This is a genomic window from Leptolinea tardivitalis (genome assembly GCF_001050275.1).
In the GTDB taxonomy this organism is placed as follows: domain Bacteria; phylum Chloroflexota; class Anaerolineae; order Anaerolineales; family Anaerolineaceae; genus Leptolinea; species Leptolinea tardivitalis.
The window spans coordinates 57,672-115,342 of sequence record NZ_BBYA01000009.1; the positions used below are offsets into that span (position 1 = coordinate 57,672).

The window sequence follows — 57,671 nt, forward strand, 5'->3', positions numbered from 1 at the left end:
TTCACGGGTGGTGGTGATACCGGTGAACGATATTGACACAGATCAAATCATCCCCGCCCGATTCTTGAAGGTAACCGATAAAAAAGGCCTGGGAGCCAATCTTTTTGCCGATTGGCGATACCTGCCGGATGGAAAACCCAACCCTGATTTCATCTTGAATCAACCTCAAAGTCAGGGTGCTCAGGTTCTGTTGGCCGGTGATAATTTCGGCTGCGGTTCATCCCGTGAACATGCGCCCTGGGCATTAACCGGGTTCGGCTTTCGGGCGGTTATTTCCACATCATTTGCAGATATCTTTCGGAATAACTCATTGAAAAATGGTTTGTTGCCGGTGCTTGTGGATGTTCAAACCCACCAAAAACTGGTGGATATGTTCACGGAAATTCCTGATGCACACCTGACCATTGATCTTGAGAAAAGTGAACTCGTAATGCCAGATGACAGCCGGGTTAATTTTCCGATCGATGCATTCTCGAAGAATTGTCTGTTGAATGGCACCGATGAGCTGGGATATCTTCTCGGGATGGAAGCGCAGATTTCATCCTATGAAAAGCTGAATTTCAGCGGATAGGGATGGGAAAATGATCCAGATCTATGACACCACCCTTCGCGACGGAACTCAACGCAAAGATATTTCACTCTCTGTCAGCGATAAGATGAATATTGCCCGCCGGTTGGATGACCTGGGGATCGCTTTTATCGAAGGCGGTTGGCCAGGTTCCAACCCGAAGGATGTTGAATTTTTTCAACGGGCGGCGAAAACGACCTGGAAGAATGCCAAGATCGCGGCCTTTGGCAGTACATGTGCCGCCAATAAGCAGCCGGATGAGGATGCCAACATCCGTGCCCTTCTGGAAGCCGAAACACCCTATTGCACCGTGGTCGGCAAGACATCAGTGCTGCATGTGACGGATGTACTGCGCACCTCGCTGGATAACAACCTGCGAATCATCGAACAGAGCATTGCCTATCTTACTTCTCAGGGACGGTCGGTCATCTATGACGCCGAGCATTTTTTTGATGGTTTCAAGTTGGATCCTGCATATTCAATCGAGACTCTCAAGGCTGCACAACGCGGCGGAGCTGAAACCCTGGTGCTTTGCGAAACCAACGGCGGTTCCATGCCCTGGGAAGTCAGTGAAATCGTACGTCAGGTGAAAGAAAAATTGGATGCTCCTCTGGGAATCCATGCGCATAATGACAGCGAATGTGCTGTGGCCAACTCCATTTCTGCTTTACGGGAAGGCTGCATTCAGGTGCAGGGTACCATCAACGGATATGGTGAACGTTGCGGCAATGCCAACCTGTGTTCCATCATCCCCAACCTGGAATTAAAAATGGGATTGAAAACCCTGCCAGATGGGCAATTGAAGAATCTCTTTGACCTTTCCCATTATGTGGCTGAAGTGGCCAACCTCTCGCCTGATGAACATCTGGCGTATGTAGGACGGGCGGCCTTTGCACACAAAGGTGGTATTCACGTAGCGGCTATGCGCAGGACAACCCGGTCTTACCAACATGTTGACCCCGAACTGGTGGGAAACCGCATGGAGGTGATCGTTTCGGAGCTTTCGGGCAAGGGAAATCTTGTCAGCAAGGCAGAAGAATACGGTATTACCCTGGAAAATGAAAGTCAGGCTGTGGAAGTGCTTCAAACAGTCAAACAGCTCGAAGCCAAAGGATTCTCCTTTGAAGCGGCCGAAGCATCCGTGGTCATGCTCTTTAAACGACTGGAAAAGAATTACAAAGCTCCATTTGAACTGATCGATTTTGCCGCAGAAGTGGAACATCGCCGCGGCAGGGGAATCTTCTCTGAAGCCACTGTAAAAGTGATGGTGGATGATCAGGTGATGCACACGGCGGCAGAAGGGAATGGCCCGGTTAATGCGCTTGACCTGGCGCTTCGAAAAGCGCTGGTCACACATTACCCTGCAGTAGACAGTTTCCACCTGTCAGATTACAAAGTCCGTATTTTGGATGGTAAGAATGGCACCAGTGCCACCACCCGAGTTTTGATCGAAACAAAAAATGAGATCAAGACCTGGAATACGGTTGGTGCGGGCACCAATATCATAGAAGCGAGCTGGCAGGCCCTGGTCGATTCGATAGAATACGGCCTGGCGGTAGTTCATCCTGCCAGTCAGGGAGTGTAAATTCATGCAAGCAAAAATCATCTTACTGCCCGGTGACGGAATCGGTCCCGAGGTGGTGGCAGCGGCCGTCCGTGTTCTTCAGGCTGTGGAGAAAAAGTTTGGCCATTCTTTCCATTTTGAGAAACAACTCATCGGCGGGTGTTCCATTGATGCTTCCGGCGTTGCTCTCACTGATTCGGCATTGAAAGCCTGCCAATCGGCTGATGCTGTTCTCCTCGGTGCTGTAGGCGGCCCCAAATGGGACGATCCTCTGGCCAAAGAACGTCCTGAAAAGGGATTGCTGGCGTTGCGTAAAGGGCTGGGGGTATTTGCCAATCTGCGCCCGGTGAAGGTTTATCCTTCGCTGGTGGGGGCGTCTCCTCTTCGGCCAGAGAAACTGGCTGGTGTGGATATGGTTGTGGTACGCGAATTGACTGGTGGCCTTTACTTCGGTAAACCAAAATGCCGTGAGCAGATTGACGGCCGCACCCATGCCGTGGATACCATGGAATACATGGATGATGAGATCCGCCGGATTGTGGATATGGCGTTTCAACTGGCTCGCGGCCGCCGAAAAAAAGTCACATCGGTAGACAAAGCGAATGTGCTTGAGACGTCCCGTCTGTGGCGCCAGGTGACGGCTGATGTGGCGGCCGGTTATCCGGATGTGAAGCTGGAAAACATGCTGGTGGATACCGCTGCCATGCGTCTCGTGTCTAATCCGGCGGAATTTGATGTGCTGGTGACCGAGAATATGTTCGGCGATATTCTCACCGATGAGGCTGCCGTCCTTTCTGGCTCGATGGGGCTGCTGCCGTCTGCCTCACTGGGCAGCGACGGACCCGGTCTCTATGAACCGATTCATGGTTCTGCACCGGATATTGCTGGTAAAGGAATTGCCAATCCGATTGGTACCATTTTGAGTTCGGCATTTTTGCTGCGTTATTCATTGAAATTGGAAAAAGAGGCATCTGCCATAGAAATGGCTGTAGAAAAAACCATTGCTTCTGGCCGGTTGACGGCTGATCTGGGGGGGACTGCCAACACGACTGAGGTGACGGATTCAATTCTTGATGTTCTGTAAACTTTTTCTTTTATCGGAGGTAGTAGCATGGCTTCATATCCAAAATTCGTGTGGATGAACGGAAAAATCGTTGAAACAGAAAAAGCAACAGTCCCGTTTTTTAACACGACACTGCACTACGGCGCCGGCGTGTTTGAAGGAATTCGCTGTTATGCCACATCCAAAGGTCCGGCTGTCTTTCGGTTGAAAGATCATATGGACCGCCTGATCAACTCGGCACGCATCATTGGGGTTCGAGATTTTCCCTTCACCTCAGAAGAGCTTTGCCAGGCCACAAAAGACATCATCAAGGCGAATGGCTATTCATCCTGTTATATCCGTCCGCTGCTTTACCTGGCCAGCCCTCTTCCGTCGCTTAATCTGGATGACGGTAAAGCGGCTGTGGGCATCGGCGTCTGGGAAATGGGGGCTTATCTTGGCCAGGAACAGATTGAAAATGGGTTGAAAGCCAATGTGGCTTCCTTTACACGGCATCACCCGAATGTCTCGATGACCAAAGCTAAGGTGACAGGCAATTATGCCAACAGCATTCTGGCCAAGACCGAGTCCATCCGCCTCGGGTATGATGAAGCCATCATGCTGGATCCCTCCGGCTATGTGGCCGAATGCACAGGAGAGAACGTCTTCCTCGTGCGTAAAGGGCAGCTTTATTCTCCGATCACCGCAGATACCCTGGAAGGGATCACCCGCGATTCACTGATGACGCTGATCAAAGAAATGGGATACTCTGTAACCGAAACGATGATTGGGCGCGATCAGCTCTATATTGCCGATGAGGTTTTTATGTGCGGCACAGCGGCCGAACTGACCCCGGTTTCGGAAATAGACGGTCGGGTTATCGGTTCCGGCAAAATGGGGCCCATCACCCGCAAAATTCAGACAGAGTTCAAAAAAGTAGTAAACGGGGAACATCCACTTTCTACGAAGTGGTTGGATTACGTAAATTAGTCTCCCCACACCGGTCTTTCTTCATTTCCAAAATGGAAGTGGAGAATCATCACCTCAAGAATTTTTTCTTGTGAACCAAATCGTAGGGGTGGACGGCCGTCCACCCCTACCTGTGGTGTTATGCATGAGGGGGCGGAGTTGAAACCTTTGCTTGGCTTCTTCTGGCGACTGAAAAATTTGTCTTTACATGATAGGAAAAGCCGGGGAATGTGCTTTCGCGATGCTTTTGTATTATTTCTGCCGTAAAGGTGGACGGCCGTCCACCCCTACGGATTGCATATCGAATTGGGGCGTGGAGGAATAAAGCCACGCCTTGAATTTCTCGTTATTTTTTAAATAATACAACAGCGTTATCTTTTGCTTTGGCACTTTCGGCCAACTGCAATTCCACTATCTCCATGCCCTCTTCCGGGATGGCAAAGGCAAAATCGGCTTCACCCACGGTATCGGTTTTCTCGCTGGCATAAAAACCCTTCAATGCACCGCCTTTGGAATTCCACCCTTCCAGCACTAATTGTTTTTCTCCATTGGAAAACGTGACAATCACATAGGTATTGGTACTGATGACCTTATTGTAGATGGCGTTGACATCGGCCATGAAGTAAATATTGGCCGTATTCTGTCCCTTGTTAAATTCATATTCCTTGCCGGTGGTGGCATTGGGATCAAGCGGAATGACCTTGCTGCCTATTTCCATCTTCACAAACTTGAAGTTGACATTTTTATACGAAGCCACATTGACGGAAGCAGCCGCCGGAGTGACCTTGTTAAAATTGGTGTAATCTGGCGTTGGCGTGATGGTGGGAGTCGGAGTGGCGGAAGGAAGAGGAGTCTCCGTAGCTGTGGGCGGCGGCAGGGGGGTATTTGTGGCGGCTGCCTCCATAATGGCTTTCTGCGTGAGGGCTGCCATCGTCTGGGCAACGACCTGGTTTTGATCGCTGCCACAGCCAGATATCAATCCTCCGACGAGAATAAATCCCAGGCTTACGAATATCAGTTTGTGTTGTGTTTTCATTCTGTCCCTCCTCAGGAACGACTAAAAAAGTGCAGCCTGACCTGATCTACCTGGCTAAACAAGAATGCCAATTACTACCTTGATGGATAAAAATAGTTATCTAATTCTATCAAAACTCAGATCGAATCGTTCCATCCTGTATGGATTTGTGTTCCAGCCGGGTACAATAACCGGTATGATGAAGAGAATTAATTCTGATGAAGCCATCCGAATAACCGTATCTCTGTTGCTGGGTGGTTTGCTGGCCTGGCTCTTAAAGGATATATGGGCTCCCTGGATACTGGCTGGTGGAAGTTTTTCACAGCGAAGCCTGTATGTGAAGATCTTACTTGTGGGTATCTCCACTGTTTTCTTTTCACTGGCTATCCGTGGGATTATTCGGATTAATGACAGCATAAACGATCAATCCATAGTCAAACCGCGCAATCTTCTGGCAATCCTTGGCGGATGTACCGGTGCCCTTATTTTTTATCTTGTCTATGGAACCGGAACTCTGGATACCGGCCGGGTGGACTGGCTGTTTAACCTGGGGGATAATGCCCAACATTATCTCGGGTGGGTTTTTTACCGCAACGATCCCTGGATGTTTCCCATTGGGTTTAGCTGCAGTCTGGGGTACCCCACCGGCACCTGTATGTGTTTTACGGATTCCATCCCGCTAATCGCCATTCCTCTCAAACTGATCAGTTTTCTTCTTCCGGCTACCTTCCAGTATTTTGGATGGTGGACGCTGCTTAATTTTGTATTGCAGGGTGCCTTTGCAGCGCTCATCCTTTATGAAGTCTCTCGACGACGGTTAGCCGCGTTGATTGCCCCGCTATTTTTTTGCCTTGCTGACATTTTCCTCTTCCGGGTTTTTCGGTATACCCCTCTTTCCGGCCAGTGGATTGTTTTATTTGCCATATATCTATATTTCCTGAATAAGAAAGATGGACAAAACAACCATCTCTGGCCGTTGGTTCATGGGATGGCCGTGTTAATTCAGGGGTATTTCTTCGTAATGACCTTTGTGATCTTTTGTGGGACGCTTCTCGAAAGGTACCTGAAAGATCGGAAAATTTTGCCCATCCTCAAAGAATTTGCCATCAGCCTTGGATCTACCGCCATATTGATGTGGCTGGTTGGCTTCTTTACCGCTTCTGTGGATATGTCTGACGAAGGTTTGGGGTATTTCAAAGCCAACCTGAATGCTTTCTTCAATCCCTTATCAGGTTGGTCGCGTTTCTTTTCTCCATTACCCTTGGCCGAAGGAACTTATCCGCTCAATGTGAACTATCTTGGATTGGGCATCATCCTGTTGTTTCTTCTGGGGTTGGTTTCATGGTTTTTTTGGAAGAAAAAATCACTGCGGCAGATGCTGGTTGGAAATATCGGATTGTTTATCATCATCCCGGTCCTTGTTATCTTTGCCCTCAGCAACGTGGTGACGTTCAACGACCGGATTCTCTTCAGCTACACGCTTCCTGAACCACTCCTGCGGTTGTGGGGTGTGTTTCGGGGAACGGAACGTATGCTTTGGCCGGTGTTTTATCTTGTTTTTATCTTTGCCATCAGCCAGACGGTCAACATCTCCCGGCGGAACTGGGTGGGTGGCCTCATTTTACTGGCAGCTTTCGGCGTTCAACTGACCGAAGTGATGCCGCAGCTACAGCGTTTCCATACAGAATTTGCTGAACCGCAGGGGAAGCAAACCACCCTGAAGTCTGACTTTTGGTCAGATGCAGCCAGTCAATTCAATTCTGTGGTGATTTTGCCGCTCAGTTTGCAGAACTGGGATAGATTGACACAGTATGCGGCAGAAAACCATATGAGAATCAACTATTCTTATTATGCCCGATACAGTCCATCCATCGGGCCGGCGGCTGCAAAGAAAGAGAAAGAATTAAAGAATGGGGATACTCTCACGGGTGAAATGTACATTATCAAAAGCCCTGAATTATTGCATTCCGTTTGCCAGAAATACGGACGTGATGCGTTTCTTGCCTATGTTAATCAGGAATGGGTATTGGCACCTGGCTTCAGCAGGAACCCGATGGATTATCCCGATATTTCCATTACAGGCACCAATTCCAATTGTCTCGCTCTTCCCCTGGATGATTTCATCACGAAATATCAAGATAAAATACTGGTCCTTTCAGTCATGAAAGATGTCTCTACGCTGGCTAATGAGGCCGTTAATGCAACTTTTCGGAATCTCGGACTTGAGATTGGACTACCATCCAGAGCAGGAATGAGTTTTGCGGCTGTGCTTTTCCGGCATAAGGTGCAGTTTGTAAAAACATCTGAACAAAAAGTTGAATTTTCGGCTCAAAAAGGAAACAGTTTATCGGATTCCACCTGGCCGATTGATCTGCATCTGGTCAGTGCCGGAGAAATATCTGGTGAGGAACAGGCTGTAATAGAAATTAATCACCGTGATTATTCTTACCATCAAAATGGGTTGAATCTCGTTGTTGTTGATCCGGCAACAGGCAGTGTTATAGATACGGCATTATTCTCCCCGACAGAACCATAAAAATCCTGGTCATCAACCGGGTTTTTCCACGTAATTGACCGGCGCTTTGCTGCCGTTACCGAATTCCAACCAGTGGACACCGGTTGTCCCCAGATCAGTCATACCGGTGAAACGGACAATCCACCGCCGTGATCGCTCGCCCTTACGAAGACTGTGGAAATTACCCATATAAATACGATTGATCCTGAGGGTCTCATCTCTGTAATACACGATTACCTTGTCCACTTTTCGAACCAGTTCGGGATTTAAAATCCAGTTTCCTGTTTCCCCCTCACCGGTGTTATCCACATGAAAATCCTGTCCGTGGGTAAAAAAGACGATGGCAGACTGATTGGGTTCCAACAACTCACGGGCTGAGGATAATTTCATGGCATGCTTGTCCTTTCACAGAAAGCCAATCATACCCTGAATTTGAAAAACTACCGGAGATGATCTACCGTTGTTCGACAAGCGCCATCACATTATCGGCGAAGATGGAAAATGTTGATTCCCAGACTTCCAGAGCCGCCTCTCCTTTGGGGGTCAGGCTTGGGCAGCAAAGATCAGGCAGATGAGCGGGATCTCTGGTATCCCGGATCTTAATCCGGGTTAGGTATCCCTCGTTGACCATTCCAAGAATGAGTTTGATGTAACCGGAAGGTGGTAGATTCAGGTCAAAAAGAGTGGGAAGTCTGTGATGATCGCGAACATCAACCAGAACTCTGGTGAATTGTGGTGACTCGAGTTCGTCGCTGGTGGCCAGGCATAAGGCCCGGGAAGCGCCCGGCAAGCTGCCAATCTTTTCTGCCAGGGTGGGATCTGCTTTCTGTAAATGTCGAAGATGAATACGTACTGATTCGGCATCCAGTTGATGACTGTAGCACAGGCAAAGCATGATCTGCGATTTCACATAACTGTGCGGCAAGTCAACAGCCATCAGGAAATTTGGGAGGGCGGCCTCCCAGAGATGCTGCCTGGCCTGTTCCATGCCCATGGTAAAAGCTGATTTGATCTCGGTAGCCTGTTTCTTATCCGCGAACAAACTTTGTAGAAGACTCATGGTTCCTCTCCAATCATCGTCTTCGGTTTGTACGTCAAATCCCCTCTTACCTATACTATACATTTTTTAAACAGCAGATTGCAAGAGTGAAAAAATCGGCCGGAAAATTCCGACCGATTGAATTTGAAAGTGAATCAGGCCAGGCCAGTGTATGGGACGATATAAGCTGCAACCATGATGAAATGGCACAGGCAGCCCAGGATAATAAAGATATGGAAAACTTCGTGAAATCCAAAAATGCCGGGAAAGAAATCCATCTTTTTTGAAATGTAAATCACAGCCCCAAAGGTAAAGAAAAAACCGCCGGCTGCCAGCCAAATGATGGCACCCACGGGCATTGTGGTCAAAATTTGCTGGATGGCAAACACGGCCAGCCATCCCATAACGAGATAAATTCCGGCATTTAACCCTCTGGGTGCATGAATCACGCACAACTTCACGGTAATACCTATCAAAGCGAAAAGCCAGACAACAGCAAGAAATCCCCAGCGGAAATACCCTGTAAAGAATGTGAGGCAGATGGGGGTATAGGTACCGGCAATCAGAAGGTAGATGGCAGAATGATCGAATTTACGCAGTTTCAATTGTTTTTCCGGAGTGGTACGAACCAGATGGTACGTGGCACTGGCCGAAAACATCAATGTGAGAGTCACACCGTAGATAAGGAGCATTAGTTCTTTTTCAGGATCACCCCTTGCGATAATGAGAAGGACGATGGTTCCGAGGGCGGAAAGTACCGCAGATACCAGATGGGTCAGGCCGCTGACCGGATCGCGAAATTTTTCTGTCATGATGAATTCGGCTTTCGATGTTAAAGGATGAAGTTGCCCTTTACTGTATCGCTGCCGAAGTAGTTAATCATGTGCCGAAAGTGAGAACCGGTGCAGGAAACAGGTGATATTGTCGAGTTGTTCAGATATAGGAACCCCGGTCATTTGGCCCGTTTGAACAATGCCTTTTGATCCGCCGTCATTTTTTCTGTGGCATACTGAAAAATCAACCGCGGAGCTGAATCTTTCCATTGAAACAGAAAGGTTTCCACTGGTTCGGGATTCAGTTTCCAGGCTTCACGTAAAAACCATCCCAGTCCCTGATGAACAACTTTTTCAGGATATAACATCATCGGGGAAAGAAAATCTAAAAGCTCCCGGGTACGGCCAAATTTCTTAACAAATTTTATAAGACTTACCGGCACGACCCGCCTTTTCCACTTTGACTCCGCCGTCCGCCAGTCAGAAAAAGCTGTAAATGGAACAATCCCTTTCAACAGGAACTTTGAAAAAATACTCACGGCCAGCATATCGGCATGTGCCCAGTTACGTACACCATAGTCCAGCCACGACCCGATCCGTTCAAACGTGGCCGGTTGATATTCCCTGGAAAAATCAGTGACAAACATAAGGGCAAAACTGGCTTCTTCGTATTTCCCTGATTTCATCAGCAAATCACCCAGCGCCAGAAAATCGTCAAACCCAAAGGTTGGCTTATATTTCAATAACAAAAGTTTATGTTCTTCATTCATGGCTTTTTGGGAAATGCCATAAGGATCATAACCTTCCACAAAATATCGCCTGTGTTTTTCTGCTATGGTTTTATCCGCATTTTTCAGGCAAAACTCTCTGATTTCGTATGCAATATTTTCAATGGATGTCACAGATTGCCTCCTTTGGTAATTAAAGGATCAAACCCAACACAAAGATACCCAGCATTACCAGGCAAAGAATAAGACGATTGATTCCTGATGCAGTTATGGATGTGTCTGAAGAAAGCCGGGGTGCCAATTTGGAAAGAATAATCCACGCCATCGGTAATGCCGATATCAATAGAATGGTTGGAACAAGCCATTCACCTAATGGTGGAATCTGGTACGCATACAGCCAAAACGCCTCATGAAGTATATGGGCACACAACCAGAAAAGGAACCCGGTTATCATTGTCAAAATCAACGTTAATGCCCGATACATATTTGTGGTCATATTTCACTCACTAAAAAGAATAAGAAAACAGCTTTCCACGACGAGAAAAATTAATCCAATTCTCATCTATATGTTTTCGATATGGGATTAAAATTTATTTTATTATTATTTCCCGGGTAAACTCATGAATGACAACCATATAGCCGTTATTGCTGATTCAACGTGCGATATTCCACAGGACCTCATCTCTCAATATGGGATCGGAGTTGTTCCTCATTATGTGATCTGGGGAGACCATGAGTATAAAGACAGGGTGGATCTTCAGCCTGAGGAATTCTACCGCCGGTTGGAATCGGATCCTGTTCGCCCTACCACGGCTCAGGCAACAGAAAAGGACTTTGAAAAAGCGTTTACGGCGGCTGTAGAAAAAGGCGCATTGGAAATAGTTGTTCTTACCGTAAGTAGTGCCATGAGCGGAGCCTATCAGACAGCATTAAATGCTGCCAAATCATTTTTTGTGCCCGTCCATGTGATTGATTCTAAAGGTCCTACGATGACTCTCGGATGGCAGACCCTGGCGGCAGCTCGTCTGGCGGAAGCCGGTGGGGATATTCAATCCATAATTCAAAAAGCCAACCAGATTCGCCATTCCCTGACACAGGTGGTGGGAATGAATACCATGGAATATCTTAAAACCGGCGGACGCATCGGTGGAGCTGCCATCTGGTTGGGTGCTCATCTGCAAATCAAACCGATTGTCTCCATTAATCATGAGACAGGGTTGGTTGAACCGGAAGGAATTGCCCGAACCCACAACCATATGATGGATATGGTATTTAATACTTTTATCCGAAAAATGGGAGGAAAGACCCCCGATCATGTAGCCGTATTGCATGGAAATTCTCTGGAAGATGCTGGCAAATTAATAGAACGGGTGCAGGCAGAGTTCTCGCCAAAGGAAATTCTTACAAATATTACGGGTCCGGTTCTTGGGATCAATACAGGTCCCCGGGCTGTGGCACTTTGTGGTTATGCTGAGTAGGGAATAAGTACATTTGTCCTGAACATGCCGGACATTAATCCTGTATCGCGTATCCATACAGGCAATTCTGTGTTATACTATCTGTGCAATAAACGAGGGCTTGTGTGCAAATGTCGCCAGACCTTATTTGCGAGGTTGGCGGCATATTTTTTCTGAAACACCCCCAAAGGAAGAAATTTGATGGATGTAAAGTTGTATGTCGGTAACATTTCGTTCTCTACTACAGAGGACGAATTGCGTACCCTGTTTTCACAGGCTGGCACGGTTAAAGCTGCTGATGTGATTAAAGATCGCGAATCAGGCAGATCAAAAGGCTTCGCCTTTGTAACCATGAGTACCCAGGAAGAGGCTGAGGAAGCTATCAAGAAATTCAATGGCTTCAGCTTTGGCAGCCGTGAATTAAAAGTCAATATCGCCCGTCCCAAAGAAGAAAGTGGACGCGGTGGATATGGCGGCAACCGCAACAGCGGTGGTGGATATGGTCGTAACCAGGGTCGTAACGGTGGCGATAATCGCTACGGCGGCTTTGGACGGTAATAGTTTTTTTAGAAGAAAGTTGGAGAAAAAATGGCAGATCGTGTAGTTGGTACAGTCAAATGGTTCAATAATGACAAGGGTTATGGTTTTCTTTCCCAGGAAAATGGCGCTGATGTTTTCGTACATCATTCCGTGATCCAGGGCGAAGGTTTCCGCACCCTCACCGAAGGACAGAAGGTGGAATTCTCCATCGAAAAAGGCCCCAAAGGCCTTCAGGCTGCAAACGTAGTAAAACTCTAGTTCTTTTCAGCCTTTTCAACCCCCCGCGATGACCGCGGGGGTTTTTTTTATTAAAATCCAGGCAGGATGAGTGTGCCTCATTCTTGATAGGTTTCGTTTTTTCAAAAAAAGGTAAAATTATTATTGGCAAGGGCGGATATTCATTGATCCGGGTAATACACGCCAGTAGATAAAAGGAAATTAGTGAAATACATACTATTACTCCGTCTGGAATGATTCCAGGTGGATTCAATTTTAATTGGAGGGAACCTGACCATGCTGAACAAATGGGAAAAGGGGAATCTGAAAGTCTTTCAGACTGACTTAATACATGGATACCGGTCAAAATATCCGATATCAAGTTCACAAATAAATTGTCTCAAGCTGGTTCTGTTATTTGCGTCTTTTTACGGTTATTTCAGTATTTTTCAAAATGCCTGCATTGACGATGCGTACATTACTCTCGATTATGTTCGATCCATAGTCGGGCACGGTGTCTGGGGGATTACGCCTGCGCATGTGACCAATACAGCCACTTCACCACTGAATGTGATCCTTCTCTCTTTATTGGGATTGGTCATTAAAAACTTCACCCGGTTGCCCGTAATTCTGGCTTCCATCAGTTTTGTTGTCATTTTTCAATGTATGGATCGTATCGCTGTTCGATTGCCAGGAGGACAAATATTCGGCTGGCTAACAACATACCTTCTATTACTTAATCCTTTGCTTTTATCTACTCTGGGTATGGAAAGTATCCTGTTTTCATCGTTGATAATTGCTTCACTGTATTGTCTTGTATATCAAAAATGGAATTGGTTGGCCGTTGTTCTCGGGTTGCTTGTACTTACCCGGATGGATGGAATTTTGCTTGCCTGCATTCTATTCTTTAAAATCCCTTTTCGGAAAAACCGTTTGAAGTTCATATGTCTAATACTACTGGTAACCTTGCCCTGGTTTCTTTTTTCCTGGGTGCAATTGGGGTCATTCATTCCAGATACTTTTTTTATAAAAACGCTTCAGTCTCACTGGGGACATTATGAGTTTTCTGATGGGATTTCCTTATATTTTGAACGATATCCTTTTGAATCGTTTTTGTCATTTTTCATATTACTTTCCTGTATCGCCATGATCTTTCGGCCTATTCGAACGGCTGAGGTTCCGGGAGTGGTTTTCTTATACGGTCTTTCCCATTTTGCGGCATATTCGTTTCTGCATGTGCCTCCATACCACTGGTACTATGCACCTGAAATCGTGTCTGCTACGATAGTTGGCAGCTTTGCTCTTGGAATCTTGTATGAAAATGTTGCAACTTATAAATGGAAAACGATTGTTGTTCGAGGTTTCATATCGGTGTTAATACTCATTCCTGCCGCAGGATTGACTGTGATTTTAGCCAATCAACAGTTTAAAATGGCGGAAATGCCCATTCACACCAACAGAGCTTCTCAAGAGCAGTACAAACAGATTGGGATTTGGATTAAAGATAATTGCGCAGATGAGAACCTGAGATTAAACGGGGAAATTGGCACCCTGTCTTATTATTGCGACTGCACCCTGATGGATTGGTTTGGTGAAAGAGGCTGGCTGGTGAGCATAGTCAATGAACAGAAAAAAGCTGATGGCCCAGTGGCGGCTCTTTTTCGGTTCAATTTCAGATTTCTAAAAGACGATTCTCGCAGTTCCTCATATTCGCAACAGATTACAGCGTATATTGACAGAAAAACCGCAACAGACCCATTTATCAGACGATGGGAAACAACAACTCGATGGACTCCGAACAGTCTGGTGACTTTAAGTGATTGATAAAACCCGTAAACCAGGAAGTTTGCCATTAAAATCTACAGAACAGATTGGGTTTCCTGTTTTCATAATCAATCGCAGGGGTCCAATTGTCATCTCGAGATAATTCAGATCTGCAACGGTCAAACCGACACTATCACGATTTATACACAGACGGATGCTGTATAAAAAAATAGCAAAAGGACAGGCCGAGACCCATCCTACTGCTATTCATAGAATGTTCTTTTGACGTCAAACCACAACAGACTTAACAGGAACCTGATCAGCTCAAGTTTTTTAATATGAAAAAACGGGTTGGACTACAATTCCCCAACCCGTCTTTTTGATGTCTATTTGGCTTCACGGGTATTGAAATCAACTTCCAGAAGAGCATCGATGATATTACAGACGCCCTGAAGGGTGATGAAGCAGGTGGCGCCAATCAAGAAAGGTGTGACCAGGTTGGTCACCATCCAGAGCCGGGGTGATGCTGCCTTAAGTAGTTCGGCAAGCTTGGCACCCTGGGAAAGTTCATTGAGGTTATAGAGATTGCCCGCAATAATGGCGACAAATCCAGCCAGAACAACCCACGAGATAATCCGGGCGGCAGAAGCCACCAGGGTGAGGGCTTTTACTTTAAAGAATACCGGTTCATTTTCATCAATATCAACTTCTGGGGTTTCAATTTCATCAGACATGATTTTCTCCAATTCAATAGATGAGCAAGTCTATCACAGAAGTGACGAGCATATCAGAAAACAACTGTGATTTCATGAATTGAAGGCGTTAATGGCCGGGATCTTTTATTATTCCGGCCAATCCACGCAGACCCAGAAGGTACGACTGCACCCCCAGTCCACTTATCGTTCCTGCGCACACAGCAGAAATCATGGATGTGTGCCGGAATTCTTCGCGGGCATGCAGATTGGAGAGATGCACCTCAATGACCGGCAGGCTGATGGCGGAGATGGCGTCACGAAGTGCAACAGATGTATGCGTGTAACCGCCGGGATTGAACACTACACCGTCGGCCCAGGTGCGCGCCTCGTGCAATGTATCAATCAATACCCCTTCGTGGTTGGATTGGAAGCAGCGTACCTCTACCCCCAATTCCTTCCCCAGATCAACCATCCGGGCATTGATATCCTCCATAGTTAGCGTACCGTATACACCCGGTTCACGCAGACCGAGCAGGTTCAGATTAGGACCGTGCAAAACAAGCACTGAAGGCATGATTCCTCCTGAGATCTTCTGGCGTCAGGCGTATGCCGGTTCTCACCTGACCTATTTCAACCGGCATGGCAAACTTGACGGCATCACCGGATCGTTTTTTATCGCGAAACAGGGCGGCTTCCACGGAATCGCGGTCCATGCCGGTGGGAATATTAACCGGTAGTCCGAAGCCCGAAACCATACGGCTGATTTCGTCCGTCAGTCCGTTGCGGGCAATACCCATTTCTTCGGCCATGCGAGTCTCCACAACCAGACCGATACCAACAGCTTCTCCGTGGCTGACCGCGTAATTGGATACTCGTTCAATGGCATGCCCGATGGTGTGACCGGCGTTTAAGGCAGCTCGAATACCCTGTTCATATGGATCCTGCTCAATCACCCGGATTTTCACTGCCATAGCCCGTCGAATGATGGCCGCCAGCGGTTTTTTCCGGATGTTTTCCATTGATAATCCGGTCAACCTGCGGCATGCCTCAAAGAGAACGGGATCACTGATTACGCCATGTTTGATAATTTCTGCAAAACCGCCGCGCAGTTCACGCTCTGGCAATGTCGCCAGAACATCCGGGTCTGCCAGCACCAGCGAAGGGGCATGGAAAGCGCCGATCAGATTCTTACCTTCTGGCAAATCGGCCCCAGTTTTTCCACCCAGGGAAGCATCGGCCATAGACAGCAGAGTTGTAGGCATAACCACCCAGCGGACACCGCGCAGGTATGTAGCTGCCGCAAAACCCGCCAGATCGCTGACCACGCCTCCGCCCAACGCCGCCACGGTACTGCTGCGGTCAAGATGGTTGGCCAGGAAGAATTCCCACAACTGGTTTACCGTATCGATGGTCTTAAATTCTTCTCCCGCTTTTATCTGGAACAGGGAGGCAGAATACCCTTCTTTTCTCAGTGCTTCCATCACTTTTTCCGCATACAACGGGCCGACATGATCATCCGTCACCAATGCGACCGGACCGTTCAGGCGGCGGGCAGTCAGTTCTCTGCCGATATCCTGCAATCCGCCCGGCTGAACCAGCACATCATAACCGCCGTTTTTACCGGCTCCGCTTTGCATTCCTTTAACCCGGAATAAACCCAGTTGAATCTGCACCTGCCAGGCGGCCTGTTCCGGGGTCAAATTTTCCGTATCAACGTGATGGGTAAAAGAACGGTAATGGTCTGACCGGCTTTCCAACAGGTTTCCGAGCTTTTCTTTCAGCTCTCCGGCCAGCAGAGGTCTCTGGTTTGAATCTGCCTTTATGCGGGCATGGATCACTTGCAGTGGAGCATCCAGAACCATCACCTCACCGGCTTTTTCAGCGGCCGACCGATTTTGAGGTAATAACAACGTTCCACCGCCCAGAGCAATGATGCCGGAATCTTGCCCGATCAGCCGATTCAACATGGTTGTTTCACGCTGCCGGAAACCGATTTCTCCCTCATCTTGAAATATCTGCCAGACCGGTTTGCCGGCATCCTGTTCGATTTCGTAATCCAGGTCGTGAAAAGTCAGGTCAAGGTTTTGCGCCACCAATCGGCCGATAGTACTCTTCCCCGAGCCGGGAGGACCGTAGAAAAAGAGGATGGGATTGGTCATTCCGGCCACCAGATGTGTGCAGTATTATCCATTGTTAAATCACCCAATCGCATCTTCTTAAGGTTTTCATAGCGGGGACGCATTTCTGATAACGAATCACCGCCAAGTTTTTCCAGCAGGGCATCTGCCAGCACAAAGGCCAGCATGGATTCAACTACCACAACGGCGCGAGGAACCGGGCAAAAATCTGAACGTTCATATCTGGTATCAATACCTTCGCCGGTGGCCAGGTTGACTGATGATTGCGGGGTCAGGGTTGTGGCAATAGGCTTCATGGCTGCCCGTACAATCACCGGAAGTCCGTTGGAAATACCTCCTTCGATGCCGCCGCACCGATTGGATGGACGGATCAGCTGGCTATTTTCAACGTGAATAGCATCCTGTACACTCGTTCCCGGATGACGGGTATTTTCAAATGCCGGTCCTATTTCCACTCCCTTGATAGCCTGGATGCTGAGAATGGCCGCTCCGATGCGGGCCTCCAGACGTTTATCCCACTGGGTGAAAGAGCCCAGTCCAACTGGCAGCCCGATAGCAACAGCCTCAATAATGCCGCCCAGAGTATCTTTAGCCAGAGTGGTTTCACGGATTAATGTTTGCATAGCCTGTGAGGCTGATGGGTCGGGGCAGCCGGTGTCAGATTTACGGGCAATGGAAATCCGTTCCTGAAGGGGTATGGATTGGAGATTGGCTTCAACCGAACCGATTGAGGTGACATATCCGCCTACCTCAATACCAAAATTGGCCAACAGCTGGCGGCAGACGGATCCCACAGCCACCCGGGTGGCTGTCTCACGGGCAGAGGCCCGTTCTAGGGCGGGACGTAAGTCGGAATAACCAAATTTGACCGCACCCGTCAGATCGGCATGGCCCGGGCGCGGAATGGTGAACGGATCGACGCTGATCCCTTTCCAATGGGCATGATCTCTATTTTCAATCATCATGGCGAGCGGTGCCCCGGTGGTATGACCGCCCATTAAACCGCCCAGAATTACTGCCCGATCCTGCTCCATTTTCATGCGCGGTCCGGCGCCTGACCCGCTTTGACGGCGGGCAAGATCGGCATTGATACTGTCAAGATCTACCTTTAACCCGGATGGAAGTCCGTCAAGGGTGGCAATCAAGGCGGGGCCGTGGCTTTCACCAGCGGTGAGAAATCGCAATGTCATAGAGAAATCCTTTCACAGGCAGCCTGTTGGAAAACATCAATCGGAATGGAATGACCTGTCCAGATTTCAAATGCCCGAGCCGCCTGCCCTGCCAGCATTCCCAGACCGTTCACGGCCGTCAAACCGGCTGAACGGGCGACGGACATGAGTCTGGTTTCTGCCGGATTGTAGATCAGGTCATATATGAATGCCCTGCGGGGAAAAGGCAGATCGACAGGCCACGGTGAGGAATGGATATCCGGACTCATTCCGGCCGGCGTGGTATTGACGATCAGAGTGACATCTGGAAGCAGGGAGAACTGTTCTACCGGAAATGCTGAGACCGGGTGGTGGGCGGATGAAAACTCGGCTGCCAGCTGTTTTGCCTGATCCGGTCTGCGTGAGGAAATATTAATTTGCCAACCATCCATCATAAGAGAATACACAATAGCCCGGGCTGCTCCACCGGCTCCCAGAATCTGTACCAATCCAGATTGACCCTCATACTGGTTTGCCAGATCCTGACGAAAGCCAGACCAGTCGGTGTTGTCACCCCATAATTGTCCGTTTGAATTCAAAAAGACAGTATTGACCGCTCCAATCGTCCGGGCAGCCGGAGTGAGATTATCCAAAAAAGCACAGACTGTCTGTTTGTGCGGAATTGTCACATTCAGTCCCGTCAAATCTCCATGTTTCATCCGATCAACCAGACGGAACAATTCTGCTTCTCCTGCCGGAAGCGGCGCAATGGGAAACAGCGAATAGTCGCCATTTAAACCGGCTGCCTGTAACGCTGCTTTGTGCATGACTGGTGACAGGCTGTGTTCCACCGGCCATCCAATCAACCCGAGGTGATACGTCTGAATGACAGCACACATCATGCGTGACTTGGTTCCAGATTGGGTGTGTCTTCCAGAGCACCACCCAGCCGGGTGATGACATCGGTAAATTCCGGGAAGGACTCCTGCATGATCTCGGAATTCAGTACGGTGATTGGCTGTTGCGAAGCCAGACCAGCTACAGCCAGCGACATTGCCAGGCGGTGATCTCCATGCGGATCAACAGTCCCTCCCTGTATGGCACCTTTTCCATGGATGGAAAAACCATCAACAGTCTCATCAACAGAAACACCAATCGCTTTCAATTCGGCACAAAGCCCGCTGATGCGGTCAGATTCCTTCAGACGTAATTCAGAGGCGTCGCGTACTGTGGAAGTTCCACTGGCAAAGGCGGCTGCTATGGCAAATATGGGGAATTCATCGATCATCCGCACCACCTGTTCACCGGAAATATCCACACCTTTCAACGGACAATGCCGAATGGTCAGATCACCCACAGGTTCGCCATTCCGGCTTGGCCGGGCGGCAATCTGTATGGAAGCACCCATGGAGAGCAGCACATCCAGCAGCCCGGTGCGTGTGGCATTCAGACCTATGTTTTGCAAGGTGATCTCCGAACCCGGGGTGATCACAGCGGCCACAATCAGGAAAGCGGCAGAAGAAAAATCCCCCGGAAGCGACATCGTCAATGGTTTCAACGAATAACGGGTTGCCGGGGGAATCAGGTGGGTTTGATATTGGGCCGAACCGTTTGCGGATGTTTTCTCGCTGTTGATGGTGACTCCCATGCCTGCCAGCATTCTTTCGGTATGGTCGCGCGAGAAACCGGGTTCGATGATAGTCACCGGCTCTCCGGCCGACAGACCGGCCAGCAGCAGGCAGGTTTTTACCTGGGCGCTGGACACCGGGGTGTTAATGATGCCGCCTTTTAGGGGAAGATGGGATACCCCCATACTCAGTGGGGCGCACCCGGCTGTACCTTTTACATTCACACCCATTTGTTGCAGCGGCACAATGATACGGTCCATAGGCCGGCGGCGTAATCCCTTTGATCCATCCAATACCGCAGGTGTTCCAGAGGCTGCCAGGGCACCAGATAAGAAGCGCAGAGTTGAGGCAGAATTGCCGCAATTTATGGGAGCAAATGGAATGGAATAACCGCCCAGTCCTCTACCTTCCACGGTCAGCGTGGTGCCATCAAGTTTCCAGAAGATACCCAGGCTGGTGAGGGCCTCTAGCAGCCGTGTTGTTACACCGGAAACCAGAAAATTCTCAATCTGACTGCGGCCGGCAGCCAGCGAGGCAAACAGGGCAGCCCGGTGTGAAAGCGACTTGTCACCGGGAAGAGATATAACTCCCGAAAGGGAGTGACCGGGAAGTATGGTAAGTGTCATAATGTGTCACCTTTACTGAACATTTCAATTCGATTGCGGTTTTCAGACCCGGCTTCGAGTAAATAGCGAAGTTGGGTGAGATCGCCGGTTGAAAGCAAGTTTTCCAGCATAGCCAAATGATCGCGATACTGATGTAGAGAAGCCAGTATCGCATCACGATTGGTTTGCAGTACATCCATCATCATGTCAGGAGACGTACCGGCCAGCCGTGTGGCACTGGCAAAACCAGTAGCCGTCAACGGGGCGGCGGAAACGGGGGTGCAGAATGCCAGCGCATTAGAAATCAGATAAGGCAAATGGCTGGTTGCGGCCACGTGACGATCATGCACGGCGGCATCCAACCACAGGGGGTGTGATCCCAGTAAACCAACCAGAGCTTCAGCCGTCATCCGGGCGACTGGAGAGGTACGGTCCAGTGCTACCAGGGCAAAAACAGCTCCCTTGAAGAGAGATGGATCGGCATTTTCGAGTCCCGAGGTTTCCTTACCGCACATGGGATGTCCACCGACAGGGTCAAACCGATATGGCAGGGTCCGCATGGCTTCGCAGATGGCTTTTTTTGTGGAACCAAAGTCGATCACCATTGCCCGGTTGGGGCAATACGATGGAAGGTTGGAGAGCAGGAATACAATGGAATTCACTGGTGCTGCCAGGATAACCAGGTCTACATCTACCAGAAGATCGCCGGGTTGCACATCAGCCCGGTCGACAACCTTCTGCAACAGGGCAGCCTGAACTACAGCCGGGTTGGGGTCAATACCCGTCAACCGGCGGCATTTCCCTTTCAAAACCCTGGCGGCTGACCCCCCCATTAAACCCAACCCGAAGATGGCCACGTGTTTATCCGCAAAAAAGCCAGGACCTTCATCGCTCATCTTATTTCCGTCCTACTTCACGGGCAATGCCTTTGGCCTGTCTGACCAATATGGCGAATTTCTCAGGTGTGAGGGATTGCCCGCCGTCTGATAGTGCCTGCCGCGGATTTGGATGCACTTCAATGATCAGGCCGTCGGCTCCGGCGGCAATGCCCGCACGGGCCACTGGTGCCACCAGGTCCGCATGGCCTGTGCTGTGACTCGGGTCGAGGATTACCGGCAGGTGAGTCAGGTTTTTCAATACTGGTATGGCATTAATATCGGTGGTGTTGCGGGTAGAAGTTTCAAATGTACGTACACCGCGCTCGCATAAAATAACCCGGCGGTTACCATGAGAGAGAATATACTCGGCAGCCATTAAGAGCTCTTCAATCAAGGCGGATGGGCCGCGTTTAAGCAGCACGGGTTTATCACACTCACCGGCAGCATGCAGAAGAGCGAAATTCTGCATATTACGGGCGCCAATCTGTAAAACATCGGCATATTTGGCTACCAGGGGAACCTGTTCAGGGGCAATCACTTCGGTAAAGACCGGCAGACCGGTCACCTCGCGGGCTTCCGCCAGGATTTCCAGGCCTTCTTCGCCCATTCCCTGGAAACTGTAGGGTGAAGAGCGCGGTTTGAAAGCCCCGCCCCGCAGGGCATGAGCTCCGGCTTCCTTGACAGCCTGGGCGCATTCCAGAAGCTGTGACCGGCTTTCTACAGCACATGGACCGGCTATCATGACGACCTCATCCCCGCCGATCATGAATCCGTCCAGCGGAAATACCGTGTTCTCCGGGATAAATTCGCGGGAAGCAATTTTGTACGGACGAGAAATGGGAACAGTATGGTCAACTCCAGGCATATACATGAGTTGCTCCCGGATCGCTGAAGGATTCGGGCCAACCACAGCGATTACGGTTCGCTCTTCACCGGGATTGACAATCACTTTGAATTTGTTGGCTTCCACCCGGGCAATGACCGCATCAATTTGTTCCTTTGTTGCATCAATATTCATGACAACCATCATAACAACCTCCTTTGGATTTCGAGCCGGTCTGGCGACATGACCGGACGGAATGAGTTCAGTCTGACCGTTTCTGCACAAGATCAGGGCGCAGGATTTCGGCATTTCTTTGATAAATATGTTTGATGTCTTTTTGAGAGAGGGGAGTATTCCAGGTGAGTAAAACGCGAATGCACAGGGGGAGACTGCCGGTAACAGGGATTTCACGAGCGCACATCAGAGGGACGGACGTCCAACCCATTTGACGGGCTGCCCTGGCCGGGTAGGCTGCTGTTAGATCATCCGTCACCGTGAACAGGGCAGAAGCCAGATCGTCTGGCGTAAGGGTTGGATTGGCTTCCTGAATGGCAGCCAGCAGATCTCTGGTGGCAGTCAAAATAGCTTCTTCTGTATTCTCTTCCACGGTTGTGGCTCCGCGAATTCCTCTGACGAACATATTTGCTCCTTGAACAAAAAAAACACGATGCCGTCCGTTGGCATCGTGTCAGGGGATTTTCTGTTTGATTTCCCGCTTAACCTAAACCAATGGCGGCCTGAGGGCTCTGGCGCCATAAAAATAAAAATAGGAGTAATAGCGGGAAGAAAGATTTTTCATTTCGATTTGTTCAAGTTATTGTAGCTCAAATATCCCGCGAGTCAAGATATTTGGTTTAAATTGGCGGCCGGCTTTTTTGAAGGATATGAACCCAGAATTCGCAGCATGGGTGCGAATCCCTGCAGGTTCTGCAAGGCCTGTTTTACAGATTCGTTTTCGGTGGAACCCATAAGGTCAAGATAGAAAAGGTAATCCCAGGGGGTTCCCACCAGCGGACGCGATTCGATCTTGCACAGATCAATCCCGCGAGTGGCAAATTCTCGCATAGCCTGATAAAGTGAACCAGGTTCATTCTTCAGGGTGAAGACAATGGATGTTTTGGCATTTTCCACCGGGTGGACTGCCTCATTGGCCACCACCAGGAAACGGGTGAAGTTCGCCTGGTTATCTTCAATGTGTTCCGCCAGAACCTGCATCCCGAAAATTCGGGCTGCCTGCACAGAAGCAATAGCGGCCAGTGTGGGATCGTTCTGACTGCGGATGATCTTCACACTTCCGGCTGTATCATAGACAGGTTCAACCTTAACCCCTGGCAGCGATTTGAGATATTGAGCGCACTGTGCCAGTGCCTGTGGATGGCTCATGACGGTTTTTATATCCGCCAGTGTGGAACCGGGGCGCGCAATGAGACAGTGACTTACCCGCAGGTAATGCTCTCCCACCACCCACAACGGGTTTTGCATTAGCAGATCATAATTCTGGTGGATGCTTCCGGCCAGTGAATTTTCGATGGGGAGCACACCAAACTGACAATCTCCGTTTTTTACAGCCTGAAAAACTTTTTCAAACGATTCACAGGGAACAGCAGATACATCTGTCTGGGAGAAAAATTCAAAAACAGCCGCTTCGGAATATGCCCCGGGTTCACCCTGAAAAGCTGCTCTCATGGTCATTTTCTTTCTCTCGATTCTGGTTGGGAATGCCGTTCATTACCACGTTTGAAATTGCCTGTTGCTCTGGCTGTGATCAAACCGGCTTCGTCTTCATTGGCCGATTCAATTCGTTCCTTAAACTGGGCAGCTTCTTCACCCGTCAGAATCTTCACCGGTTTATCTTTCCAGTAAAGAAGAACTTTGCCAGATTTTGTCGCTTGATAGCTGAAATTATACAAATGATTTGCGGCATTCGTCATATACAGAATTGTATACGAACTCCCAGATTATAAATAAAAAGACTTCCATTTGATGAATGGAAGTCTCGTTTTTTTACCCGGTTCTTCCCGGGCTCCAGAACCTGCCCAGTCTGGGTAATATCCACCGGTCTAATCCAAGCCATCCGGCGGTTTTCCAGGCCAGAACCAGCCAGGTGGCAATGACAAACAACATCGGGTTGGTGCTCACCGTTCCGGCCATGAGATAGTTGACGTTCATAAATCCGCCAAAGAAAGCAGCCACTCCGGTGAAAATACCCAGGATTAAAGCCAATCCCACCAGGATTTCGCCGATCACCACAAAACGGCTCCATAAGACAGCATTCGGGAGAACAATATTTTGCAGAAAACCGGCATACCAGTTCTGAACATCAGGGTGCTCTCCGACTGTCTTTGCCAGAGCGCCGTTCAGAAAACCCGTCAAGGCTACACCAGCCTTGTCACCGAACCAGACTGGACTGAACAACTTTGCCCATCCGGCGGTCAACCATTCATACCCAAGATACACACGTAGGATCAGCCAAAGCCATGAAAGCCGTGTATCACTGAAAACAAACTGTGCGATCGGGGGGTCAGTGAGCTTGACCTGACTCTTTGTAGAAGTCCCGGAAATTGCAGACATAATGGGCTCCTTTTACAAGCACGAACCTGTTCCTGTAACAACATATATATGACTATAATACCCATAATTGTCTACAATATCAATATCCTGTAGTTATAAGCGAATCAAAATAAACAAATGTAAATACGATAACGATTTGGATGTTTATGTGTTACAAATTCTGTAATGAAGCCATTAATTCGTCCATCTACCCGTGCGTTTTACCGAGAAGCCCGAAAGAACAGTTCGTTTTCTCTGTTTAACTTCATACACGGGTATGTTTATGCCCGCTGGGTATATTTCTATCTTGCCATGGGAACAGGCCGGCATCCTCTGGCTGTGAAACTCAAACCATTGGTATCTTGGATCGGAAATCAGATTATTAAAAGCCCCCATAAAGATGAATCATCCCCGACGATCAAGATAGAAGATACCTACCACGGTAAAGTTGTTCCGTTGGAGGCAGCTCGTGAGTTGGTTTCGGTCAAAGAAGATATCCAGCTGGGAGACCTGGAAAAAGTCATTCCTTATGCTCTGGCGCGCGATATTGTGTTTAAAAATCCTGACCATATCGTTGCGCTGGATTGTCCCTGCCGGGTGGCGAAAGAAGATTCTTGCACTCCGATAGATGTCTGTCTGATCATTGGTGAACCTTTTGCCAGTCTGGTGCTGGAGCATCACCCTGACCGTTCCCGGGCGATCACATCAGAAGAAGCGCAGGCGATCATCAAGGCAGAAGATGACCGCGGTCATGTACACCACGCCTTTTTCAAGGATGCCATGCTGGGACGTTTCTACGCCATTTGCAACTGTTGTTCATGCTGCTGCGGGGCCATAGAAGCGCAACGGAATGGCACACCCATGCTGGCTTCATCAGGTTATGTTGCAGTGATAGATGACGATAAATGTCAAATGTGTGGAATCTGCCAGAAAAAATGTCAGTTTTCTGCCATTTCCCACAAAGAAAAATATACTGTCAACACGGCGGTGTGTATGGGCTGCGGTGTTTGCGTGAACCAGTGTAAATCGAACGCTATTCATCTGGTACGGGATGCTTCACGGGGAGAACCGCTGGAAATTCGCGAATTGATCCGGAATTTTATGCAATAAACCTGAAGCGGCCTTATTTTATATCGATAAAAAGACTGCCCGGGATTCTTTCCGGGCAGTCTTGCCTTCTAGATAGATAACCGGCTACCTGGCTGTAACCGTTGTATACTCTGCGTAGGAATTGCCGTCCATATCTTCAGCAATGATGCCGATCAGATATTGTCCTTTTGCGGCGGCATGTTCTTCCCATGTCCAGGGTTTATCTCCGAATGTGAGAATTCCAGATTCTTTATAAATCGTTTTCGTTTCTTCCCCTTCGCCGACCATGGGAATCCACTGGGAAAGAATGCTGAACTGGTCGCCCTTTTCAGGGGTAATCTCATGCTGTGGTCCTGAGTTTTGGGTAGAGTTGTATCCCATTACCTGAACCAGGTTGCCATCGCCGTCAAAAAAGAGCGTAGAATAACGATCTTTTTCGCCGTTGGCAAATTTGTATATTCCATTGACGGTATAGAGGGTATCTTCGGTTCCGGCGCCAAAGGTGTTCGGTTCAAGAAGAACCATCTGTTTATGTGTACCATCATTCACCACATACGCAACAGGTTCCCAGTCCATTTCGACCGGGATGTCGCCTTCTCCCCAATCCGGTACAATTCGGCCGTCAATATCCCGGGTTTCTTCTGAATCAATATAATCGAGATCAATTACCTGCAACTGGTCCTGATCTTTCGTGAAGCGGCCGGTGAAGATATACAGGTAGGAAACATTATCACCCGAAATAGAAGTGGAAAGGGTCAAAGGATTTCCGATGGATGCCGTATCCGTGGTGACCTTAATCGGCTTGATCGAAATCTTATTAGCTCCCGGAGCGGTTACAGGAGCATTTTCCACCGGCTTGCTTTCCGGCTTGATTTCCTGTCCGGTGTAATGGAACGCCAGATAATCATCCCACAGACTCTCGCTGGCAAAGCGTTTGGCTGTAGCCATATACGTGGCAAGGTCAGATCCATCGGCCTTGTAAAGTTTTGAATTGGGGAAATAGATGGAAATACCATTAGAACCCTTCTGGCTTGGTCCATGTTTTTCAGCGATGACCGCCTTCTTGATGGCTGATTGCAATACCTGGGCGGCCTTGTCTACATTTTCACTGGTGCTGTCTTTTTGGATTAATTTGGCAAAATTGCCCAGGTCAATATAGGGTGATGGAAAATCCTCGCCAAATACATTTTCATAGGCCTTGGCATGAGAGCGTGACCCAGCCACGACTTTCTGGTTGATCTTACTCAACGGAGTGACCAGTTTATCCAGACTGTCAATCACACCCGGAATCTGTGACAGGTCAATGGCTGCCAGGGTTACCGTTTTGGTTTCTTCTTTGGCCAGTACTGCCGGATCAATATCTCCTGAGGTTTCGTATGTTCGAGAAACATATTTGGCCCGGGCCGCATCATCGGTAATCAAGGTATCTTCTGTGATATAGGTATCTACAATGCTTTTAGCTAATTCCCCAGAATCAATTTTAGGATTGGAAGTCAGTTTCTTCAAAAAGGCAGAGTATGCCCATCCCATTGACGGTTCGGTTTCCTGGGAAAGTACGGCAAAATCGGCATACCGGGCTGTCATACTCATCACTTCCAGACTGCTCATCAGGCAGGCGTCATAGCCGATGATGTCAAACTTCTGAATGCCAGTTTCTTTTTGGATGGCAGCCAGAGAATCATCCAATTCATTCAGATAGAGCATATCGTTCCACCCATCGATCAATATGTCTTTGGGTTTGCTTTCCACATCGCCGTCCGTCCAACCGCCCGGCCAGCCTGTTCCATGATCGCTGAGGATCAGCACATAACGATCTGCCGGATATTTTTTGGCTGCCCAGGTGACAAAATCGATCAGCACCTTGCCGTCTGCCATGTTTACTTCGCCCAGGTCGGCCAGTTCCTTTGAATTTACCTTTTCAAGGTCATCATCCTGAGACAGGTAAAAACGTTTGGCACCGGTAAAATTCTGTTTGCCTTTGAACCCGCCTTTATAGCGGTCAATCTGGGCGACAATATTCACTTTATCCGTCGAACCGATTCGCTCTGCTTCATTAAGATCGGTAAAGATATCCTCCTCCAGAATCGGATCGTCGGCATCCTGATAAAGCATGACGGTCCAGGTATCACCCTTGTTGGTTTTCGGGGAGGCATATGACTGTGTTGATGGATTGGATTCTTCCACTGCTTTAGGGTTGGTTTCAACCACTTCGGTTGAGTCGTCCGATTGGGAGACATCATCCGCGGCGGATTGTTCATCTCCAGAGGAACAACTGATGGTTGCCGTGGCCAGCATGGCAATAATCGCCAGGATCGAAAAAATCCTCCTGGGTTTTTGAAATTTCGAAAGAGGTTCTATCATGTTGTTCCTTTTTTCAATCAGAGGGTTGGGTAAGAATAAATTCTACCAATCTATATACGTAGAAAGATGGATTATATGTTAAAAATAATGTAAATCTACATAAAAAAATCCGTATGTTTACAGAGGAAGTATGGAACCTTCTTTTCGCCAACGATTGCTATCCAGGGAATTATTATGGGGAACTCTTGTTTCGCTGCCAGTGCCGGAAGTTACTGAGATTCTGGCAGATGCCCGATTTGACTGGCTTTTCATCGATATGGAACACTCCCCGCTTGAAGCTGGTGATGTGCAGCATATCGTTCAGGCAGCCGGGGAACATACTGCCGGAATTGTCCGCATTCCATCCAATAATGATGTTTGGATAAAGAAAGCTCTGGATACCGGTGCGGCAGGTGTGATGGTTCCTCTGGTCAATTCTGCTGAAGACGCCCGGCGCGCCGTTCTCTGGAGCAAGTACCCACCGTTTGGATACCGAAGCGTGGGTGTAGGTCGGGTACACCGTTATGGGGCAACCCTTCAACCGGTGATCGATACGGCCAATGAGGATACAGCCGTCATCGTGCAGGTGGAACACATCAAGGGTGTTGAAAATATCAATGAAATTATCTCAGTAGAAGGTGTGGATTGCATTTTAATCGGCCCGTATGATCTTTCGGCCAGCTTGGGCATTCCCGGAAAGGTAATGGATCCGCGTGTGCAGAATGCCATTGAAAAAGTCCGGGATGCCTGCCAGAAGAAGAATATGCCACTGGGTATTTTTACGGCATCCATCCCATATGCGCGTGAGTGCGCGAAGAATGGTTTCACACTTATTGCGGTTGGTACCGATACATTGATGCTGGTTGAGGCAGCCCGGAATACCCTGGCCAGCCTGAAAGCCTGAAATGTTCCGATTGGAATCACCCCGCCTGTACCTGCGTCCGCTGGAAAGCCAGGATGTTCCCGCTTTTGCCGCCTATCGCTCAGACCCTGAAATTGCCCGCTACCAGGGTTGGGGAACGCCGTTCACAGAAGAACAGGCGGAAGAGTTTATTGAACAACAAAAAGCCGTTACACCTGGAGAGATCGGTCAGTGGCTGCAGTTGGGCATGGAGTTAAAAGAAGGCGGTCAATTGATAGGGGACGTGGCTTTTCACATCATTAAAGACAGTCACCGTCAGGTGGAAATTGGGATGACCCTTTCCGCTCCCTATCAGGGTCAGGGTTATGGCACAGAAGCCGTAACAGAATTAGTCCGCTATCTGTTTGAAGAGTTAAGTATCCACCGCGTTTTTGCCAATTGCGACCCTGATAATTTGCCGGCACACCGGCTGCTGGAGCGGGTAGGTTTCCGCCGAGAAGGATGTTTTGTGGAAAGCCTCTGGTATAAAGGCGGCTGGGCATCAGAGCTCTGGTTTGCCCTTTTGGAAAGGGAGTGGAAAGCTCTCCATCCCTGAAAAGGAAGGTAAGAATGGATACCTTTACCGATCCATCGGGACCGATAGAAGCGTTTTCGTGGGGCAGGTTTGTCATTCTGGGGAAGGCGCATTCAGATCAGGGAGAAGGTGTGGGCAAAGATATCCGGATGGTGGGTACCCACGTATCTGAATGGAAAGAACGGAAGGGCCACACATTGCGGCCGGAAATGATCACAGGAGTATTTGACCAGACTATTGATTGTCTGATCATCGGAATTGGTGTCGAAAGTGCCATCGACGTTTTACCTGAGACCAGGCAATACATCCAAGATCATGGAATTGAAAAACTGATTTTGCTGCCAACACCGGAAGCCTGCAAAAAATTCAATGCCCTGGTGCGTGAACGCAAGAATGTTGCCCTGCTGGCACACGGCACCTGTTGAACGCTAGATCAATTTCTTCACCTTTACCACATCGGCCTGACGATCAGGATTCGACGGGGCATCTCTTTGAGTTGGATTCTTTTCCGATATGGCTTGTCTCTGAACGGAAAACCGGTCATCCGGAAGATACTGCTCGATAAAGGGCAGCCCGGGAGAATAAATGAAGCTGCCCGTCGGTTTTAGGGAATTTAATATTTCCATGTACAGGCTGGCATATTGACGGGGTCGTCCATTTTTGTAGCGGTGATGGAAGGCAAAATGATTTGAAAAGGCCATGTGGGATATGACCGTTCCCCAGGAATCCGTCTTGAAGTCAATATCAAACCAATCGGCTTCCCTTAATGAAGGATCTTGATCCACAATCCGGTCAACGCCGATGGCTTTTATTCCTGATTGCCGCAGGTATTTCACCAGTGTCCCGTTTTTTCCACAACCCAGATCCAGAACTGGTTCAATTAAATCTTCTTTTTTCAATCCGAGCAGATCAAGCTGAAATTCCGGGGTATATTCACTGCAGACAACCTGTTTCAGGATGATATTTTCCTGAACCTGCCAGCCGGTTTCCCGGTCAAAGAAACGGGAAATATTGTTGCTCAGGTCTTTAAAATGTTCTTTGACCAGATTGGAAAAATCTTTTTCGAATTCAGCAAATGTCCCGCTTTCCTGTAAAACCATTTTCATACCCTGCAGATAGTTACAGTACATCGCTATCAGCCGTTGCTGTTCATCCTGGTTTAAGTTCACAAACTGGTTGCTGCTATAAGTGAACTCCAGGCTGGACCGCACAAATACGCCAGCCAGATCAATGGAGTATTCCGGGTCGTTAAGTATGGCGATAATACCCGGTCTGTTTTCATACATAAATTCCAGGTTGTCTTTTTCCAGCCGGAGAAAATCGCGGTCCACCTGATACACATCCAGCATGGACTTACGGGCATTCACCTGATATCGACGGAGGACATAGGATGCCAGTTTATTGAAAATTTCTGATTTGGTATCAGGCATAAAATCCGCCCGGTTAAGCCCTAAGGTTTATTTTTGGCAAGGAACCGGTAGGTGATGGCCAGTCCGCCTTCTGCTGTTTCACGGTACACCCGGGGCAGGTCTTCGCCGGTTTGTTTCATCACGGTGACCACTTCATCAAAAGAAACCCGGTGCGATCCGTCAGAGTAGGTGGCGAAGGTAGCGCAATCCATGGCGCGGGTGGCAGCAAACACGTTGCGTTCAATGCAAGGAATTTGAACCAGGCCGTTTACCGGATCACAGGTTAACCCGAGGTGGTGTTCCAATCCCATTTCGGCGGCATATTCGATCTGGCGGATAGTGCCGCCCATCAACTGAGCGGCTGCCCCGGCAGCCATGGCACAGGCTGACCCGATCTCTCCCTGGCAGCCCACCTCGGCACCGGAAATGGAGGCTTTTTCTTTGATCAGATTGCCAATCAAACCGGCTGTGGCCAGTGCCCGTAAAATGTGCTTTTCCGAAGTCTGAACCGTATCTTCAATATGGCAGATTACAGCCGGCAAAACACCGCATGAACCGCAGGTTGGCGCGGTGACGATCAAGCCGCCGGTGGCATTTTCTTCCGCCACAGCCAACGCATAGGCTGGCAGGAAGCCTTCGCGTACCAGGGTATTGCCATTGAGCATACTTTTCCGATGAAACGTCCAGGCTCGGCGTGAGACTCCCAGTCCGCCCGGCAGAACACCTTCTGCTTGAATCCCGCGCTGGATACTCTCATGCATTACCCGGTTGACTTCCCGCAAATAATCCCAGACGCCCTTGCCCTCACAGGCTTCCACATATTCCCAGAACGTCAGGCCGCTGGATGTGCAGTATTTCAAGATTTCAGACATGCTGCTATGCGGATAAACAGAAGCGGCTGGATATTCACCTTCTTCCAATAAGGCGCCACCACCCGGGCTGTAGACTCGCCAGAACGAGGTCTGTTTTCCATCGGCATCCAGGGCTTCGAATTCCATCCCTACCGGGTGCAGAGGTAGATTTATTTCCGGTTTCCAGATGAATTCCACTTTTTTGGGTATTGCAGCTTCCTGAATAGCCTTGTCTGTCAGGTGGCCGCGGCCGGTGGCAGCCAGGCTTCCGTAGAGTGTCACCCGGAAGGAGACGGCTGTATTATTCCGATCAAAAAACATTTCCGCCGCACGACGCGGCGCCATGGTATGGCTGCTAGAGGGTCCATGACCGATACGATAAAGTTCTCGAATCGATTCCATCTATACCTGTAATTTATTGGATTGCCCCGGTGTGAACGCATCTGGAATGGATTGGGCGCCTTCTGCAAAGGCTTCGTCAATACCTTTTTTGACAGCCTTCCACCATTCACGGGCAGCATTCATTTTGTCGGTATGAAAGCGTTCGAGCCATATGTCTAATTGTTCGTCCTTTAAGCCGGCTTTGGACCACTGCTCAAGAAACGTGACCATCAGGTCAACAACGCGTTCGCTTTCCCAGAAAACACTCTTGGGAGATTCGCCCTCATGGATAGCCCGGGCCAGGTTGAATTGGTGTTCTTTGTAATTTACTTTCAATCCATAATGGGCGGCCAGGATTTCATCGGTGATGGTCTCGCTCCATTTCCGATGGAAGCGGCAGATACCGCTGTTTTCGTTGAACAATTCATACGTCATACGTTCCACATTTTTCCTGCCGAGTTTATCCGGCGGGAGGAACTTGTTCTCATAAAATACAAAATATTTTCCCATCATGGGCATCGGGCTGAACATTCCTGCCACCCAGTACTGGTTGGGAACCATGTGCCCTTCATCACCGTGGGAGGTGAATACGGCTCGGTCAATGCTTCGGATGTGATATTTTTTATCCAGCTCTCTGGCAGCTTCCCGGATACCCAGGCGGAAAATACGTCCGGCAGGATCAAACAGGATCATATCAATAATCGCGCGGGCATAGGCGGCATTGCGGGCACTGTCTTTAACCAGGTCAAATTTGGCCGGATCGTCAGTAAATTGGAAGGCAAGTTCACTGGCCGGAGGCAGATTGAAATCTTCCGGCGGGATTAGACCGTTGGCAACAATATCCATAATCCAGGCGATTGTGCCGCCCACCTGGATGGCATCAAACCCCATGGCGTCAGCGTAATCATTGATTTGTTCCGCCGCTCGCTGGTCAAATACGCCGATCTGAGGGCCGAGTGCATGGTAAGGTTCATAATCTTTTTTATAGATGTCATTGATTTTTTTGCAGACCACCGGGCAGGGTTCGCCGCAGTGCTGAAAGTTCTTGGTTTTGATTGTTTCTTCGTTGAACTGGGTTAAGTAGTGTTTCAGAATAAACTGGTCGTGTTGTTTTAACCGTTCATCATCGGAATGATAGATACTGGTGTAATTGAAACTCAGGATTTTTTCCGCCATATCCCGGTTATTAACGCCGAATGTGCCGCCGGTTTCAAATTCGGGAACATAGCGGTATTTTTCAGTTACCGAAATGTCTGTCTGGATGGTTTTCTTGCCAAAATGTTCCAGGAAGTACGCGTCAATTTCAGAGCTGTCCCGCAGATCGGGGTCTTCCCATTCGCCACCGAATATAATGGCGGCCAGGTTGTTGGTCTGTAAGAGGCGCGAACCTAAACCGCCGCGCCCAGCCCAATCAGCCACCACAGAGAGTGTTCCGCGGCGAACAGGGTTTGAACCAATCGCACCTTCATGGGTATACAGGGCAGAAGGACCGACAGCGCAGATGCGCATCTTCCCTTCTGGATATTCATTTTTATACCGGTCAAAAAGGGCCTGCTGAAGGGCGAAGAAACCTACCAGCGGACGGCCTTCTGGATCGGCATAGCCATTCCACAGGGCCTCTACATTCACCGGTTCAAGACGGACAAATATTTCACCCTGTTTGTGATTGAGCAATAGAACGCTGGTTTCTGGAGCACGGCCGCGCAGGGAAACATAATTTACTCCCACACCGTGAAAGGTATAGGCTGCTCCGCCCATGGAAGAAATATAAAAACCATCCCATTGTGATGACCAACCAGTAAAAACCAGACGTCGTGAGCCGGGAATGCTGCTGCCAGCCAGTAATCCTTCTCCAAATGAAAAGCTGTCTGGATACATCCGATACCTATTCCAGCCGTAATCTACCGGACCAAGAATAGAGGGATCTTCAATGGGCTTAAGATACCAATGTTCATTATTCAAATGAACGGTCAATTCTCGTTGGATGATAGGGTATGTCATTTTTGTCCTTATGTACGAATAATTAACTACCATTTTATCGTAAGAAAACAACTTGATTAAAATCATACAGAACAGAAAAAGCAGGTTGGAAGTCAGGTATTGTTCTGTTTATCCATTGAAAGCAACCGTTTCTAATCGGTAAGCGTTTGAACTTTTTTACGCAATATCTGATAATAATAGCACTAAACAAATTACCGGTCATTTTGGGGATCTATTGAGCGGTTACGAGACTTAGGAGATCCTCGCTTGTGAAAAACCTTCCTTCCCTGAAATCATTTTTTAAAAGTTGGGAAACATCGTCAGTAGTTTTTCGACGTGATTTATGGACACTGGAAATTCTCCGATTATTATTCATAATTACGGCACTGCCTGCCATAATAATCCTGTTTGCCATCTGGTCTGGTTTTTTCACATTTTCCGAAGCCTATCCTCTGTTTCTTGATTTGCTTTTACTTTTTATCGGGTGGCAGGGAGCCAGGCGTGGAGGCTGGCAGTGGGCAGGGTTAATCCCGCCAGTGGTAAGTTTGCTGCTCGGGTTATATGGATTGGATCGTTTTGGTGTTAATAACACCACAATCCTGCTTTTTGCAGCTTCTGTGGTTTTAGCCGGGATGCTTCAGGGTAACCGCACCAGTCTGTTTTTTGTTATTGCCTATACATTGGCATATTCCTATGTTTTATATCAGTCTATCTCTGTTCTTTCTTATCGTTATTTTGTCTCCATTATGGTTGTATTGGTAAGTTTGACTGGATTGATGATTATCCAATGGTACTTTTTCAAGCAGCTTCGTGAAACGATCGAATCGCAAATCAAAACCAATCAAGATCTAAAAGATCAAATTGAACTGCGCCAAAAAACCGAGGAGACTCTCAGAGTGCAGGATGCCACTCTGAGGCGGTTGACCAACTATATGACAGATATGGTGGCGGAAGTGACCATGGATGGAAAGTATCTTTATGCATCGCCATCCTATTACACAGTATTGGGATATAAACCGGAAGAACTGGCCAATATCAATGCGTTTTCATTGATCTATCCAGAAGATTTACCGTTTGTGCAAGATTCAATCAAAAAGGTGATGGAAACCAATCTCCCAACCCGGGCAAGGTACCGAATAAAACACGCGGATGGTCACCTGGTCTGGTTGGAATCGAACGGCCGATACCTGGTTGATGAATCTAAAGATTCAAAAACATTAATCTTTTCCACGCGAGAAATCACCAGACAGAAGCAAGCAGAAGATGATAATCTGGCATCTGAAAGAAAATTTCGGTCAATCATTGAGGCTATTCCACTGGGCATTCACATTTACTCAAGCAATGAAAATGACGACTTGATATTTACCGGGTTCAATCCCGCTGCCAATAGAATTCTTGGACTTGAACACGATCAATTTCTGGGAGAAAAGATTCAAGATGCTTTCCCTGGATTGGTTGGAACCGATACCATCGAACAATATAATCGGGTTGCTCGCAAAGGTGAAATGTGGTCAAACGATCAGCTATTTTATTTGGATGGAAAGATCACGGGTGCGTTTGAAGTACATGCCTTTCAGATTTCACCTGGAAATATGGTAGCTCTGTTTTCCGATATCACGGCAGAGAAACAGGCCCAAGAGGCTTTACGGTTATCGGAAGAAAAATTCTCAACCGCATTTCGCACCTCTCCAGATTCAATCAATATCAATCGCATGACAGATGGCATGTATATGGATATCAATACTGGCTTTACTCAGATGACAGGTTTTACCCGGGAGGATGTAATCGGGAAAACATCTGTAGAAATTGATATCTGGGTTAATCTGGCAGATCGTGTTCGTCTGGTGGAAGGGTTAATACGCGATGGGATTTATCGAAATTTGCAGGCAGATTTTCGGGCAAAAGATGGACATATCATTCATGGATTGATGTCGGCCAGTATCATCATGGTCAATGGTGAAGAATGCCTGCTTAATATCACCCGCGACATATCAGAACGCATCCGATCTGAGAAAGCTCTGATCGAAGCACATACTCATCTTGAAAAGGCATACGATGCCACTCTTCATGGATGGGCGCGGGCACTGGAAATGCGCGAGCATGAAACCGCCGACCACAGCCGGCGGGTAGTAGAAATCACAGAACGGATTGCCAGGGAAATGGGGTTAAGGGAAGAAGAGCTGTTGAATATCAAGCGAGGAGCGCTTCTTCACGACATTGGAAAAATTGGCGTTCCTGATAACATCCTTCTCAAACCGGGCCCGCTCACGTCAGATGAATGGGCAATCATGCGTCAGCACCCGGAATTTGCCTACCGGATGTTGAAAGACATTGACTATCTTCAATCCGCAATAGAAATTCCCTATGGACATCACGAACGATGGGATGGCAGCGGCTACCCGCGTGGATTGGCTGGAACTGATATTCCTCTGGCCGCCCGGATATTCTCCGTAGTAGATGTGTGGGATGCGCTTCTTTCTGACCGACCGTACCGGCCTGCATGGGACCAGAAAACGGTATTGAATTATCTTCAAGAACAAAGCGGGAAACAGTTCGATCCGGCTGTAGTGGAGATAATAATCCGCTTGCTCTCCGACATGAATTAAACTTGCAGGTTGCCCTGCTTTTTCAGGTAGTCAAGTAGATCATGTATTCGATCCGGTTGGATTATGTCCTTTGGAAAACTTGTCTTTTCTTCCACCGTTTTCTTGATGGTATTTGACAGACTCGTATCTCCCATTAATACAGCCCCGGTTAAAAGCTGATCTTGGAACACGAGACATACATAACTCCCGTTACTGTTTTCATTCAAGACGATGGAATTGGCTGGAAATGGGTTCACCGTCCCGATACTGAACAGGTTGATTCCAAGCACTTTTAATACATGCGAAGGGGGAAGGGTAGAAAAATCCGCTCGACGGCCGGACGCGTTAAGCCCGGCGATCGTTCCCTGTCCCTGTGATGGGCCCCAGGTGCCATAGAGCATCCCATCCACCTCCACCACATCACCGGCGGCAAACACTGCCGGGTGTTCTGTTTTCATCTCAGAATCCACCACGATACCTTTATCCACCTGAATACCCGATTCACGGGCCAGATCAATGTTTGACCTGACTCCGGCGCTCACGATAACGACCTCCGCCGGAAAAAACGTCCCGTCATCCATCATCACACCGCTTACGGTTGAATCGCCGGCGATCTCTTTTACCTGAACCCCGACTTTCAGGTTAATGTTCATAGCTTTAATTTGTTCTTGAAATAATTGTGCAGCTTCTTTGGTCAAATGGCGCGGAAGAAGCCACGGTTGGTTTTCGACCACGGTTACAGATGCACCGCGTTTGGCCAGAGCGCCGGCTGCTTCCAAACCGAGAAGTCCGCCGCCTATGCAGACAAATCTTTTCCCTTCCTGACAGGCCTTTAGAATAAAATCGGCGTCTTCCATGGTACGCAGAGTGATGACATTGGCCTTATCTGCGCCGGGGATCGGGGGGATAAAGGGATGCGAACCAGTTGCCAGGATCAATGTGTCAAATGACACCGATTCGCCATTCGACAGGATCATATACTTGCGGGGGATATCGATACCGGTCACCTCGATACCGCGGCGCAGGTCGATTTTATTTGAGTCGTACCAATCCGCCGGATGCAAGAGCATCTGATCTTTTTCTATTTCCCCGGCCAGATAGCGGGTAAGGCTTATTCGGTAATACGGCAGGTTGGATTCGCGGGAGATCAAAATGATCTCAGATTTTGGATCATTCCTGCGAATGGATTCGGCAGCCGATACCCCGGCAATTCCGGCACCAACAATGACAAACCGCTGGTCAAAGGCGATCTCCGGTTCGCGGTTGATATCCGCCTCGACCTTTTCAAAATGATCAGCCGGCTGGCCACAGACGGGGCAAGATTCCGGCGGAACATCGCCGGAATGTATGTATCCGCAATCTTTGCATCGCCATTGGATTACTTTTTCGGTGTTTTTTTCTTCTTTTCGTTCTTTCGCAGGTTCTTGATACGGTTCGAATACTTCACGTCCGGCACCGCATACCGGGCATTCTTCTGGTGGTTCCGACCCGTAATGAATATACCCGCAGATGGGACAAATCCAGGCGATTGTTGATGGCAGGGTCATTGTTTTCCTCGCTGCAATGAGAATTTCGGATAGTCAGAAAACTTATTATAGTGTACTGTCAAAAGCCCGCGATATGAGTATTATGTATATATAAAGGTGTTCAACCATAAGATTATGATGGATCCAAGGGAGAAAAATGAGTGACGAACGTATGCCCGTATTGTTTGTCGGTCATGGCAGTCCCATGAATGCCATTGAGAAAAATGGATACAATCGCACCTGGGTTTCATTGGCCAGACGGCTGCCCCGCCCCAGAGCTATTGTGAGTATCTCGGCACACTGGGAGACGGAAGGCTCCCAGGTGACCGCTGCCGATAGACCTCGAACCATCCATGATTTTTATGGATTTCCAAAAGAACTCTTCGATTTGCAATACCCGGCCCCGGGAGACCCTTCACTGGCGATCACCCTGTGCTCCACTGTAAAGCCGGTTACCTTACGGCCTGACCTGCAATGGGGATTGGACCATGGGACATGGTCTGTTCTTTGCCATATGTACCCTGAAGCAGACATACCGGTAATCCAGCTCTCACTCGACCGTACACGCGATGGTGCATACCATTACAACATGGGAAAGCAGCTCCGGTTTTTGCGTGATCAGGGAGTGTTGGTTATGGGCAGTGGGAATCTGGTCCATAACCTGGCAATGGTATCCTGGGGAAGTTATCCGTATGACTGGGCAGGAGAGTTCGACCAGAAGATACGCAATTGGATACAGACCGGTGATCACGACGCACTCATCCACTATGAAAAACAGGGAAAAGCGGCTTCTTTATCCATCAATTCAGGTGAACATTTTCTTCCGGCGCTTTATATTCTTGCCATGCAGGAGGCCGGCGAACCTGTCGAATTTTTCAATGAGTCTATTTTGGCTGCGTCGATCTCTATGCGGGGATTCTTGATAGGGGGCGCTCCCGTCGATTGAATTACAATTTATTCGCCTGTAAAAACAAGCATCCTTTATCCGGGAGAAAAACATGAACAAAAGAGATGCGGTATTAAGCCTTATTGATTCATCTTCAAAACCTGCCTATATTCCGGCTGGTTTCTTTTTGCACTTTGGCCCAGATTTTCAAAGAGGTCAGTCTGCCGTCGACAGGCACATGGAATTCTTTCATTACACCGGTATGGATTTTGTGAAGATCCAATATGAAAAAAAATTCCCTCACCTTGATGAGATACAAACTCCGGATGACTGGGTGAAACTGCCTGAATATCCGTTGGATTTCTATGAAGAACCATTAGAAGTGGTTGAGGGGTTGGTTAAGGCGGCAAAAAAAGAAGCGTTGGTGGTGCTTACCCTGTATTCACCTTTTATGTTTGCTGCCCAGACTACCAGCTATGACCTGCTCACCCGACAAATTAAAGAAGATCCCGAAAAAGTAAAGATTGGTATGCGGATCATTACCAATAGTGTGATGCGTTTTGTAAAGGAATGTATTCGCCTGGGGCTGGATGGATTTTACATGTCCACTCAGGGTGGAGAAGCTGACCGCTTTGACAACCCGATGTGTTTTGATACCTGTATCCGTCCCTTTGATCTGGAATTAATGGAAGAAATAAACCGGCAATGTCTTTTCAGCATCCTGCATGTGTGTGATTACCAGCTTCCCTATAAATCCATTGATCGGTATAAAGATTATCCCGGTCAGGTGGTCAATGCAAGCCTCGAATTGACCGAAGGAAAAATCAGCGCGAAAGAAGTATCCCGCCTGTTTAACCGCCCGTTCATGGGCGGAATGAACCGGTTGGGCGCGTTGGCCAAAGGAACAAAAGAAGAAATCGTTTCGGCGGCGGAGTCTGCGTTGAAAGAAGCCCCGGAACGGTATATCCTGGCGGCTGATTGCACGGTTCCCGCAGATACCAGTTGGGACAACCTGAAAATCGCCATTGATACGGCTCACAACTGGAGAAAATGAAAAAAAGCGACGGTTTATATGCCGTCGCTTTTTATCATAATCGTTTCAATTGTGAAATCCGTTTGTATAGTTTCCAGATTCCGATGGAAAACAAAATAAAAAACAGCGTAAAGATTATGGCAAAGGCAAACCAGATGGGTTGATTCAATCGGCTATAGGAATTGATCAGATTCACCACAATCAAAGGCATAATCCCCAGCAATGCCCACATGATCTTCTTGCATTTTGCGATTTTTGATTCCTGGTCTGTAAAGATTTCTGGGATCTCATGGCCTGTGACTTTTTTGCGAAAGTATTGCCAGAAGGTTATTTTCCCCAGATAATCCCACCCGGCATCGTTGAAAAGGGTTATGTACTCATTTATGGATTTTGTTTCCGGTGCATAATCAAGACGGTAAACATAATTTACACCCGGGTTTTGTTCAAATGTGTAAATTCCAGGAAATACAACAGATTTCATGTGAAGACCCTGGTTTGACATTTCTTGCAACCAGTTTTCTTCCCGTTCATCATCCCACGCCCAGAACCAGCGAAATTTCTTAATCAAATTTTTGTCTGACATTCTTCTTATTTCTCCAAATCGGGTATTACCAAATTTCCATTTTCAGCCATAATAGTCAACCGACGGATTTGTTCTGCCAACACCTCGCGGCCTTCATCTGTAAGTACAAAATACTTACGCCTGTCTTCTTCTCCCACACTTCGGATCAGGTGCTCCTTTTCCAGATTGGCAAAAGCCCCATACAGGGTGCCCGGTCCAATAGTGACAGATTGCCGGCTGATTTTTTCCACATATTGCATTACACCATAACCATGACGGGGTTCCACCAGGGAGAGCATGATGTAATAAGTCGATTCGGAAAGTGGCAAATATTTTTGCAGTTCTTTTTGTATCATAAGTCGAACCTCGATATAACGTATGACGATATACTATCATGCGATATATCGTCTGTCAAGGTAGTGGTAATAAAAAAAAACAGCCCGGAAGGGCTGTTTTTCAGGTTAACGAATATCTGGATTTATTGGGAAAGCATTTCTTCCATGATCTTGCGGGCTATTTGCGGATCGGCCTTGCCGCGCATTTCCTTCATCACCTGCCCGACAAACCACCCGATGAGAGTAACTTTGCCTGCTTTATACGATGCGGTTTCATTGGGACTGGCTGCCATAATTTTCGCACAGACTTCACGGATAGCGGAGTCATCGCTTACTTTTGCCAGACCTTCCTCTTCCACAATTTTTGATGGAGCTCTTCCAGAAGTTTCCACTTTCCCCAGCAGGTTCTTCCCAGTCGATGTGTTTATGGTACCGGAGTCTACCAGTTGGATAATCTCGGCGAGAAAAGCCGGGGTGAGTTTCAACTCATACGCTGGTTTCCCGGCTTCGTTGACCATACGCAAGATATCATTCATGATCCAGTTAGAGACACGCTTGGGATCGCCTTTATACGTCTTTACTGTGGTTTCAAAATAATCAGAGAGCGACCTCTCACCGGTTAAAATTTCTGCATCATATTCCGGCAACCCGTAGTCTTCAATAAACCGTGCCCGCCGTTCCAGAGGTAATTCCGGGAATCCTTCGAGGATCGCATTTCGCCATTCATCTGTCATGCGGATTGCCAGCAGATCGGGTTCGCGGAAATACCGGTAATCGGCTTCCGTCTCTTTAGAACGCATCTTTCGTAAAACACCGGCATCTTCATCCCACTCGAGAGTCCATGTTTCAATCTTATGTCCGGCTTCCATTTCGTTAGTCTGACGTTCGATCTCTTTTCCAATGGCTTCCTTGACGGCATCTATCGAATTGACGTTTTTGATCTCCGTTTTGGGATTTAGGTGAGAGGCGCCTTTGGGCCGGATGGACACATTGGCATCGCAGCGCAGATGTGCTTTTTCCATATCCGCTTCGGATATGCCAAGCCATCGCAGCAATTGACGCAGGCGGATGAGGTACTGGGCAGCTTCATCGGCTGACCGGAGATCAGGTCCGGTGACCATTTCGATTAATGGCACGCCGCAGCGATTAAAATCGATCAACCGGCGGCCGGGTTCATTGCGGGTCTTGCCAGCATCTTCTTCGAGATGCATATTATCAATGGTGATATGGCGTATATAACTCTGTCCATTGGCGGGATTCATGGGCATATCGAGGAAACCACCGACAGCTATGGGTTTGTCATACTGGGATATCTGGTATCCCTTGGGCAGGTCGGGGTAAAAATAATTCTTGCGGGCAAAATATGAAAGCGGCAGGAGGTTCGCATGCATGGCTTTGGCTAAAAGCACTGCCTTTTCCACCACAGCCTTATTCAATGTCGGCAGGGCGCCGGGCAGACCGGTGCATACCGGGCAAATATTGGTATTGGGCGGATCGAACCATGAATCAGCCTTGCAGGAGCAAAAGATTTTGGTTGTGGTATTGAGCTGGATGTGTGTCTCCAACCCGATTATGGCTTCGTATTCAGTCATACGCACCTTCTAATCAACGTGGATCGTGTTCTTGCCACAGCGGAGAGAAAGCTGGTTTTCATGATGCCAGCACACCCGGTTTCTCTTTGCGCCATGCATCAGTTTCCGTAGCCTGTTCAAAGGCACGGCCAATGCGGAAAAGCACAGACTCGGAGAAATCGGCTCCCAGCAGTTGAATACCGATGGGCAGACGTTTTGAATCCAACCCGGCCGGGAGTGACAGTCCGGGGATGCCGGCGTGATTCGCAGGGACGGTTAGTTGGTCGGCATACTGCATCAAAACAGAATCACCGTAGACAGCACCCATTTCAAAGGCCGTAGTCGGTGTGGTAGGAGTCAGCAGGGCATCCAGCCGGTAAGCGCCATTCTTATCAAAGACAGTATCGAAATCTCGGCGAATGAGTGTGCGAACCTTCAGAGCGCGGTTGTAATACTGTTCGCTGTACTGGGCGGCAGACACATACATTCCCATCAAAATACGCAGCTTGGGCTGCGGGCCAAAACCCTGCGCACGGGTTTTCTTGTACAGATCGCGCAGTTCATGTGTTGGCTCGGGAGTACGGAAACCATATTTCACGCCGTCGTAGCGGTGCAGGTTTGAGGCGGCTTCCACCCGGCTGATGACAAAATAAGCCGGAATACCGTAACGGGTATTGGGCATGGGGACATCTTCAATGATCTCCGCGCCCATTTCTTTCAATAAGGAAGCGGCACGCCGCACAGACGCTTCAATCTCCGGCGAAATGGCCTGCATGAGCAGCTCTCCGCTGGTTGGATCAGGATAAGTAATACGGAAGTAATCGGGTGAAAGGCCGATGCGCAGTCCTTTTACGCCTTTTTCCAGTTCTGCCAGATAATCAGGCACCGGAATATTGGCGGCGGTGTCGTCAGACGGATCGGCACCGGCCATGACTTTCAGCATCAGGGCGGCATCTTCTACCGAACGAGCCACCGGACCGGGGCAATCGAGTGAGCTGGCAAAAGCAATTAATCCATACCGGCTTACCCGACCGTAAGTTGGTTTGACTCCCACCACTCCGCAAAATGCGGCTGGTTGACGAATGGAACCGGCGGTATCCGTTCCGAGGGAGAGAACTGCTTCACCGGCTGCTACCGATGCGGCACTTCCGCCCGATGATCCACCCGGAACGGTATGGGTGTCCCAGGGATTCCGCGGGCTGGGTTGAAACGCAGAGGATTCATTGGATGATCCGTATGTGAATTCATCCAGATTGACTTTACCCAGGGTAACGGCACCGGCGGCTTCCAGCCGCGAAACGGGTGTGGCTGTATACGGTGAAATGAAATTCGCCAGAATTTTCGATGCCGCTGTTGATGGTGTCCCCTTCAGTACAAAAATATCTTTGACCGTTAATGGGATACCGGCTAGAGCACCCGGATCCTCGCCGGCTTTCAATTTCCGGTCGACTTCTTTTGCCTGGGCACGGGCGCGTTCGGCTGTGAGAGTAATAAATGAATGGACTTTCTGTTTATCCGCATCCGTTATGGCTCCCGGATTAAGAGTTCCGGGGCGGCCGTCCACCTGATCAATACGTTCAAGGGCAGATTCCAAAATTTCGACCGCAGAAATTTCTTTGCGGCGCAGTAGTTTACTCAATTCGACAGCAGATTGATCGCAAGGATTCATGGTCATTTTAGGGTGATATGTGGAATTTCTGGAACAACAATATATCCCTCGTCAGTTGCGGGGGCCTGTTTGATAATGTCAGCCGGTTCAGGGTAGGGCTTCCAGATATCTTCCCGGGGGGCGGGGCTTATTTCCGCCGTGTAGGGTACGCCGTGGGCGCTGATCTCCACATTGCTTTCCAGTGGAATGGATTCCAGTTCTTGAATGGCTTTTAATTGATGGTTCAGTTGCAGCCGAAGGTATTCAGCTTGTGTGGGTTCCAGTTCCAATGCAGCCAGATCAACTAGATGGGCAAATACTTCAGGGGTGATGGGATCTTTCATGGTGATCTCCTCCCGGTAATTGTAACGTATTTTGTTTTTACCGATTTAGAATAGGAATCCATCCCAGTCCGATCAGATTGAAATGGATTCCTGTTGAAAGCAGCCGCTCTTAAGGGCAGGCAGGTGTGAAGTTCTGGTCAGTTAAGGCACCCGTTACATTGGTGTAATCATGTTGCGGTGGCGTGAATGTACATGATGGATTGGTTACTTTTATGGTGCCGGACCAACCGGCGTACACCACAACCTCGTAATTACCGTCCAATTCAGGTTGCACGGTCACGACCGCGCCATTATTGGCCGTAACTGTTGATCCTGGAGCCGCGCCGATATTTCCTGTGATGGTGAACGTGGCTGTCTCTTCGGAAGTGAAGTTCTGGTTGGGCATGTTGGCATTCACGTGGGTGTATTCGTATTTCACTGGAGTGAATTTATAACCAATGCGCGATGGCGTAATGACACCTGACCAGTTGGCTGGAACCACAACAGAGTAATTGCCATATCCATCAGGCTGGGTGACAATAGCCCCCGGATCACCGGTGACCGAAATAGTCACAGCCGGAACCGGATCGCCAGTGGGCGTCATGGTGGGGCCGACTCCCGTGCTGCCCGAAATGGTATAAGTGGACGGAACAGTCGTAAATGTGGGTGTGACAGAAGCTTCGGTGGTTGCTGTCTCTGTCGGGGTGATGGTATAGGTCGATGTTTCTGTGGGAGTCTCCGTCTCCGTGGGAACGATGACGACTGTGGCCGTTTCAGTGGCTGTTTCTGTTGGAGGTATTGCCACTGTATAGGTGGCAGTGGGTGTATCCGTCAGAACCACAGGAAGAGTCGCTGTGTACGTGGAAGTCGAAGTGGCTGTGGATGGGATAGTAGTGGCTGTTGAGGTGAAGGTAGATGTTGCCGTTGGTGGCAGCACACCGGTGGAAGTATTGGTGGGAGATAATGATGGAGTAAATGTAAGAGTGACTGTATTGGTCAGAACAGGGGTATGAGTACGGGTTGGAGTACGGGTGACTGTTGGATTCGCCACCGGTCCGGAATAATAAAAACCGGCCGGACCCACCCAGTTGGAATAATTGCCGGCAACGTCTCTGGCTCGCACGCAGATGTAATAATTTGCATTTGCCGTGATAACAGGCGCCGTCCAATTATTGGTCGCTGTTACATATACATTATTGTTGCAGTTAACATCCCCGCCCCAGGTAACCTGGTAATACCTTAAGCCGCTTCCAGAATCATTTGACATTGACCAATACCATAATGGCGTCGGGTTATTGGTGGCGGAATCTGTTCGGGGTATACCCGGCAGAGTAGGCGGTGTTGTATCTGTTGAAGCTGTACTGGTATAAGTTGCCGTGCGAAGGGCGTTAATCGTCAGCACCCAGTTGGGTGTGCGGGTAAAAGTTTTGAAGGGCGTGCTGGTTGGAAAAACCCAGTGGAAAGCGGTGGGAGCCGCTGTTTCTGAGGGTGGCAATCCGGTAAGAGATGGCACACCCGGAGTCTCCGGTGTGCCTGTCCATAGTTGCGGAAGCGATTGCTGGGAGGGCGTCAGTGAAGGTGCACTGGTGGACGCTGGAGTGGGGGGAGGAAATGGATTGATAAACGAATAGGGATTGATAAAAATATTGATAAAAATGACGGCCAGCGCCAGACCGCTTATCACGAATAACGAAGCCAGAATGTCCCAAAAAGTAAGTTTCATTCCATTCCTCATTTTGGAAAACGATTGAACCTGTTTTTCATTCTAACATTTTACACTTTATTACTGAAAGATTTTTCTACACAATATGTTTGAGAAAAAAATCAACATGAAATAAAAAAGAGGCCATTTCTGGCCTCTATAAGAAGGTCAACTCTATTTATGGATTGACTGTTACGATTACACTACCGAGAACCGATTCATAATTAGCGCTGTCCACTGGCGTAAAGACCACATTTTGAGGGCCTGTTGCCCCAGGCACCGTTGTTGGACTTTCAAAGGCAAATGAACCGGCGACAGAGGCATGCCCGCCGCTCAGGGTGGAGGCAGAGAGTGCCTGCCCTGCATTGATGGCAGATGCCGTCGGCCAGGTATCCACAGTGGGTGTGGCTTTGTTGACATGCAGACTTACATTATGTGTCACAGTGTTGTAATTGGTGGTGTCATCCGGTGTAAATGAAACACTATAGCTGGGATCTCCGGCCGGCGGTACCGTCGTTGGATTTACCCATTGGAGAGTCCCAGATGTAATAACGGTTTCGCCGGAAAGAATGGATGTACCAAGCAACGCGCCATATGTTATTGTGCTCCCGGTGGGCCAGACTGTGACCGGATTGGCTTTAGCCAGGGCGATGGTCAATGGAGCGCTGGTAGCTTCATAATAATTACCGTCATCGGCTTTAGTGGCTGTAACAACGCATGTGCCGCCGACATTGGTGACGATAATATGGGTTGCATCAGAAAGTGCACAACCCGTGGAGCTGCCAATATTAAAGGTGACAGCTCCGGTTCCGCTGCCGCCGGTAGTGCTCAATTCTGCTGTAGTGTTGTAAACCACAGGAGTGTGATCCACATGGGCTACCAGGGTTGTCTGGTTGGCTTTATTGACGGTCACATTCACCGTGCCATCAACGGTATTATAGTTGGCAGAATTACTCGGCGTGAAGCGCACATTCTGTGAAGACGTACCCAGCGCCGGTGTTACAGAAGGATCAATCCAACTGAAGGTTCCAGAAGGTATGGCAGCCCCACCGGAAAGAGTGGAGGAAGCCAGCGTTTGTCCATATGAAATGGCACTGGCTGAAGGCCATACAGATACAATGGGGGTGCCTTTGTCAACCTGATGTGTGGCAGTACCGGTAGATGTGGCGTAGGTGGAATTCCCGCTGAAAATGGCTGAAATCGTCTTTGTTCCGGCAGTTGTTGATGTGAGAGTGCAGGTTCCTGTTCCACCTGAAAGGGTGATCGCCGGAGAACATACGGCTCCCGTGCCATCACTCACAGAAACTGTTCCTGTTGTAACCGGCGCAACAGACACAGACACCGTATAACTCTGCCCGACGACGGATGGTTCAACCGATATACCGGTAATCGTTGTAGTGGTAGGAGTACCCAGGGTCTTAAACGTGACATCGGCTCCGTATGTTGTGGTAACCGAATTTGTCCCATACACTCTGAAGTGATACGTTGTGTTTGGTGTTAATCCAGTAAGAGTATAGCTGACAGCCGTGCTGGTTGAACCTGTAACCGTAGCGGGTGTTCCGGCTTGAGTTGTTCCATATGAGGTTGTTGTTCCATATTGGAAGAACACAGTTGTGTCATGTGAGTTTGCGTTGATTAAACCGTTTAACACGGCAGATGTGCTGTTTACCGATGTGGCTGCGTTTGTGGTGGCGGAAGGTGCACCGGCCAATGCGTATGTAAAGCCCGATGGACCGGCCCAGTCAGATTTATTGCCGGCAGCATCCACAGCCCGCACACAGATATACCGGGTTGTACCGGCTGTCATGGCTGGTGCTGTCCAGGTTCTGGATGTTGTGGTGTATGATGTATTATTACAATCGGTATCACCACCCCAGGTTACCTGATAGTAAGAGACGCCGACGTTATCTGTGGATTTTGTCCAGCTCCAGACAGGCGTTGAAACAGAAGTGGATGAACTTGTGGTAGGAGTGCCAGGCGTAGTTGGGTGCTCATCATCACCAGAAGATGTCGTTTTCGTTGGTGTGAGATACGCAATGGAAGTTAACGTACGGTTAGGAGTCTTAGTGGCTGTCTTTATAATGGGAATGGCTGTTTTTGTGCGGGTAGCTGTACCGGTCGGTAAAATCAACCGTGTACCGGTTGCCGTTGCGGTTCCTGTAGTATAGACACTGGTAACAGAAGGAACACCCGGAGTTTCGGGTGTGGCAGTCCAGAGTTCAGGCAATGACCGTTGAGATGGTGTCAGGGTTGGCACCTGAAGACTGGCTACAGGTGTTGGAGGTGGAAAAGGATTAATAAATGAATAGGGATTGATAAATATATTAATGAAGATGGTTGCCATGGCTAAACCGCCAAGCATCACCATTGAAGCTAAAATGTCCCAGAACGATAGTTTCATCGCTTCCCATCCTTTTTATCCCAAACCCAACCGTATTTTTCAGTATAGCGCGGATTAAACCAGAGTCAAGGCAACGGATACCAGGCTTACCTGACCTCATTGAAATATCCGGTTAGGAAGTATTAAATATCCCAAAATCAACCAGAATAGATTCTATCCCATTCTGACCCAGGAATATCAACAGTCAACGTGCAAGAATCGCGCCCAAAAGCCTGGTATTCAAGGGTTTTAATTTTCCGGGTTTCGATGCTTCTTGCTATTTTTCATAGGTATAAGCAACAGGTCCAACCCAATCTGATTCATTACCGATGGCATCCATGGCTCGAACACAAAAATACTCGGTGGCGCCTGCGGCTATTGGTGCAACTGGCGTCCAATGATTGGCAGTCGTTATGGCGACCGGCTTCATACATCTGGCGGTAGGTCCCTGGTAAATGGCATAACCGGCCATACCGCCGATCATCCCTGAATGGGCATCTTTTGACTCGCCCCATGTGAAATAAGGATAATCTGTGTCGCCGGTGCTGGTCGTCATGAAACTGGTTGGTTTTGATGGAGGTGTGTCGTCATATTTGAATAGAAAGGAAGATGGAGATCCGATCATGGTTCCATTTTGGGAAACAGCCAGCACCCGGAAATAATAAATGCCGCTGGGAACAGCTTTAAACATCTGGTTCATCTTTCCAGTTTTCGTTGCCAGTTTGCCATTTTGTTTTGATCCAAAATAAAGTAAAAAATGGTCAATTTCCTGAACGGATCTTGTTGTACTCCACGAAAATGATGGAATGGATTGAATATTCTGCCAGACATTGTTAAAAACACCGATAGGTGCAGTTATCTTGAGAATTTTGTTATCATCCAATGGATCGTCTGTGGGTTCAAAAGGATTCTTGGTCGGCAGGAGGATGCCGGAAGGTTTTCGTTTGGATGATGGTGTTGCCGATTGTTGCGGTTCTTCCGTCACCACCAGAACAGGTGTGTTGGTTATCTCCACAGCCCGGGCTTCGTCTTCTGAAATGGTGGATAACGTTTCTTTTTCATTTATTTCCGGAACCTCAGTCCATACCTCAGGCAGAGTAATCAGGGAAGGTGTAATGCTGGGTATGAAAGGTCTTTCGATTTGAGTGGGTGGTGGAAATGGATTTATGGAAGAATACGGATCGTTAAACACACGGAAAAACCAGACACCCATTGCAAGACTGGCTGCCAGCAAAATTGTAGAAAGAATATCCCAGAGAGATGGTTTCATCTGTGAAGATTTTAATAAAATATCGTTAAGTATACCTGCCAATTTCCACCCATTGCCAGTCGATTACTTCACATGAACAGGAACCTTGCTATAATCATTCCGTGGTGAATGACGAATCCGAAATGCCAATTGAGGGGGAAGACCGGACGGAGCCAGAAAAAGACGCCCGTCAGATTCGGATTGACGCATCTGTTGACTTGCCGCCTGGTTCAGAATTTCACTTGACATTGCGATATCGGCCGGACCAAAAGTCAGCCTACCGGACAACGGAAGTGAATATTGCTGGCGCAGATGTTCCAGTAAAGAAACATCTGGCTTTTAATCTTGATAGATTACCTTCAGCCGCGCATTGGTATGATCAAATTCTACGTCTGATCAAGACACTCTCTCTTCGTTTTGATTCTTCCCTCTGGTTATTTGTTGGAGCTTTGTTGGTGTATTACTTACTCCGACTTATTCATCTGGCTGATTTCCCTATTTTTTTCTTTACAGATGAAGCAGTTCATACCATGCTGGCGTACGATCTGGTGAAGAGTGGGTTCGTTGGACTCTCAGGAGAATTTCTTCCCACTTTCTTTAAAAGTGGATCAACTTTCAATGCTGGTTTCCCGGTCTACCTTCAAGTTTTGCCTGTAGTTCTCGGAATCCGCTCTGTCTTTACAACCCGGTTCATATCCGCCAGTGTCACTCTTCTGGCAGCGGCTGGAATTGGCCTGATTTATGAAAAAATCTATAACAACCGGCGTGGTTGGCTGGCTGTTCTGGTACTCTCCATAATTCCAGCCTGGTTTTATCATTCACGCACCGCATTTGAGACAGTTGAGGCTGTTTCGTTTTACACTATTTTTCTGCTCGGTTATATCCGTTATCGAAATGGTGAATTCCGCTGGTTATATGTATCACTTGTTTCTGCCGCTATGGCGTTTTACAGTTACAGCCCAGCCCGTGTTGTTATGGCCGTTATGGCTGTTCTATTGTTGATTTCTGATGCACGTTTCCACTGGGAAAACCGAAAACAACTCTGGAAGCCATTCCTGCTTGGATTGTTGCTGGCTCTACCCTATTTCCGTTTCTTATATTTGCATCCCGGCGAAAATCAACACCATCTGGAAATGCTGGATAGCTATTGGATTTCACCGAATCCCTTGATCTGGAAATTGGGAGAATTTGGAAAAGCCTATCTGGCCGGTCTGAATCCGTTCTACTGGTTCCTGCCCAATGAAATTGATCTTTCGCGGCATATCATGAAGAACATGGGACATCTGGGTTGGTACTTTTTACCGTTTTTCATCGGCGGCCTGCTAATTTCCATTAAGAAACTGAAAAACACGAATTATCGGGTGATGCTTTTTGCCCTTCTGGCAGCACCGACCGGTGCGGCAGTGGCTGCTATTGGAATTACCCGTGGGATGTTCATGGTGATTCCGGCGGCGTTTTTCATCACCATAGGGATAGATTATTGTATTGACTGGCTTAACCGTAAAATAAAAATCAAATGGTCACTTGATTTGATTGTTTTCACAGTGTTGGTTTTGATCAATTTCATCTTCCTGGATAATGTGTTAACCAATGGCCCTGTTTGGTTCCCCAGTTATGGGATGGAAGGTATGCAATACGGCGGTGTACAGGCATTTTCCCGAATAAAAGAAATACTGAAAGAGGATCCTTCGACCCCGATTGTATTTTCACCAGACTGGGCAAACGGAACAGATGTGCTGGCACGGTTCCATATGGGCGATCCTGTTCCCATTGAACTTGCCAGTCTGAATGCCTATATTGAACAGTACCGACCATTCAAAGAAAATACCATTTTTGTTATGCCACCGGACGATTTCAATAAGGTTATCAATTCCGGCAAATTTGAGCCTATGAATGTGATTGATGTGATCAATTATCCTGACGGTTCACCCGGTTTTATCTTTGCCCACCTTAAGTACATTCCTTCAATAAAAGAAGTATTTGAAAAAGAAAAAAGCAACAGGGCAATGCTAAGTGCGGCTCAGATTAAGATCAATGGTTGGGATGCAAAAGTTGCATATTCTCGGCTAGACATGGGGAACATCGAAAATCTTTTTGATAATAATCCTGCCACCCTTATACGGTCTGAAACAGCCAATCCGCTGGTACTTGAAGTCAATTTTTCTCACCCTCAATCCATCCAATCGGTTATTTTCCGTATTGGCGGCTCTGCCACACAGTTTTCTGTTTATGCCCAATCAGAAAATTCAGATACGCCAGATGTTTATCGGCTTTCTGTCCGAGATATCCCCAAAATCAGGCAAGTCGAACTCCCATTGAAATCAAAGGGCATGTATACACGTATGCGGTTTGAAGTTCGTACGATTTTTGATGGCGAACCAGCGCATGTACATCTGTGGGACCTGGGATTTAAGTAATGCAAACCTGGATTAAGCAGGGATTCCGTTGTTCGATACGGAAGTTGGTGGTTGCCAGTGGGATTTTAATAGCCGGCCTGATGGGATGGACACGGGTAATTCTTTCCATCCAAAATTGGAAATTTTACACTTCCCTGGGAATACATCCGGGTGTGTGGTACCTGGTATTAAATGGGCTGATTATTGGTTTGGTGTATACTCTGGCAGGTATCCTGGTATTGATTTCAAGCTCTATGTATAAAAGAAAAATTTACTGGCTTATGGCAGCTGGCCTGTTGATTTATTGGATTGATCGGATTTTCTTTGCTACATCAATGGAAGCCCGGTCTGGATTGCCGTTTGCGTTTGTGTGGTCAGCCTGTTTGACTTTATTGGTCTGCTACCTTCTCTATCCATCGGACTTCCGTCACCAATTATTGAAATGGAAAGATCATGACAGAAAACGAAATTGAAGTAAAGTTTCTCATTAAAGACCTTCCCCGTCTGGAGTTGCGCATAAAAGCTCTGGGTGGAAAACTTATCCAACCCAGAGAAAAGGAAACAAATTTTCGGTTTGATACACCTGATGGAACCTTAACACGCAATCATCAAGTTTTACGGCTTCGACAGGATCAGAAAGCTCACCTGACGTATAAAGGTGCCGCTGAGATGAATCATACTGTGAGTGTACGAAGGGAAATTGAAGTTGAAGTAAGCAGCTTCGATGATACTCGCCAACTTCTGGAAGCCCTGGGCTACGAACCCTTTATGCTCTATGAAAAATACCGTACCACCTATTCACTCGGAGAATCCCTGGTTACTCTGGATGAACTTCCGTTTGGTCATTTTTCTGAAATAGAGGGACCTTCAGCAACACGTTTGCAAGAGACGGCTGACTCTCTATGGCTTGATTGGCCGTTGCGATCGATGGAAAGCTATTCAGCCCTGTTTGAACGTGTAAAAACCAATTGCGGTTGGACAATGAAAAACCTGTCATTCGATGAATTCATCGGAAAAACAGTTACTCCGGCCGATCTTGGCCTTAAATTCGCTGATCGGACGGAGTAACCGGGTAATATTCTTTATAAAATATTATCGTTTTCCAATAGTAGCCGCATAGACTACCAATTCGTCTTTTCCGTTTACCCCGAGAGCGGCATTCAACAGGTCATCATCATAAGCAGCAATCCCACACACACCACAGTGGATTGATTCTGCGGCAAGGTATAAATTCTGACAGACATGCCCGGCATCCAGCAAGACATAGCGCCAGGCTCGTTCTGAATATCGCCAGGCCATCCGATTAATATCGGCTACCCAGAAAAATGTGGCCGCGCTTGTACGTACATGCCCCTGTTCTTTGCAGGCTGTGGTGATTTTCTCATTGATACCTACTTCATTATTGGTCAGGTAGATGCAGTGTTTGATCGCCGAATATCGGTACAATCCGGGAGCCAGAGTACCCACACGGTTGATCAGTATATATGTTTCAAAAGCATGGCGTGAACCGGCTGAGGGGACATTCCTGAATGTAACCGGTCTATCAGAAATGGATCTAATACCCTGGGTAACCCACAATAAATAGGAAAATTCTTCCAGGTTGAGCTCAATCTCCGAATATTTTCTGAGAGTGGACCGTTGTTCAATGGCTTTGCGTATATCTAACGCAGGAACCGTAATCGATTTGGGATCGGGCAGCGAGATAATTTTTGCATCGCTGGGAATCGGCTGCTCCAACGGAGGTTGAGGAATTCCATTCTGTTGAGCTGGTTTCGACAGATAGGGATACTTCGTCTTTTCGAAAAAGTCCATGTCAATTGCCATAAATTAATCCTCCCGACATTAATAATTATAAAAAATTCAGGCTGCCCGATGCAAGAGGCGGCGTGTAATTGCTTTCCAAACGATACCAACTTCCTTCGTCTTTAAGATTATCAAAATTACACCATATATCCCTACACCCAGAAGCAGTCCAACAAGCGTCACCAGCCAGACGGATTTTGAGGCACTCCATCCGAGCCAGATAACCAGGATGATGGTCATAGCGGCACAGGCGGCGGCACCTTTCCAGACAGCATCGAGAATGAATAAACCCTGCAGTCCATTCAACCGTTTGCGCATAATAACCAGCAAAATGGCCATTTCAATACCGGTTGCCAGTGAATTGGCCAGGGCCAGCCCGCCGTGGGGCATCAGACCGGCATGCTGGAACATTGTGGTAAAAAGCAGACTGAAGCCTATATTTAATGACATGGCGAAAACACCGACAATGACCGGTGTTTTTGTATCATGTAAAGCATAGAAAGCCCGACTGATAATTTCCACCACGCAATGACCTACCAATCCGGCAGCATACCAGAGCAAAGCCCAGGCAACCAGCTCGGTAGACCGATCGCCAAACCGCCCGCCCTGATATAACAACCGGATGATTGGTTCACGCAGCAGGATCAGGCCAATGGATGATGGCATGGATAACAACAAAACTGCCCGCAGGGTAGATGCCAGCGAAGAACGCATTTCGTCTAACCTTCCCAGCGCCACCTGGGCTGAAAAGGTGGGGAGTGATGCAATGGCAATTGCCTGAGCGATCAACGCCTGGGGCATCATCATCAGAGTGAAGGCTGTTGTAATAGCCGTCAAACTGCCTTCCGGTTGACGGGAAGCCAGATTGGTATTTACCCAGAAGTTTAATTGCACGATGCCGGCGCCCACCAGCCGGGGGAGCATCAACTTCCCCACCTCACGAACAGCAGGATCCTCCAACCCGAGGATAGGTTTATAGGTTGCTTTCAACCGGATTAGAGAAGGAACCTGAACCAGTAAATGCAGGGCAGCACCCAATACCGTTCCCCATGCGAGGCCAAAAATCCCCATGCCTGGAGATAGAACCAGTACACCGAAAATAATACCAATGGAATACATGGATGGTGCCAGTGCCGGGTAAAGAAAAACCTGATTGGCATTCAAGATTCCCATCATCAAACCGCTTAATCCGAAGATCACCACCGAAGGTAGTATCACCCGCAGTAATTGAACGGTAAGATTAAATTTCGCAGGTTCGTCCACAAAACCGGGCGCAAGCAGGTATTGAACTATTTGCGGTGCAAATACGGCCGAAAGCGCGCTGACAATCGTCAAAATGATCAGTACCAGGTTGGCAATGGCAGATGCCAGATGCCAGGCATGTGCGGTTTCTTTTTTCGCCAGGAATCCTGTAAAGGTGGGAACGAAAGCAGATGCCAGTGCCCCTCCAGCCACCAGATTGAAGAGTGTCTCTGCCAGGCGATTGGCGGTATTAAATGCTTCCATCTCAGCGCCGGTTCCAAACCCGCGCAAGATCAAAATTCCACGGATCAGCCCGATAAGATTGCTGAGAATAAAAGCCGCCATCACGGTTCCGGCGGCACGGGCGATCTGGCGGTTGGCTGATTGAATCTCATCAGGTTCGACTGACATGCAAGCGATTATACGATAGATATAAAATATAATTAGTTTTCTTCCCTGAGTATTATTTGTCCGTACCAGTTCTATGTTCATCTCGGGTATTTGTTTCTAGAAAATAATCGCAAGGATAATCCATGCCAAAAAAGAAAACAGCTCCTGCAGAACAAAGTAATACAGGGCAGGAAAATCTGACAGATTCTGGAAAAGAAAAAAAAACGGAAACCATGCCTGAAGCACAGCCGGATAAGTCATCCGTCGTTACGCCGGTGGAACCGACTGGCTCTGCCGCCTGCCATGAAGTTGTGGAATCCCCACAGAAAAAGGGATTTCCATGGGCGAACATGGTGATTTCTCTTGTTTTTGGTCTTTTATTGGGGGTGTTGGTGAGTTATTTTTTCATGGTGAAACCAGTTCAAGATCAATTGGCTGTTACGGCTGGTTTATTAAATGATGATTCTGCTTCGAACCAGATCAAATCTGATCTGACAAACACCCGCCTCCGTCAGCAGGAAATGGAAATCCGTTATCTAAAATCCGCTGCTCAACTGGAAAGTGCCAACCAGTACATTTTTCTTCTCCGGATAAAAGAGCAGGTTTCAATTGCCCGGCTTCAATTGGAACAAAAAGATGGTTTTGAAGCCCGTGAAACTATGGCCGGCATCAAGACGCTATTTGATCAATTACGTCCCTTCATAGAGAAAAAAGATAAAGCCACTGCCGATGATTTAGAATCCTTGATCAAAACATCCATACAAGACTTGACCGGGGACCCCGAACAGGCAAAAACAGATCTGGAAGGTATGGCTTCACATCTTAATACGGTGGAGATGACGCTTTTCCAAATGGAATAAATCTTGCATGTGCTATACTCTTGAGTCCACAAGTCAACATGCACTATTGGGAATTCGTCATTAAGAAAAATTATGGACAATCCTCAGGCTTCCGCCAAGACACCCGTCAACTTATTGCTGGATATTAGCCGCGAATTAACGGCTGCGTTGGATTTGCACACTGTTCTTGAACGCGTGCTGGTGTTATCAACCGGCAGCATCGGGTTGGAACGTGCCAGTTTGATCGTTCTGGATGACCGAAAGAAACCTATCGATGCTGCCATAATGGTGAATGGAAAAATCATCGTCCACAAGAAAGAGCAGCTGTGGGCTACAGTAGAAAGCGGTCTGGCTGGTTGGGTCTTAAAAGAAGGTAAAGCTGTTTTAATTCCCGATACCAGCAAAGATGCCCGCTGGCTACAACGGCAGGATGACTCTCCAGAGAAATCGGGCCCAAAATCTGCCGTTTGCCTGCCCTTAATGCAACGGGAATCACTTGTGGGTATTTTGACCATCGTCCACCCGCAGCCAAATTATTTCTCAAACGAAGAATTTAACCTGCTGCAGGGTGTGGCAGATCTATGCGGATCGGCCATTGGAAACTCCCGTCTATTTGAATCATTGCAGGCAGCCAATCGCCGCTATCGAGAGTTGTTTGATGACAGCATTGACCCCATCTTCATCACCGATATGGAAGGTGAAATCCTGGAAGCCAACCGGCAGGCCAGCGGTGTGACCGGATACCAGCCAGTTGAACTTATCGGAAGATCTATTTTTGACCTGCAAACTCGTGACCGGTCCATTATTCAAGAAGAACAATCGCACCTTTCAACAGGGATGGCGATTTCATTTGAGTCAAAAATGGTTCTCCGCAGCGGTGGACAGTTACCGGTAATTGTCCACATCCGCCGGGAGAATATTGATGATATTGATATGATGCAATGGCTTTTCCGTGATATCAGCGAAAGGAAAGAGCTTGATAGACTACGCGACGACCTGTCTGCCATGATCTACCATGATCTTCGCTCTCCACTGGCTAACGTAATTTCCAGCCTGGATA

54 protein-coding genes (2 of these 54 cut by a window edge) are annotated in these 57,671 nt (G+C 48.2%); 21 read left to right on the forward strand and 33 right to left on the reverse strand.

Annotated elements, in window-relative coordinates; genetic code table 11:
* The 4 genes in view from leuD to LTAR_RS07490 are tightly spaced (at most 27 nt apart) and all read left to right on the forward strand, a layout consistent with a single transcriptional unit that may run on beyond the window.
* On the forward strand, nucleotides 1-571 hold the 3' portion of the coding sequence (leuD, locus tag LTAR_RS07475; RefSeq protein WP_062421578.1) for a 3-isopropylmalate dehydratase small subunit. Its footprint begins 23 nt before the window's first position; the window shows 571 of its 594 coding nt (coding positions 24-594); its start codon lies beyond the left edge, outside the window; it ends in the stop codon at nucleotides 569-571.
* A 10-nt stretch (nucleotides 572-581) separates the two neighbouring features.
* A complete protein-coding gene (gene cimA / locus LTAR_RS07480) occupies nucleotides 582-2,153 on the forward strand; it encodes a citramalate synthase (RefSeq protein ID WP_062421579.1) in 1,572 nt (523 codons plus the stop codon).
* Between the two features lie 4 nt (nucleotides 2,154-2,157).
* Nucleotides 2,158-3,216, forward strand: coding sequence for a 3-isopropylmalate dehydrogenase (leuB, locus tag LTAR_RS07485; RefSeq protein ID WP_062421580.1), 1,059 nt, complete (start codon nucleotides 2,158-2,160; stop codon nucleotides 3,214-3,216).
* A gap of 27 nt (nucleotides 3,217-3,243) precedes the next feature.
* Nucleotides 3,244-4,164 (forward strand): branched-chain amino acid transaminase, encoded by a 921-nt coding sequence (locus LTAR_RS07490; RefSeq protein ID WP_062421581.1) that lies wholly within the window; start codon nucleotides 3,244-3,246, stop codon nucleotides 4,162-4,164.
* A gap of 325 nt (nucleotides 4,165-4,489) precedes the next feature.
* Here the strand turns inward: LTAR_RS07490 and LTAR_RS07495 are convergent, their stop codons facing one another.
* Nucleotides 4,490-5,179, reverse strand: a complete 690-nt coding sequence (locus LTAR_RS07495) for a hypothetical protein (RefSeq protein WP_062421582.1) — start codon at nucleotides 5,177-5,179, stop codon at nucleotides 4,490-4,492.
* A 64-nt stretch (nucleotides 5,180-5,243) separates the two neighbouring features.
* On the opposite strand from LTAR_RS07495, the gene LTAR_RS07500 reads away from it, so the two are divergent.
* On the forward strand, nucleotides 5,244-7,694 hold the full coding sequence (locus LTAR_RS07500) for a DUF6311 domain-containing protein (RefSeq protein WP_062421583.1): 2,451 nt from the start codon (nucleotides 5,244-5,246) through the stop codon (nucleotides 7,692-7,694).
* 12 nt (nucleotides 7,695-7,706) lie between these two features.
* Here LTAR_RS07500 and LTAR_RS07505 read toward each other — a convergent pair whose 3' ends face one another.
* The 5 genes from LTAR_RS07505 to LTAR_RS07525 form a co-directional block, all read right to left on the reverse strand.
* Nucleotides 7,707-8,063, reverse strand: coding sequence for a hypothetical protein (locus LTAR_RS07505; RefSeq protein ID WP_062421584.1), 357 nt, complete (start codon nucleotides 8,061-8,063; stop codon nucleotides 7,707-7,709).
* A 64-nt stretch (nucleotides 8,064-8,127) separates the two neighbouring features.
* The gene (locus tag LTAR_RS07510) at nucleotides 8,128-8,733 is read right to left on the reverse strand and encodes a hypothetical protein (protein ID WP_062421585.1); all 606 of its coding nucleotides are present in this window, start codon (nucleotides 8,731-8,733) and stop codon (nucleotides 8,128-8,130) included.
* A 134-nt stretch (nucleotides 8,734-8,867) separates the two neighbouring features.
* Nucleotides 8,868-9,524 (reverse strand): PAQR family membrane homeostasis protein TrhA, encoded by a 657-nt coding sequence (trhA, locus tag LTAR_RS07515; RefSeq protein WP_062421586.1) that lies wholly within the window; start codon nucleotides 9,522-9,524, stop codon nucleotides 8,868-8,870.
* Between the two features lie 140 nt (nucleotides 9,525-9,664).
* Nucleotides 9,665-10,387: a DNA alkylation repair protein gene (locus tag LTAR_RS07520; RefSeq protein WP_062421587.1), complete on the reverse strand. Its 723-nt coding sequence runs from the start codon at nucleotides 10,385-10,387 to the stop codon at nucleotides 9,665-9,667.
* A gap of 19 nt (nucleotides 10,388-10,406) precedes the next feature.
* Complete coding sequence (locus LTAR_RS07525) at nucleotides 10,407-10,709, reverse strand: hypothetical protein (protein ID WP_062421588.1); 303 nt, start codon at nucleotides 10,707-10,709, stop codon at nucleotides 10,407-10,409.
* A 124-nt stretch (nucleotides 10,710-10,833) separates the two neighbouring features.
* Between LTAR_RS07525 and LTAR_RS07530 the strand changes: the two genes are divergently transcribed.
* The 4 genes from LTAR_RS07530 to LTAR_RS07545 all read left to right on the forward strand — a co-directional run bounded on the left by LTAR_RS07530 (nucleotide 10,834) and on the right by LTAR_RS07545 (nucleotide 14,250).
* On the forward strand, nucleotides 10,834-11,691 hold the full coding sequence (locus tag LTAR_RS07530) for a DegV family protein (RefSeq protein WP_062421589.1): 858 nt from the start codon (nucleotides 10,834-10,836) through the stop codon (nucleotides 11,689-11,691).
* Between the two features lie 180 nt (nucleotides 11,692-11,871).
* Entirely contained in the window at nucleotides 11,872-12,228 is a 357-nt protein-coding gene (locus tag LTAR_RS07535; protein ID WP_081419881.1) for an RNA recognition motif domain-containing protein, read from the forward strand.
* A gap of 30 nt (nucleotides 12,229-12,258) precedes the next feature.
* Nucleotides 12,259-12,468 carry a cold-shock protein gene (locus LTAR_RS07540; RefSeq protein ID WP_062421591.1) on the forward strand — a complete coding sequence of 70 codons (210 nt, stop codon included), beginning with the start codon at nucleotides 12,259-12,261 and terminating at the stop codon, nucleotides 12,466-12,468.
* A gap of 255 nt (nucleotides 12,469-12,723) precedes the next feature.
* Nucleotides 12,724-14,250 carry a hypothetical protein gene (locus LTAR_RS07545; RefSeq protein ID WP_062421592.1) on the forward strand — a complete coding sequence of 509 codons (1,527 nt, stop codon included), beginning with the start codon at nucleotides 12,724-12,726 and terminating at the stop codon, nucleotides 14,248-14,250.
* Nucleotides 14,251-14,576: 326 nt separating this feature from the next.
* Here LTAR_RS07545 and LTAR_RS07550 read toward each other — a convergent pair whose 3' ends face one another.
* The 12 genes from LTAR_RS07550 to LTAR_RS07605 all read right to left on the reverse strand — a co-directional run bounded on the left by LTAR_RS07550 (nucleotide 14,577) and on the right by LTAR_RS07605 (nucleotide 24,676).
* Nucleotides 14,577-14,924: a hypothetical protein gene (locus LTAR_RS07550; RefSeq protein WP_062421593.1), complete on the reverse strand. Its 348-nt coding sequence runs from the start codon at nucleotides 14,922-14,924 to the stop codon at nucleotides 14,577-14,579.
* An 88-nt stretch (nucleotides 14,925-15,012) separates the two neighbouring features.
* Nucleotides 15,013-15,459: a type II 3-dehydroquinate dehydratase gene (gene aroQ, locus LTAR_RS07555; RefSeq protein ID WP_062421594.1), complete on the reverse strand. Its 447-nt coding sequence runs from the start codon at nucleotides 15,457-15,459 to the stop codon at nucleotides 15,013-15,015.
* The gene (gene aroB / locus LTAR_RS07560) at nucleotides 15,428-17,044 is read right to left on the reverse strand and encodes a 3-dehydroquinate synthase (RefSeq protein ID WP_062421595.1); all 1,617 of its coding nucleotides are present in this window, start codon (nucleotides 17,042-17,044) and stop codon (nucleotides 15,428-15,430) included. Before aroB ends, aroQ begins: the two co-directional genes overlap by 32 nt.
* A complete protein-coding gene (gene aroC, locus LTAR_RS07565; RefSeq protein WP_062421596.1) occupies nucleotides 17,041-18,213 on the reverse strand; it encodes a chorismate synthase in 1,173 nt (390 codons plus the stop codon). The genes aroB and aroC overlap by 4 nt, the downstream gene beginning before the upstream one ends.
* Nucleotides 18,210-19,073 (reverse strand): shikimate dehydrogenase, encoded by an 864-nt coding sequence (gene aroE, locus LTAR_RS07570; protein WP_062531869.1) that lies wholly within the window; start codon nucleotides 19,071-19,073, stop codon nucleotides 18,210-18,212. Before aroE ends, aroC begins: the two co-directional genes overlap by 4 nt.
* Nucleotides 19,070-20,425 carry a 3-phosphoshikimate 1-carboxyvinyltransferase gene (aroA, locus tag LTAR_RS07575; RefSeq protein WP_062421598.1) on the reverse strand — a complete coding sequence of 452 codons (1,356 nt, stop codon included), beginning with the start codon at nucleotides 20,423-20,425 and terminating at the stop codon, nucleotides 19,070-19,072. The genes aroE and aroA overlap by 4 nt, the downstream gene beginning before the upstream one ends.
* Nucleotides 20,422-21,300 (reverse strand): prephenate dehydrogenase, encoded by an 879-nt coding sequence (locus LTAR_RS07580; protein WP_062421599.1) that lies wholly within the window; start codon nucleotides 21,298-21,300, stop codon nucleotides 20,422-20,424. Before LTAR_RS07580 ends, aroA begins: the two co-directional genes overlap by 4 nt.
* Before the next feature lies 1 nt (nucleotide 21,301).
* A complete protein-coding gene (aroF, locus tag LTAR_RS07585; RefSeq protein WP_062421600.1) occupies nucleotides 21,302-22,312 on the reverse strand; it encodes a 3-deoxy-7-phosphoheptulonate synthase in 1,011 nt (336 codons plus the stop codon).
* A gap of 55 nt (nucleotides 22,313-22,367) precedes the next feature.
* Entirely contained in the window at nucleotides 22,368-22,745 is a 378-nt protein-coding gene (aroH, locus tag LTAR_RS07590) for a chorismate mutase (RefSeq protein WP_062421601.1), read from the reverse strand.
* 200 nt (nucleotides 22,746-22,945) lie between these two features.
* On the reverse strand, nucleotides 22,946-23,797 hold the full coding sequence (pheA, locus tag LTAR_RS07595; RefSeq protein ID WP_162837304.1) for a prephenate dehydratase: 852 nt from the start codon (nucleotides 23,795-23,797) through the stop codon (nucleotides 22,946-22,948).
* Complete coding sequence (locus tag LTAR_RS07600) at nucleotides 23,794-24,036, reverse strand: hypothetical protein (protein WP_062421602.1); 243 nt, start codon at nucleotides 24,034-24,036, stop codon at nucleotides 23,794-23,796. The genes pheA and LTAR_RS07600 overlap by 4 nt, the downstream gene beginning before the upstream one ends.
* A gap of 73 nt (nucleotides 24,037-24,109) precedes the next feature.
* Nucleotides 24,110-24,676, reverse strand: coding sequence for a DoxX family protein (locus LTAR_RS07605; protein WP_062421603.1), 567 nt, complete (start codon nucleotides 24,674-24,676; stop codon nucleotides 24,110-24,112).
* Nucleotides 24,677-24,841: 165 nt separating this feature from the next.
* Here LTAR_RS07605 and LTAR_RS07610 point away from each other — a divergent pair, with 165 nt between their 5' ends.
* Nucleotides 24,842-25,765 carry a 4Fe-4S binding protein gene (locus LTAR_RS07610; RefSeq protein WP_062421604.1) on the forward strand — a complete coding sequence of 308 codons (924 nt, stop codon included), beginning with the start codon at nucleotides 24,842-24,844 and terminating at the stop codon, nucleotides 25,763-25,765.
* Nucleotides 25,766-25,849: 84 nt separating this feature from the next.
* Here LTAR_RS07610 and LTAR_RS07615 read toward each other — a convergent pair whose 3' ends face one another.
* The gene (locus LTAR_RS07615) at nucleotides 25,850-28,105 is read right to left on the reverse strand and encodes a clostripain-related cysteine peptidase (RefSeq protein WP_062421605.1); all 2,256 of its coding nucleotides are present in this window, start codon (nucleotides 28,103-28,105) and stop codon (nucleotides 25,850-25,852) included.
* Between the two features lie 130 nt (nucleotides 28,106-28,235).
* On the opposite strand from LTAR_RS07615, the gene LTAR_RS07620 reads away from it, so the two are divergent.
* The 3 genes from LTAR_RS07620 to LTAR_RS07630 are packed head-to-tail and all read left to right on the forward strand — an operon-like array spanning nucleotide 28,236 to nucleotide 29,945.
* Nucleotides 28,236-28,988: an HpcH/HpaI aldolase family protein gene (locus LTAR_RS07620; RefSeq protein WP_062421606.1), complete on the forward strand. Its 753-nt coding sequence runs from the start codon at nucleotides 28,236-28,238 to the stop codon at nucleotides 28,986-28,988.
* 1 nt (nucleotide 28,989) lies between these two features.
* Nucleotides 28,990-29,541: a GNAT family N-acetyltransferase gene (locus LTAR_RS07625; RefSeq protein ID WP_062421607.1), complete on the forward strand. Its 552-nt coding sequence runs from the start codon at nucleotides 28,990-28,992 to the stop codon at nucleotides 29,539-29,541.
* 14 nt (nucleotides 29,542-29,555) lie between these two features.
* Entirely contained in the window at nucleotides 29,556-29,945 is a 390-nt protein-coding gene (locus LTAR_RS07630) for an Mth938-like domain-containing protein (protein ID WP_062421608.1), read from the forward strand.
* A gap of 3 nt (nucleotides 29,946-29,948) precedes the next feature.
* On the opposite strand, the gene LTAR_RS07635 is transcribed toward LTAR_RS07630, so the two are convergent.
* Genes LTAR_RS07635 through LTAR_RS07645 form a run of 3 tightly spaced genes read right to left on the reverse strand, consistent with a single transcriptional unit; the run spans nucleotide 29,949 to nucleotide 34,162 of the window.
* Nucleotides 29,949-30,950, reverse strand: coding sequence for a class I SAM-dependent methyltransferase (locus LTAR_RS07635; RefSeq protein ID WP_062421609.1), 1,002 nt, complete (start codon nucleotides 30,948-30,950; stop codon nucleotides 29,949-29,951).
* A 20-nt stretch (nucleotides 30,951-30,970) separates the two neighbouring features.
* A complete protein-coding gene (locus tag LTAR_RS07640) occupies nucleotides 30,971-32,182 on the reverse strand; it encodes an L-serine ammonia-lyase (RefSeq protein ID WP_062421610.1) in 1,212 nt (403 codons plus the stop codon).
* Entirely contained in the window at nucleotides 32,183-34,162 is a 1,980-nt protein-coding gene (locus LTAR_RS07645) for an aldehyde ferredoxin oxidoreductase C-terminal domain-containing protein (RefSeq protein ID WP_062421611.1), read from the reverse strand.
* 248 nt (nucleotides 34,163-34,410) lie between these two features.
* Between LTAR_RS07645 and LTAR_RS16860 the strand changes: the two genes are divergently transcribed.
* Nucleotides 34,411-36,747, forward strand: a complete 2,337-nt coding sequence (locus LTAR_RS16860; protein WP_081419883.1) for a PAS domain S-box protein — start codon at nucleotides 34,411-34,413, stop codon at nucleotides 36,745-36,747.
* On the opposite strand, the gene LTAR_RS07655 is transcribed toward LTAR_RS16860, so the two are convergent.
* Complete coding sequence (locus LTAR_RS07655; protein WP_062421612.1) at nucleotides 36,744-38,273, reverse strand: FAD-dependent oxidoreductase; 1,530 nt, start codon at nucleotides 38,271-38,273, stop codon at nucleotides 36,744-36,746. The two genes, LTAR_RS16860 and LTAR_RS07655, sit on opposite strands and share 4 nt — an antisense overlap.
* 136 nt (nucleotides 38,274-38,409) lie before the next feature.
* On the opposite strand from LTAR_RS07655, the gene ygiD reads away from it, so the two are divergent.
* The gene (gene ygiD / locus LTAR_RS07660; RefSeq protein WP_062421613.1) at nucleotides 38,410-39,198 is read left to right on the forward strand and encodes a 4,5-DOPA-extradiol-dioxygenase; all 789 of its coding nucleotides are present in this window, start codon (nucleotides 38,410-38,412) and stop codon (nucleotides 39,196-39,198) included.
* Nucleotides 39,199-39,250: 52 nt separating this feature from the next.
* Nucleotides 39,251-40,192, forward strand: a complete 942-nt coding sequence (locus tag LTAR_RS07665) for a uroporphyrinogen decarboxylase family protein (RefSeq protein ID WP_062421614.1) — start codon at nucleotides 39,251-39,253, stop codon at nucleotides 40,190-40,192.
* Between the two features lie 34 nt (nucleotides 40,193-40,226).
* On the opposite strand, the gene LTAR_RS07670 is transcribed toward LTAR_RS07665, so the two are convergent.
* The 8 genes from LTAR_RS07670 to LTAR_RS07705 form a co-directional block, all read right to left on the reverse strand.
* Nucleotides 40,227-40,754, reverse strand: coding sequence for a DUF2812 domain-containing protein (locus LTAR_RS07670; protein ID WP_062421615.1), 528 nt, complete (start codon nucleotides 40,752-40,754; stop codon nucleotides 40,227-40,229).
* A gap of 5 nt (nucleotides 40,755-40,759) precedes the next feature.
* Nucleotides 40,760-41,089, reverse strand: a complete 330-nt coding sequence (locus tag LTAR_RS07675) for a PadR family transcriptional regulator (RefSeq protein WP_062421616.1) — start codon at nucleotides 41,087-41,089, stop codon at nucleotides 40,760-40,762.
* Nucleotides 41,090-41,211: 122 nt separating this feature from the next.
* Nucleotides 41,212-42,660 carry an Asp-tRNA(Asn)/Glu-tRNA(Gln) amidotransferase subunit GatB gene (gene gatB, locus LTAR_RS07680; protein WP_062421617.1) on the reverse strand — a complete coding sequence of 483 codons (1,449 nt, stop codon included), beginning with the start codon at nucleotides 42,658-42,660 and terminating at the stop codon, nucleotides 41,212-41,214.
* A 58-nt stretch (nucleotides 42,661-42,718) separates the two neighbouring features.
* Nucleotides 42,719-44,308: an Asp-tRNA(Asn)/Glu-tRNA(Gln) amidotransferase subunit GatA gene (gene gatA, locus LTAR_RS07685; protein ID WP_062421996.1), complete on the reverse strand. Its 1,590-nt coding sequence runs from the start codon at nucleotides 44,306-44,308 to the stop codon at nucleotides 42,719-42,721.
* A 2-nt stretch (nucleotides 44,309-44,310) separates the two neighbouring features.
* Nucleotides 44,311-44,631, reverse strand: a complete 321-nt coding sequence (locus LTAR_RS07690) for an Asp-tRNA(Asn)/Glu-tRNA(Gln) amidotransferase subunit GatC (protein ID WP_062421618.1) — start codon at nucleotides 44,629-44,631, stop codon at nucleotides 44,311-44,313.
* A 109-nt stretch (nucleotides 44,632-44,740) separates the two neighbouring features.
* Entirely contained in the window at nucleotides 44,741-46,333 is a 1,593-nt protein-coding gene (locus LTAR_RS07695; RefSeq protein WP_062421619.1) for a hypothetical protein, read from the reverse strand.
* A 157-nt stretch (nucleotides 46,334-46,490) separates the two neighbouring features.
* Complete coding sequence (locus LTAR_RS07700) at nucleotides 46,491-48,713, reverse strand: Ig-like domain repeat protein (RefSeq protein ID WP_062421620.1); 2,223 nt, start codon at nucleotides 48,711-48,713, stop codon at nucleotides 46,491-46,493.
* Between the two features lie 256 nt (nucleotides 48,714-48,969).
* Nucleotides 48,970-50,004 (reverse strand): fibronectin type III domain-containing protein, encoded by a 1,035-nt coding sequence (locus LTAR_RS07705; protein ID WP_062421621.1) that lies wholly within the window; start codon nucleotides 50,002-50,004, stop codon nucleotides 48,970-48,972.
* A gap of 80 nt (nucleotides 50,005-50,084) precedes the next feature.
* On the opposite strand from LTAR_RS07705, the gene LTAR_RS07710 reads away from it, so the two are divergent.
* From LTAR_RS07710 to cyaB, 3 genes are read left to right on the forward strand one after another with little or no spacing between them, the layout of a single operon-like run.
* Complete coding sequence (locus LTAR_RS07710; protein ID WP_062421622.1) at nucleotides 50,085-52,358, forward strand: ArnT family glycosyltransferase; 2,274 nt, start codon at nucleotides 50,085-50,087, stop codon at nucleotides 52,356-52,358.
* The gene (locus tag LTAR_RS07715) at nucleotides 52,358-52,810 is read left to right on the forward strand and encodes a hypothetical protein (RefSeq protein ID WP_062421623.1); all 453 of its coding nucleotides are present in this window, start codon (nucleotides 52,358-52,360) and stop codon (nucleotides 52,808-52,810) included. The genes LTAR_RS07710 and LTAR_RS07715 overlap by 1 nt, the downstream gene beginning before the upstream one ends.
* A complete protein-coding gene (cyaB, locus tag LTAR_RS07720; protein ID WP_062421624.1) occupies nucleotides 52,791-53,405 on the forward strand; it encodes a class IV adenylate cyclase in 615 nt (204 codons plus the stop codon). Before LTAR_RS07715 ends, cyaB begins: the two co-directional genes overlap by 20 nt.
* Nucleotides 53,406-53,429: 24 nt before the next feature.
* Here cyaB and LTAR_RS07725 read toward each other — a convergent pair whose 3' ends face one another.
* Nucleotides 53,430-54,161, reverse strand: a complete 732-nt coding sequence (locus tag LTAR_RS07725) for a SagB/ThcOx family dehydrogenase (protein WP_062421625.1) — start codon at nucleotides 54,159-54,161, stop codon at nucleotides 53,430-53,432.
* A gap of 36 nt (nucleotides 54,162-54,197) precedes the next feature.
* Complete coding sequence (murJ, locus tag LTAR_RS07730) at nucleotides 54,198-55,793, reverse strand: murein biosynthesis integral membrane protein MurJ (RefSeq protein ID WP_158423407.1); 1,596 nt, start codon at nucleotides 55,791-55,793, stop codon at nucleotides 54,198-54,200.
* 122 nt (nucleotides 55,794-55,915) lie between these two features.
* On the opposite strand from murJ, the gene LTAR_RS07735 reads away from it, so the two are divergent.
* Entirely contained in the window at nucleotides 55,916-56,632 is a 717-nt protein-coding gene (locus LTAR_RS07735) for a hypothetical protein (protein WP_062421627.1), read from the forward strand.
* Between the two features lie 72 nt (nucleotides 56,633-56,704).
* A protein-coding gene (locus tag LTAR_RS07740; protein WP_062421628.1) for a GAF domain-containing sensor histidine kinase crosses the window boundary here: on the forward strand, nucleotides 56,705-57,671 show its 5' portion. The gene runs 608 nt beyond the window's last position; only the first 967 of its 1,575 coding nucleotides appear in the window; the start codon lies at nucleotides 56,705-56,707; the stop codon falls past the right edge of the window.

Excerpts from the sequence above, each read along its gene's own strand:
- cimA (WP_062421579.1), top strand. The coding sequence starts at position 582 with ATGATCCAGATCTATGACACCACCCTTCGCGACGGAACTCAACGCAAA.
- leuB (WP_062421580.1), top strand. The coding sequence starts at position 2,158 with ATGCAAGCAAAAATCATCTTACTGCCCGGTGACGGAATCGGTCCCGAG.
- LTAR_RS07490 (WP_062421581.1), top strand. The coding sequence starts at position 3,244 with ATGGCTTCATATCCAAAATTCGTGTGGATGAACGGAAAAATCGTTGAA.
- LTAR_RS07495 (WP_062421582.1), bottom strand. The coding sequence starts at position 5,179 with ATGAAAACACAACACAAACTGATATTCGTAAGCCTGGGATTTATTCTC.
- LTAR_RS07500 (WP_062421583.1), top strand. The coding sequence starts at position 5,244 with ATGCCAATTACTACCTTGATGGATAAAAATAGTTATCTAATTCTATCA.
- LTAR_RS07505 (WP_062421584.1), bottom strand. The coding sequence starts at position 8,063 with ATGAAATTATCCTCAGCCCGTGAGTTGTTGGAACCCAATCAGTCTGCC.
- LTAR_RS07510 (WP_062421585.1), bottom strand. The coding sequence starts at position 8,733 with ATGAGTCTTCTACAAAGTTTGTTCGCGGATAAGAAACAGGCTACCGAG.
- trhA (WP_062421586.1), bottom strand. The coding sequence starts at position 9,524 with ATGACAGAAAAATTTCGCGATCCGGTCAGCGGCCTGACCCATCTGGTA.
- LTAR_RS07525 (WP_062421588.1), bottom strand. The coding sequence starts at position 10,709 with ATGACCACAAATATGTATCGGGCATTAACGTTGATTTTGACAATGATA.
- LTAR_RS07530 (WP_062421589.1), top strand. The coding sequence starts at position 10,834 with ATGAATGACAACCATATAGCCGTTATTGCTGATTCAACGTGCGATATT.
- LTAR_RS07535 (WP_081419881.1), top strand. The coding sequence starts at position 11,872 with ATGGATGTAAAGTTGTATGTCGGTAACATTTCGTTCTCTACTACAGAG.
- LTAR_RS07540 (WP_062421591.1), top strand. The coding sequence starts at position 12,259 with ATGGCAGATCGTGTAGTTGGTACAGTCAAATGGTTCAATAATGACAAG.
- LTAR_RS07545 (WP_062421592.1), top strand. The coding sequence starts at position 12,724 with ATGCTGAACAAATGGGAAAAGGGGAATCTGAAAGTCTTTCAGACTGAC.
- LTAR_RS07550 (WP_062421593.1), bottom strand. The coding sequence starts at position 14,924 with ATGTCTGATGAAATTGAAACCCCAGAAGTTGATATTGATGAAAATGAA.
- aroQ (WP_062421594.1), bottom strand. The coding sequence starts at position 15,459 with ATGCCTTCAGTGCTTGTTTTGCACGGTCCTAATCTGAACCTGCTCGGT.
- aroB (WP_062421595.1), bottom strand. The coding sequence starts at position 17,044 with ATGACCAATCCCATCCTCTTTTTCTACGGTCCTCCCGGCTCGGGGAAG.
- aroC (WP_062421596.1), bottom strand. The coding sequence starts at position 18,213 with ATGACATTGCGATTTCTCACCGCTGGTGAAAGCCACGGCCCCGCCTTG.
- aroE (WP_062531869.1), bottom strand. The coding sequence starts at position 19,073 with ATGATGTGTGCTGTCATTCAGACGTATCACCTCGGGTTGATTGGATGG.
- aroA (WP_062421598.1), bottom strand. The coding sequence starts at position 20,425 with ATGACACTTACCATACTTCCCGGTCACTCCCTTTCGGGAGTTATATCT.
- LTAR_RS07580 (WP_062421599.1), bottom strand. The coding sequence starts at position 21,300 with ATGAGCGATGAAGGTCCTGGCTTTTTTGCGGATAAACACGTGGCCATC.
- aroF (WP_062421600.1), bottom strand. The coding sequence starts at position 22,312 with ATGATGGTTGTCATGAATATTGATGCAACAAAGGAACAAATTGATGCG.
- aroH (WP_062421601.1), bottom strand. The coding sequence starts at position 22,745 with ATGTTCGTCAGAGGAATTCGCGGAGCCACAACCGTGGAAGAGAATACA.
- pheA (WP_162837304.1), bottom strand. The coding sequence starts at position 23,797 with ATGACCATGAGAGCAGCTTTTCAGGGTGAACCCGGGGCATATTCCGAA.
- LTAR_RS07600 (WP_062421602.1), bottom strand. The coding sequence starts at position 24,036 with ATGACGAATGCCGCAAATCATTTGTATAATTTCAGCTATCAAGCGACA.
- LTAR_RS07605 (WP_062421603.1), bottom strand. The coding sequence starts at position 24,676 with ATGTCTGCAATTTCCGGGACTTCTACAAAGAGTCAGGTCAAGCTCACT.
- LTAR_RS07610 (WP_062421604.1), top strand. The coding sequence starts at position 24,842 with ATGAAGCCATTAATTCGTCCATCTACCCGTGCGTTTTACCGAGAAGCC.
- LTAR_RS07615 (WP_062421605.1), bottom strand. The coding sequence starts at position 28,105 with ATGATAGAACCTCTTTCGAAATTTCAAAAACCCAGGAGGATTTTTTCG.
- LTAR_RS07620 (WP_062421606.1), top strand. The coding sequence starts at position 28,236 with ATGGAACCTTCTTTTCGCCAACGATTGCTATCCAGGGAATTATTATGG.
- LTAR_RS07625 (WP_062421607.1), top strand. The coding sequence starts at position 28,990 with ATGTTCCGATTGGAATCACCCCGCCTGTACCTGCGTCCGCTGGAAAGC.
- LTAR_RS07630 (WP_062421608.1), top strand. The coding sequence starts at position 29,556 with ATGGATACCTTTACCGATCCATCGGGACCGATAGAAGCGTTTTCGTGG.
- LTAR_RS07635 (WP_062421609.1), bottom strand. The coding sequence starts at position 30,950 with ATGCCTGATACCAAATCAGAAATTTTCAATAAACTGGCATCCTATGTC.
- LTAR_RS07640 (WP_062421610.1), bottom strand. The coding sequence starts at position 32,182 with ATGGAATCGATTCGAGAACTTTATCGTATCGGTCATGGACCCTCTAGC.
- LTAR_RS07645 (WP_062421611.1), bottom strand. The coding sequence starts at position 34,162 with ATGACATACCCTATCATCCAACGAGAATTGACCGTTCATTTGAATAAT.
- LTAR_RS07655 (WP_062421612.1), bottom strand. The coding sequence starts at position 38,273 with ATGACCCTGCCATCAACAATCGCCTGGATTTGTCCCATCTGCGGGTAT.
- ygiD (WP_062421613.1), top strand. The coding sequence starts at position 38,410 with ATGAGTGACGAACGTATGCCCGTATTGTTTGTCGGTCATGGCAGTCCC.
- LTAR_RS07665 (WP_062421614.1), top strand. The coding sequence starts at position 39,251 with ATGAACAAAAGAGATGCGGTATTAAGCCTTATTGATTCATCTTCAAAA.
- LTAR_RS07670 (WP_062421615.1), bottom strand. The coding sequence starts at position 40,754 with ATGTCAGACAAAAATTTGATTAAGAAATTTCGCTGGTTCTGGGCGTGG.
- LTAR_RS07675 (WP_062421616.1), bottom strand. The coding sequence starts at position 41,089 with ATGATACAAAAAGAACTGCAAAAATATTTGCCACTTTCCGAATCGACT.
- gatB (WP_062421617.1), bottom strand. The coding sequence starts at position 42,660 with ATGACTGAATACGAAGCCATAATCGGGTTGGAGACACACATCCAGCTC.
- gatA (WP_062421996.1), bottom strand. The coding sequence starts at position 44,308 with ATGAATCCTTGCGATCAATCTGCTGTCGAATTGAGTAAACTACTGCGC.
- LTAR_RS07690 (WP_062421618.1), bottom strand. The coding sequence starts at position 44,631 with ATGAAAGATCCCATCACCCCTGAAGTATTTGCCCATCTAGTTGATCTG.
- LTAR_RS07695 (WP_062421619.1), bottom strand. The coding sequence starts at position 46,333 with ATGAAACTTACTTTTTGGGACATTCTGGCTTCGTTATTCGTGATAAGC.
- LTAR_RS07700 (WP_062421620.1), bottom strand. The coding sequence starts at position 48,713 with ATGAAACTATCGTTCTGGGACATTTTAGCTTCAATGGTGATGCTTGGC.
- LTAR_RS07710 (WP_062421622.1), top strand. The coding sequence starts at position 50,085 with ATGCCAATTGAGGGGGAAGACCGGACGGAGCCAGAAAAAGACGCCCGT.
- LTAR_RS07715 (WP_062421623.1), top strand. The coding sequence starts at position 52,358 with ATGCAAACCTGGATTAAGCAGGGATTCCGTTGTTCGATACGGAAGTTG.
- cyaB (WP_062421624.1), top strand. The coding sequence starts at position 52,791 with ATGACAGAAAACGAAATTGAAGTAAAGTTTCTCATTAAAGACCTTCCC.
- LTAR_RS07725 (WP_062421625.1), bottom strand. The coding sequence starts at position 54,161 with ATGGCAATTGACATGGACTTTTTCGAAAAGACGAAGTATCCCTATCTG.
- murJ (WP_158423407.1), bottom strand. The coding sequence starts at position 55,793 with ATGTCAGTCGAACCTGATGAGATTCAATCAGCCAACCGCCAGATCGCC.
- LTAR_RS07735 (WP_062421627.1), top strand. The coding sequence starts at position 55,916 with ATGCCAAAAAAGAAAACAGCTCCTGCAGAACAAAGTAATACAGGGCAG.